Here is a 57,671-nt window from a genome sequence, read left to right on the forward strand (position 1 = left end):
ATCCCCTGTAGTTCAGTCGGTAGAACGGCGGACTGTTAATCCGTATGTCACTGGTTCAAGTCCAGTCAGGGGAGCCAATCTTTCAGATAGTCTCCTATTTCATCCCATTTTTTGGCACTCGACATTCTCTTTTTAATTTCTGTTTTAAATCAAATACAGTTACACTGATATCAATTTATTAACCAAAATTCTGAGTATCATCACACAGATAGCGTAGTCACATTGCATAGGCTCTGCTGTCTTTGTACTCGCATAAGTTGAGAGTGGATTTTTTATGGCCATGTCAAAATCATATCCCATCTTTTTATTACTGATCTTTTTGGCGCTATTTGGCTGGGTTTATCAGGGCCAAAATAACCAATTACAAATCCAGCAACAGCAAGAACTCGATGGCTTCAAAAAATACCTTGATGGTTTTGCCCAATGGCAAGGTAATGGCGCCGAACTGTATCAACAACTATCGAGTGACTATCGGTTCCAATTTTTTCAATATGTGGATGATACCGATGGCGAGCTTAATCATACCGAGGGCAGCCTCACGGCGAAGGATAGCCATCCACTTGCAGGCTTATTTCCCCTTAACTTAGCCCATACTCAAAAAATAGCGACGGGCCGCTTACAGGTCAAACTCAACGCCAATCAAGCCATCGAAGAGGCCATTAGTAATACAGAGAAATGGGGGCTAATGCTTCTTGTCACTTATTTGATATTACTCGTCATCTTTATGGTATTAATGGCAAGGCTGAAAGCCACTATTGGTTATGCCGCCCAATACATTACCCATCTTCCAGATATGAGTTTTTCCGCCATTGCCGCATCCAAGCTTGATGGTGAGATGAGTCCGCTAAAGGTGGCGTTAGAAGAGTGCCGCACTCAACTTAAAACGCAATTGGATAAGCTCACCCAGGAAAACGACAAACTACACAGGGCCGCATATCAGGATCCTATTACGGGTTTTGGCAGTCGAGCACCTTTCACCAGTAAATTAGAGAGCATTAGTCGACCCAACGTGCCTCAATTGGGTCTGCTAGCGATGGTAAAGGCTACTGAACTCGCCCATGTTAATCAGTTGCAGGGGCGCACCGCAGGCGATGATTATTTATCTAACGTGGCTAATTGTATTCGTAAGGCCTGTTCGAAATACCCAAATGCCGAATGTTTTCGCGTTTCGAGCGCCGATTTTGCCGTATTTATTCCCGATGTTGTGATTAAGGATGGGCCTAAATTTTTAGAACAACTCAAGATTTTTCTCGATGAATACCAGCAGATCATCAAGACCGAGTCCACGGCGCACACAGGCTTAGTTCCCTATCAGCAAGGGGCCAATCCCGTTACCCTACTCACCCTTGCCGATACCGCGGTGAGTATTGCCCAGACCTTGGGGCCCAATAGCTATCATATTCAAGAAAAACTCAATGGTGATGAACAGTTTGGCGATGACCGTTGGAAACTGGCGATCCATGATCTCATCACTCGCCAAGCCCTGAAATTCTATCAACAACCGATCCAACCCTGTCGCAACGATGTTGATGTTTACCGCGAGCTGCTGGCCCGTTTCTATAATAGTGATGGCAAATTTTTACCGACCACCACTGTCATTGCCATGGCCGAACGTCACGGTTTGAGTACGGAATTAGATAAATTAGTGGTGATTAGCACATTAAAAATGCTTAAGGAAAACCCCACCATCAGCGGTAATTTCGGCATCAATATAAGTGCGTATTCAGCCCATCAAGAACTCTTTGTTAGCTGGCTAAAAGATATTTTAGGTAAGCATAAATCTATCGCTTCACGTTTGGTATTTGAGATCAACGAGTCGGGTATGCAGGCAAATTTAGGTGCCAGTTTCAAGTTTGTCCGTGAAGTACACAGTGTTGGCTCTAGGGTCTCCATCGAACGTTTTGGCATGAGCTTTACCTCCTTCAAGTTCTTCAACGAGGTGCGCCCAGACTACATTAAGCTCGATGGCAGCTATTCCACCGCCATTGATGAAGATAGCAATAATAAATTTTTCGTGCGTATGATGGTGGATGTGGCTAGGCGTATTGGCATTCGCGTCATCGCGACCAGTGTCGAGCGGCAGGAGGAAAAATTAACCCTCGAAAAACTCTTAGTCGATGGACTACAGGGCTATTATATTGCCCAGCCCCAAGCGTTGACTATTAGCGATCAAGTTTAATCGAACACTCGGTTAATTCATCGCCAATATTTACAGTAAAGATGGTTAACCCTGCATTCTATATGTTGTTTATACAAACGGAAAAGTCGATAATACGGCCAAGATCCGTTTAGATAAGTATTGAGATGAGTGAATATCTCCTGTTGTTGATCAGCACTGTACTGGTCAACAATTTCGTTTTAGTGAAATTCTTAGGTTTATGTCCTTTCATGGGGGTCTCCAGTAAATTGGAGTCCGCGATTGGTATGTCTATGGCAACCACCTTTGTGTTGACCTTAGCCTCGATACTCAGTTACCTCGTGAATCAATACCTATTACTCCCCTTTGATCTGAGCTATTTACGCACTATGAGTTTTATTTTAGTGATTGCCGTTGTCGTGCAATTTACTGAAATGGTCGTACAAAAAACCAGTGCAACCCTGCACCGTGCACTCGGTATTTATTTGCCGCTTATCACAACAAACTGCGCGGTATTGGGGGTTGCCCTGCTTAATGTGAACGAAAAACACGATTTTATTCAATCCGCTATATACGGTTTTGGTGCGGCGGTGGGCTTCTCTTTAGTGCTTATTCTCTTCTCGGCTATGCGTGAACGATTAGCCGCCGCGGATGTGCCCTTACCCTTTAAGGGCGGCGCCATTGCTATGATCACCGCGGGCCTAATGTCGCTAGCCTTTATGGGATTTACAGGATTGGTTAAGTAAGATGTCCACAATTGTAATTGCAGTCATATTGTTGACCCTATTGGCTTTGGTCTTTGGGGTGTTACTCGGTTTTGCCGCCCTTAAATTTAAGGTTGAGGGCAATCCCATTGTCGATGAGTTAGAAGCCATTTTGCCACAGACCCAATGCGGCCAATGTGGTTATCCCGGCTGTCGTCCCTACGCTGAAGCCATTGCCAACGGTGATAAGATCAATAAATGCCCTCCGGGCGGCACTGCGACCATGGAAAAACTGGCCAGCTTGATGGGGGTCGATCCAGAGCCGCTTAATGCCGAAGCGCAATCCCAAGTTAAAAAAGTGGCCTACATCCGCGAAGATGAATGTATTGGCTGCACTAAATGTATCCAGGCCTGTCCCGTAGATGCCATTATCGGTGCCGGAAAGCTCATGCATACCGTGCTGACAGCCGACTGCACAGGCTGCGATCTCTGCGTTGAACCTTGTCCCGTCGATTGTATTGATATGATCCCTGTGACCCAGAATCTTAAGAATTGGAACTGGCGTTTAAATGCCATTCCTGTGACTCTTATCCAAGAAACCCAGCCCCAAGAGACGATGTTAGAAGAGGATAAGCGGTGCTAACTTTATTAGATCAATTAGATAAAGGAACCCTTTGGCGCTCACCAGGCGGTATTCACCCACCCGAAGTCAAATTCCTCTCCAATACTACCCCGATAGGTAAGTTGCCGTTAGCACAGGAGTATTTAGTCCCTGTGCCACAGGTCGGCGAAAACTGCACCCTTGCGGTGAAGGTCGGCGATAAAGTATTAAAGGGGATGCCGTTAACCCAAGGTACTTCTATTTGGCATTTGCCCGTACATGCGCCCACCTCAGGCACTGTGGTTGCCATTGAGCCCAGAGCCAGTAACCATGCCTCTGCACTGCCGGTGAATACCTGTGTCATTGCTGCAGATGGTGAGGACAGTTGGTGTGAACTGACGCCTGGCTCAGTCGATGGGCTGAGCAATCAAGAACTGATTGCTAAAATCCACGGTGCGGGGATTGCGGGCATGGGCGGCGCGGCCTTCCCTAGCCATATCAAGCTCAACCCCGTCAGTGAAATTGATTTAGTGATCATCAACGGCGTCGAGTGTGAGCCCTATATCAGTGCCGATGATCGCTTAATGCGTGAATACAGCCAAAATATTTTGGCGGGCATTGGTATAATTCATCGGCTATTGACACCCAAACGCATCGTAATCGCCATCGAGGACAATAAACCCGAAGCCATAAACGCGATGCAACAGGCGGTAAGTCAATCCACCCTACCTGCAGGCAGTACCCGGGTGACAGTGATCCCAACCAAGTATCCCTCTGGCGGTGAAAAACAGCTGATTCAAATCATCACGGGTCGTGAAGTCCCCTCGGGTTCGATCCCCGCCAAGCTTGGGATCGTAGTGCATAACGTGGGAACCGCCTTTGCGATTCACCAAGCCGTGACCCAAGGTAAACCACTCATTGAACGTGTGGTTACAGTCACAGGGCAAAATGTCGGCAAACCCGGCAACTATTGGTTGCCCATTGGTACACCCGTTGAGCATGTTCTGGCCCAAAGCGAATTTAAAGCCGAAGCCCAGCAGAAAGTGATTATTGGTGGTCCTATGATGGGCCATGCACTGCCGACAATCCAAGTGCCCATTTTAAAGGGCACTAACTGCATTCTTGTGCCCAGCAGCCAAGAAATTGGGGCGACGCCAGAAGAAAAAGCCTGCATTCGCTGCGGTGAATGCGCCAATGTCTGCCCTGCACTGTTACTACCACAACAACTCTTTTGGCATGCCAAGGCCGAAGAATATGACAAAGCCGCTAGTTACAATTTAAAGGATTGTATTGAATGCGGTTGTTGTAGCTATGTGTGCCCGAGTGATATTCCCTTGGTGGAATACTACCGCATTGCAAAATCTGCCCTGAAACAAGCCGCCGATGAGAAGCAACAGGCTGAACGAGCTAAACACCGCTTCGAAGCACGCTTACATCGCCTAGAGGAAGAAAAACTCGCCCGCGAAGCTAAAGCCAAAGAAGCCGCAGAGCGTCGACAAGCCACCATGACAGGCACAGATAAAAATGCCGTCGCCGAGGCTATGGCACGTATCGCCGCGAAAAAAGCCGCTGCGGCGCAAACACCCACTGACACTGCAATCGCAACTGCAGCCGTGGTCGATGACGTGCCGAAAGAAAAAGCCGCCGTTGCCGCAGCCATTGCCCGCGCTAAGGCGAAAAAGGCCGCACAGGCCGATGCGGTTGATACCCGTTCGGTTCGAACCAGTGACGCCACTGACCCCGCAGTCGAGCTCAACAGTGCAGCGCCTTTGTCACAAAAGGATAAAATCGCGGCAGCCGTTGCCCGTGCAAAAGCCAAGAAAGCCGCACAGCAAAATGAAATAGCAACCGCGGATCAGGCGCCAGAGACCCATGTATCTGAGGTTCAAACATCTGAGCCTCAAGCGATAACAACTCAAGCAGCGGACACTCCTGCCATCGAGCACGAGTCAACCACAGTCTTACAGAGCCCTGAGGATGATAAAAAAGCCAGAGTTGCGGCAGCCGTCGCTCGCGCTAAGGCAAAAAAGCGGCGCAGGCGGACTCAACACTTGCCGTGACAGACACGGATAACACAGTCAACAATGCACCCGTTGAGCCCGGATCCGCGGCTCAAACTGTGGCCGAAGGCAATGCAGAGTTACAGGCTCAAGACGCCGAGGCGATAAAAAAAGCCAAGATAGCGGCGGCCGTTGCCAAGGCAAAGGCGAAAAAAGCCGCCCAGACAGAGAGCGATACCAGTGTTAGTGAATAGCATGAGAACCACTGAAGAATTGATAAAAAGGAATCAGGATGGCGTTTAAAATAGCCTCATCACCCCATGTTACCCGCAATTTGCATACCTCTACTGTCATGCAAAGGGTGATTTTATGTTTACTCCCGGGCCTTGTGGTGCAATGCGCCTTTTTTGGTTGGGGCACACTCGTTCAAGTGCTGCTAGCGATACTGGTGGCCCTAAGTTGCGAGGCTGCGGTAATGAAACTGCGTCATCGCAGCATCAAAGCCAGTCTTGGCGACAATAGCGCCATGCTGACCGCGATCTTAATTGGTGTCGCCATCCCACCGCTGGCACCTTGGTGGATGATAGTGTTGGGGACAGCCTTTGCCATCGTCATAGTCAAACATCTCTACGGCGGTTTAGGTCATAACCTGTTCAACCCCGCCATGGCGGCGTATGTGTTGCTGTTAGTCTCTTTTCCCGTACAAATGACCACTTGGGTAGCACCGAGTACCATAGCACTGCATTCACCGAGCCTGCTTGATAGCCTACAACTTATCTTCAATATTGGCGGCCATGTGAATATGGATCAATTCCGTTTAGGGATCGATGGCATCAGTATGGCGACACCACTCGATACCCTAAAAACCGATTTATCCATGGGATTAACTAGCACTGAAAGTATGAGCAAGGCCATTTTTGATGGCAGCACAGGCGTGGGTTGGTTCTGGGTAAATTTAGCCTATCTCGCCGGCGGCCTCGTATTGCTTAAACTTAAGGCCATCCGCTGGCATATCAGCACGGGCGTATTGTTAGGGCTGTTTGTGGCATCGAGTGTTGGCTTTTTGCTGTCCCCAGACACTCAAGCTAATCCCCTATTCCACCTGTTTTCCGGTGCGACCATGTTAGCGGCATTCTTTATTGCAACCGATCCCGTTACCGCGGCAACCAGTCCTCGTGGACGCCTTATTTTCGGTGCCTTGATTGGGGTATTGGTCTATATCATCCGCATCAAGGGCGGTTACCCTGACGCCTTCGCCTTCGCCGTGCTGCTCGCGAACCTGTGCGCCCCCTTTATCGACTACTATGTGCGTCCTCGTACCTATGGTCACTCTGTAGGTTAAGGGTCATTCTGCGGGCAAGAGAAACAAGCTTAAGGAAAGAATATTGAACAATCCGATGATTAAAAATGGTTTTTTATTGGCACTGTTTGCCTTGATCTGCACTGGCCTCGTCGCCGTTGTCAATCAACAAACCTTTGATCAAATAAAACAGCAAGAGCAACAGGAATTGATGCGGGTGTTGCACCAATTGATCCCCGATGCGATACACGATAATGAACTGACGACGCAGTGCACTCTGCTACAGGATAAAGAGGCCCTAGGCACCGACGAGCCTATGCCAGCCTATATCGCCACCCACAGCGGCAAACCCGTTGCTATCGCCATGGAAGCCATAGCACCGGATGGCTATAACGGCAATATCAAGCTGATTGTGGGTATTAATGCTCAAGGTGAAGTATTAGGCGTACGCACACTTGCCCACCAAGAAACCCCAGGACTGGGTGATAAGATCGAGTTACGTAAATCCGATTGGGTCACCAAATTTGTGGGAAAAGTGCTTAAGTCTGAAGATGATAAACAATGGCAAGTGCAAAAAGACGGTGGCGATTTTGATCAATTTACCGGCGCCACTATTACCCCACGCGCCTATGTCAAAGCGGTCAAGCGTGCGCTATGGTATTTTAACCAAAATCAAACGCAGATTTTCAGCCAACCACTGAATTGTGAGGCCAACCATGAGTAATTATCGTGATATTGCTTGGCAAGGACTGTGGAAGAATAACCCTGGCCTAGTGCAGCTATTAGGTTTATGTCCGTTACTGGCCGTCACAGCCACACTCACCAACGCCCTTGGACTCGGGGTAGCCACTATGCTAGTGCTGGTTGGCTCGAATATTTTAGTCTCACTGGTGCGCGATTATGTGCCCAAGGAAATTCGTATCCCAGTATTTGTGATGATCATTGCCGCCCTAGTGACCACAGTGCAACTGCTGATCAATGCCTATGCCTATGGCCTGTACTTATCCCTAGGGATCTTTTTGCCTTTGATTGTGACAAACTGCATTATCATTGGCCGTGCCGAGGCGTTTGCTTCACGCAATAACGCCTTTAGCGCCGCCTTCGATGGCCTGATGATGGGGCTGGGTTTCACCTTAGTATTGGCGGTACTGGGTGCAACGCGGGAAATATTAGGCCAAGGCACACTGTTTGATGGCGCCGATCAACTGCTTGGCCCTTGGGCTAAGTCTTTAACCATGCACGTATGGCAAGTGGATACCCCCTTCTTACTCGCTATGTTGCCGCCGGGTGCCTTTATCGTGATGGGCCTGCTTATCGCCCTTAAAAATGTGATCGATAAAAAGCTCAAAGAGCGTCAGCCTGAGGCGGCGGTGCAGCCGAGTGTGACACGGGCGCGGATCACTAAGGTCGGTTAACAGGTGGATAAATGGGCGCTAAATACCCTAGCGCCCATTGCACAATAAAAAGTGGGATTAAACCGCAAAATGACGGCCCACACAGCGCAGGAATCCCATGAATCAAGAAAAACGCATCCAAATCCTCACTCGCCTTCGTGAAAACAATCCCAAACCCGAAACCGAGCTGAATTTCTCTAGCCCCTTTGAATTATTAGTGGCTGTGACGTTGTCGGCGCAGGCGACCGATGTGAGCGTGAATAAGGCGACGGATAAATTGTTTCCGGTGGCCAATACGGCCCACAGCATTCATGCCTTAGGCGTTGAAGGATTAAAGGAATATATCAAGACCATTGGCCTTTATAACAATAAGGCCGTCAATGTGATCAAAGCCTGCGAGATCTTAATAGAAAAATACAACGGTGAAGTCCCAGAGGATAGAGAAGCCCTCGAATCCCTTCCCGGTGTGGGCCGTAAAACCGCCAATGTGGTACTTAATACCGCCTTTGGTTGGCCGACCATCGCCGTGGATACCCATATTTTTCGCCTCGCCAATCGCACTAAGTTTGCCCCCGGCAAAAATGTGGTCGAAGTGGAAGAACGTATGTTAAAGGTCGTTCCCTCAGAGTTTAAGGTCGATGTGCACCACTGGTTTATTCTGCATGGCCGCTATACCTGTCTTGCCCGCAAACCGCGCTGCGGCAGCTGCATTATTGAAGATTTATGCGAGTTTAAAGAGAAGGTCTATCCAGAAGAGTAAGGGAGCAACGAGGCTTTCATTAACGGCGTTTTGTTAAAGACATTTGGTTAAGGGCTTTCATGCTGGATATCGCTAAAAGCCCTTTTGTTATTCAATATTACTGTGTTGAAGAGCCATTTTGCTGAGCGGCTTTGTGCTGCAATAGCTCAAGCAATTCCTCGTATTTGGGTCCTTGGCCAAACTGTGGCAACGCTACTGCAAAGACCACCAGCGCAAAAGCGATATAAATGGCATACGGGTGACTCCAAATGCCTGCAAGCAACGAGAGCGTGCCTAAGATAAGCAAAATAATCACGCCCACACGCACCCGCTGTGCCCATTGTACTTTTTGTTTCGCGGCGGCAATTAACGACAGTTCTGCTTTAGTAAATTCCATCCCAATTCCTTTTTAAGATTATCCATGGTGAATAAGAGCTATCCTGCATTATTAGTGATGTACATTCTACCGATTCTTAACCCATTTAATACGGCCATTTTTAATCACGCGGCCGCTATCTATTGCAATAAATCACTGACAGTAGGTAGCTCTTTATGCGCATGAAGCATAAAAATAACCCTCAGGTACGGTCAGCACCTGAGGGTTATATTGTCACTACGATAAGACTTTATTGGACTAATACAGCCTCGTGGACGGGCCACTGGCTCACTAACCATTCACCCTGCCAATTTTGAATAGACACCCATAGGCTGTCCGTTGCCGCTAACTTAGCGGCCGTGATTGCATGCACATGCTGACCATGTTTACTGCCATGTAAAACCCCATTTTCGCCTTTTTGCAGGGCTTCTAATGGCAAGGCCTCGGGGCCGATATTGGCATAAGCTTGACGAATATGGGCCACATTCCCTTCTTCAAAGATAAACATAAAATCTTTAACGTAATCATCATGGTGTTTATAGGGCGCCTTTAAATCTAAGGGCATAGGCGCGATTTTAAACTCACCGAGTTGCTGGCTCGGCCAGGCTGGCGGAAAGCTTGGGTTTAGCGATTGATAGAGAAACACTAAGGGTAAAATCAAAATCAAACCGCTGAGTTTATATTTATGCTTTAACCAAAATACCGATGATGCCATTAGCGAGCCTCCCCTAACATATCTGCGGCCAAGTCTTTAGTTTCGGCCTGTTTAAAGGCGCGGACATGGCGTAATCCCCACATCATAAAACCGGTAATCGACATGCCAGAAAGCACTAGCCCAAAGAAAAACCAAATAAATTTAGTCCAAATGCCACCTAAGGTACCGTAATGCAGTGGATCGGCAATGTGCGCTAAGGTTTGCATACCCGTCATTGTTGCTGGCGATGAGGCGCTGGCAATTTCACCCGTCCATGGATTGATGCTGAGATTATAGGAATATTGATCATAAAAAATATGATCGCCACTGCCACTCAAGTGATACATATCTCGATTATGTTCAGGCAACATCACATAGCTGGGTTGAAAATCGGGGAAGCGTGTCTTCGCAAGCTGAAGTGCATCGGCAAAGTTCATTTTTAGTTCTGGCTGTTGTATATCACCTTCCCTCTGTAGCGGAAGCTGCTCCTGTGCAATCAAGGGGGCATGGGGTTCTATATCAATATCGGCATGCCAAAAAATCGCTTGGACTAAGTACCATAATCCCGTCGCGCTCATAATGGCAATAAACCAGATGGACCACACACCCGACAACTTATGCAAATCGGCGAGTAGGGTCTTTTTCCCCTGCGTGAGTCGCAGTTTGGGTGCAAAAAAACTGCCCCAGAAGCGTTTGTAAACCACTAACCCCGTCACGAGTGAAGCCAACATAAACAGCGACATGGCGCTCACTAGGTAATAACCTAGGCTATAGCCCCCCTGCCAAGGGAATAATAACCAACCGTGCAGGGAACGCATAAAGCCAATAAAAGTGAGGCCTTCATTGATTTGCTGGATCTCCCCCGTGTATTGATTCACATAGGCGATAGCGTAAGGTTTATCGACATCGGTAAAAGTAATCGCATTGACCAAGTAAGGCTCAAAGGTCATCGCCCCCATCACCTGTGCATTGGGATATGCCTTTTTCACCACCAGCATTAATTCATCAACGGGCTTTGCGGGTAGCTCGTCAGGATTAAGCGCGCGGGCGGCTGGATTGGTGAGCCAGGTCAACTCATGGCTTACTACGGCAACAGTGCCCGTTAAGCAGATAAAACAGAATAGTAACCAGATAGGCAGTGATACCCAACCGTGCAACATAAACCAAAATCGATTGCTCACCTTTGCCATCTGTGATTTTCCCAACGCTTTTATAATCCAGCGAGTGTAAATGTAATGCGAATTGTTATCAATACGCCACATTGAGAATTGTTTTCAATTACAATCCAGTTCACAAAAACAATGATGGGAAACGATGAACATATAACGCCTTTAGCAACAACAGCATATCTATTACAATAGGGCACCACGCACAGCTATAGTGCCCACTCTGTATGCCCAAGGTGCTGCCTAAGCAATAGTATATTTGATAATTTATGCCAAAAATCGAACAGCATCAGTCGCATACACATATGCTCAACCACTTATCTAAGCCACAACCTAGGATAGATCTGGCTGAACTCACGGCACAAATTCACTTTGAGCAAGTCACTATCATAGGTAATGCGTCCGGTGTCTGGCAGCCCGCCGCTGCTGGAGCCACATTTGTCTTCAATGGAACTCAATATCAGCAAGCACAGGCTAACTTAACTCAAACACAGTTTAACGCTTCGCAACTGATCAATATTGCCAATGGTGGTTTTGCTGACTCCCAGTATGCCTTCGTGGTACATGGACATGAACGGGGCCCTTTACTCGCGCGAGCCTTAACCCAAATCGCAACGGAACTTACCCCAACGCTGGGTTGCTGGCCTTCATCTGGGCTCACCACGATTGCCTTGATGGTACAACTCGCCAACACAGTGACAGTACAGCGTATGTCCTTACTCCCGAGCCTTCAACGGGCGGAAGAGCTGACCGCGGCTCACCATCTCCCCTGCATGGTGCATAACTGGTTAGGGGAAAGAAGACTGGCAAAAGCCCTGTTTTCGCATCGATTAGTCTGGGATGAATTTCCCCTATTACCTGTAGATCTTCAGGCATCCAACACCGTAGGCAATGATAATCCCTTTCTCTTATTGGATGTTCTACGGCAAAAACCTGTGGACGCGAAACCCAGTCTCCAAGCCAGACATGAGCAACTGAACTCTCTAGTGGCCCTATCACAAACGTCCACCCGCACTTGGCAGTATTATGCTCAACAGGTCAACTTAACAGACTATGAATCCTTATTTTTTAATCACATGCCGGAGACTAAACCAAGCTATTGGTTTCTAATGGATTATGAGGCTTCACAGTATTTAGATATCATTCGGCATCAATTAGCTTACTGTCAGCAAGTCGCAGGCTCGCAGTCATTTCCCTAGCGCTATCCCCAAGGGTTCAAAGTAATTGATCAAGGCTGAAAAAATCGTCTTCCGATGATGTTCGTCTGGGTAGGCCCCCTCCCTTGCCAAGGCTGAAATACGCGTACCAGAGACAAGGTAGGGATTGGCAATATCCTGATAGGACTCAATACAAGCCTCAAAGGCTCTGGCCATCATTTCGGTTGGCCGTGAAAAATACTGGGTAGCATAACGTTTATCTAACGCAATCGCTTGGCGAACATAATCACTTGGTTCGGCACTCTCCGGACTCAGCAGTGTTACCCTAAAAATCTCAGATAACCGCTGATTCAGTGGATGTTCAACCATCGACGTATCGCTAAGCCAAAGATCACTGGCGCATTGAAACCCCTTAGCTTGGGGCAAAAACGCTTTATCGGCGACATAATGATCAAACGCATGCCAAAACTCATGGGCTAAGGCGCCTGCTCCCGCATTTTTCGCTAACGCTAACTCCCGCGAAGCTGGCGCATAATGGGCCTGAACGCCCTTTTGTCCCCCATGACCAAAGGCGAGGCTTAAGCTCTGCCTCAACCCTAAGGTCAGAGGCGGTAAATTGAGGATAAAAGCGAGATCGGCAAGGGAATCAAACACTAAATTAGCTGCAATACGGGACTCTTCCCGCGTCACCCAGCGACCCACGCGCACATGACTAAAACCAAATGTTTGTTTGATATCGAGAAATGTCACTTGCTCACCGAAGCGATAATCGGGCCCCTGGCGAATATATTGCTGGTGGATTAACACTGTATCCCTTCAATTAAGAGGCGAAGCGCAATGGAAGTTAGCCGAGTATATTAAGCGAAAAGTGTGTTGAACAAAACGTAATCCATACTGCTATGGTCAACACTTAGGGCGACGCCTAGGGGGTACTCATTCAATATCTTCCCAGCTCACCAGCCGATTTCGTCCAGTATTTTTGGCGTTGTACAGTGCTTTATCCGCCTCAGCCACCAGCTTTTCCGCATCCGAGCGACACAGGCTTTCTCGATCCATTGGGGGATTTTGACTCTCAGTAGCCCCGTTGAGCCTAGGCTCAGAGCCTTCTTGTAATGGCATAGGCATTAACGTGCTTAACCCTGCCGAAAATTGATAATGACAATCCGGCGCGATATGGGACAAATCCGCCTCAGCCAGTTTTTGCATTAGACGTTCGATAAGCACTTTTGCCTCGGCAACCCTAATATCGGGCAACAGGATCGCAAACTCTTCGCCCCCTAAACGGCCAAAAATATCATAGGGACGAAGATGTGCAGCAACCAATGCTGTAAAGTGCTGTAACACCCTATCGCCCACTAGATGACCATAGTGATCGTTGACCCGTTTGAAATAATCTATATCCAGCATCGCAAGGCAAAGAGGCTGTTTTAATTGCGCCAATCGTTTGATTTCATGCTCTAATTGCTGAAAAAAATGCCGTCGATTGGCAATACCCGTCAATTCGTCGGTCAGCGCTAACCGCTTCAACTCTGTTTGTGCGTCCCTTAAGGCAAATTCAACCTGTTTAAGTTGGGTGATGTCGACGCAGACAATCGTCATATCTCCATTGTGATACACCTGCTCCGACAGCTGTAACCAACGTCCATCGACCAGATCGACTTCAAAGCGCCTAAAATTCACTTGCCGTTGATGTGTATGAATATACTCAAGCCATTCTTCAACCGTATCGCGTTCAATATTCGGCCCTTGTTTACGGATAAAGGCCAACCGCATCATATCGTCAAAATGACGTCCAACCATATCTTGATCATGAAAGCCAAACATATTAGCAAAGGTATTGTTATAAAAGATAAAATGATTATTTTTATCCAATACAGCAAGGCCATTTTGGCTCAAGCGTAGCGCGTCGGTTAAAAATGGATAAATCGATTCAAGGGATTCTTTTTTCATTCGCATACCGAGTAAAACACCTGCGCCCAACATTCATATAGGTTAGCAGTGTTCACCGTAAAATACCGAGACCGTCCCCTCAATAGCAGCAAACGCTCATATTATTGCTCTACACTGTTGGCAAACTGAGTAGTTATTCATAAATATGCAAAAATAAAACTATAACCCCCGTATAATTTCTAACTGAAATTCATCTGTGTGAATAGTCATTCACATACCATAGTTTGGCTTGATGGATAGTCGAAATGGCACGTCTAAGTGGAATATCCTGCGAGGTCGCATGCTTAGGATCCGCTATTTAGGCGTTTGTCTGCTCGCATCTTACGTGGTTAATCGGTATACTCCGCGGCCTTATTCGCTTAGCTTTGCGCTTAGTCATACTGTTGTTGTCTTAAGCCCGTATATTGCTTGCAGCCTTTACCTTTTTACCCAACCTAGGAACGCTCCTTTTGATCTCTACCGCAAATATCACAATGCAATTCGGCCCCGAGCCCTTGTTTGAAAACATCTCGGCAAAATTTGGCAACGGCAATCGCTACGGTTTGATCGGCGCCAATGGCTGCGGCAAATCCACCTTTATGAAAATCCTAAGCGGCACACTCGCCCCCACATCTGGCAATGTGTCCATCACCCCGGGATTAAAGGTCGGAACCTTAAGCCAAGATCAATTTGCCTTTGAGCAATACTCAGTGATCGATGCGGTGATCATGGGCGATGTTCAGCTGTGGAAAGTCAAACAAGAGCGCGATGCTATTTACGCCAAAGCCGATATGTCCGAAGAAGATGGCATGCGAGTTGGTGAGCTTGAAAGTGAATTTGCCGAGATGGACGGCTACAGCGCCGAAAGCCGCGCAGGTGAAATCCTTATCGAAGCGGGCATTGAAGAATCCTTCCATTATGGCCCTATGTCCCAGGTGGCGCCGGGCTGGAAACTGCGGGTGTTATTAGCCCAAGCCCTGTTTGCTAACCCTGATATTTTGTTACTCGACGAGCCGACCAACAACTTGGACATCCACACCATCAGTTGGCTCGAAACCGAGTTAAACAAACGCAAATGCACCATGATCATCATCTCCCACGATCGGCATTTTCTCAATGCCGTCTGTACCCATATGGCGGATATTGATTACGGCGAGCTGCGCATTTACCCTGGCAACTACGAATACTTTTTAGCCCAATCCTCCCTGCTGCGTGAACAGCTATTGGCGGGTAACGCTAAAAAGAGTGCCGAGATTGAAGAGTTGCAGGACTTCGTTAACCGTTTTGGTGCTAATGCCTCTAAGGCCAAGCAAGCCAGTTCACGGGCCAAACGCATGGATAAAATTAAGCTAGATGAAGTGAAATCATCGAGCCGAATCACACCCTCCATTCGTTTTGCCGCAGGCAAAAAAATGCATCGCCAAGCCTTGATCCTTGAAAATCTTGGCCACGGTTTTGACGGTGATCTGCTCTTCCAAGGCGGCGATTTAATTCTCGAAGCGGGTGCTAAACTGGCGATTATCGGTGAAAACGGCGTAGGTAAAACCACCCTACTGCGCTGCTTAGTGAATGAACTTATCCATAACCAAGGCGTGATTAAGTGGTCCGAAAATGCCTCTATCGGTTATTGCCCACAGGACAGCACCTCAGATTTTGATAACGATCTCACTATCATGGAATGGATGGACCAATGGCGCCAACCTAAGCATAACGACCTGATGGTACGAGCCATGCTCGGCCGCCTGCTGTTTACCGAAGATGACGCCAACAAAAAAGCCCGTAATTGTTCTGGCGGAGAGAAAAACCGCTTAATCTTCGGTAAGTTAATGATGCAAGACATTAACGTCATCATTATGGACGAACCTACCAACCATATGGATATGGAAGCCATTGAAGCGTTAAACAATGCGCTTAAAGACTTTGAAGGCACCTTAATATTCGTCAGCCACGACCGCGAGTTTGTCTCATCATTGGCAACGCGGATCATTGATATTAAAGAGAGAAAGCTGGTTAACTTCCAAGGCACCTTCGATGAATACCTTGCAAGTCAAGCCCAAGCGCAGGCCGAGCTCGATGCGAAAAAAGGTAGCGGTAGATAATAATCACATGCTAAACATCTAGGGCACGATTCAATTATCGTCTTGAGTCCGAACCCCCATCAACATAAGAGCCGTCATTAGTCATAATGGCGGCTTTTTAGTGTGGCCAATTATGGATCTTTAAGATCGGTATTTTAGAGGGCGGCGGCGAGTTGTTGTCGATATATTAATCGGCTAACGGCTATTTATTCATGGGCTAGAGTGCTATAATTCATGCACTTATTTGAGGTGGTCCCATGACAACAAAAACAAATACAGCAAAAGTGAGTAAGAGTCGTATCTATCGTGCGGTAGCCAGTTCAACCGCAATTGAGACGGGTAAATCCACGGCCGAGATCGAAGCGAAATTGAAGGCGTCCAAAAGTCGTTTTAGCCATTTGACGTTGGCTTAAAAATCTTTCTTATCCCGTTTTTCAATCAGTACATCCTCAACTAAACGACCAATATACTGATAATCCCCAGCCAACCCCGCTTGAATTGATTTAAAATAGAAATCCTTATGCTGCTCCCATAGTTGATAGTCTAGAGGACCAAACCCAGCCTTAACGGCCATGACATCGAGTAATAAACGTGATAAACGGCCGTTTCCTTCTCTGAAAGGATGGATGAGGATAAATTCAACATGACTTTCAGCTAAATAACCTACAATCTCTTGTCGCGAAAACAAATTTAACCTTTTGAAATTAGATAAATATTTTGATTCAAACTGAAGAAGTAATTTAGGAATTTGAGCCGCTGCCGCAAATTCGAAACCACCTTTCCCCATATTCACGGTACGTAGCTCACCAGCCCAATAATACACATTGCCCAGCCATTTACGATGCCATTCAATAATCCTCGCAACCGAAAGAGATTCACTTTCAACAGCATCAGATTGAAATACAAATTCATAGAGTTTTAGTAATAACTGAGTCTCTACTTCAGCCATCTCTTCATGGTTAGTTAACTTCAGTTTGTTAAGTAAAACGGTATTATTCGCCCCCGGCTCAAATTCATCTTCCGTGCTACCTATATGATATTTTGACATGGTTTTCAGTCCGTTAACCCCGATCCTATTAATTAGTTAGGGATCTCTGGCTCAACCAGTCGCGCCAGCTGCTCGAGTGATTCCTGCCAACCTAAGTAACACATCTCCTCTGGGATCACAGAGGGGATGCCTTCCTGCACAATATTGAGACTCGTGCCACAACTCACGGTTTTTAGGTCGATAGCAACGAGCATTTCGCCGGGAAGATGATGATCATCGAACTGATCCGTTTGGCGGATACGCTCACCGGGGACAAGCTCAGTAAATGTTACTCGAAAGGAGTGACTGCCCCCATTACTAAAGTTTGTAAATGACATTCGATAGCCACCGCCAACCTTAGCATCGAACTCGTGTATCGTTCCCACAAATCCATAGGGTGGCAACCAGCGCTCAAGCGCACTTTTATCCGTAAAAGCACGATACACTCGTGCAGCAGGAGCGCGTAGAACGCGATGTAATCGAACCGTCCCTGTTTTGTCAGCCATAATACTCTCTCCATCTATAAAAGAATTTACAGTGTATTAGGTTAGGATATACAACAAGTTTTACCTAGGTAGACTATTCGATAATATTCAATAGGGTAGGAAATGCATTGATTAGCCCATCTTTGGACCAAAAAGCAAGCCACCACTTTAGCTACCGTGACCTTATCGAATGTGGGACAACAGCTAAGCGACACTTGCTATTTATTGAACCTAAGCAAGTAGAATCATGGGTATCGCTAAGTTTATTGGCAACGAACATCCTCGATCCGATAGTTGAAAAATTCGGGCCTGTTACCCTTACTTATGGGTTTTGTTCACCAGAGCTAGCACGACAAATAACAAAAAATCGCTTTCCACATATCGCACCGAATCTTGACCAACATTGGTACTATTCTTTGACGGCCAAAGTGACAAAAACCAGACTTATGATTGGATTGAGTCAGCAGTCAATGGTGATGTTTTACCAATTAGCTGCTTAATTATCGAGTGTCACACTTCGGAGTTGAATTCGGGCTCAACGCCACACTTTCCAATCATGATTCAATTGCTTGATGCCACCTGGATAACGTGTAAATAGTTCATCAATCGTTTTAGCTTGGCAGCGTTGCTTACTCAATTGCTGCAAAAGTTGCTTTAAGGTCACTCGACCTTGGCGAGTGCTAAAGAGGAAAGCCATAAAACTGTGAGCATGCTGGTATAACGCAGCTTGTTTTTGCCCCTGCCAATCATGGTCTGAAGCCGTTAATAGTTCACTCAATCCCATTGATAAAGGAATAGATTCGTTAACGACACGGTATGCGCGACTTCGGCTGGCATTGTTTTGAATGATGGCATCATAGCGATTATTTGTATCAATCGTTTCTAGAAAAGCGGGCGATTCAAAATATTCAGCCATGCCTTCATTAAGCCAACGCGGTGTATGACCAAATTGACCCGCATTAATGACATGAACGCTTTCGTGAATTGCAGTACGAAACGCTTGAGCATCTTCTCTGTGCCACACTGCAGCCAAATTATGCTGACTTGAATAGAATCCTTGGCTCGCACCTACCGTGGATGCGTACTGTCTTTTAAGTTTATTGTACGCAGTTAAATTGCCTGCAAGCATCAAGTTAACCTTGATAGGCTGTAGAGTGCGCTTAGGCAAATATTGACGATAAATGTGATCGATTTGATTGATAGTGCTGGTCAATCGGTCCCTAAAAAATGGCGGAGGATTACTGATTAAGGAATCAATATGTAATTCGAAATTGTATTTAGGTTCAGTATATTGAGTTAACTCACTCTCAGCAGATGCATGATTTACATCAGAAAAATGAGTTATGCCATTATCATCAACCCAAGTATAAACACCACCCACTTTTTGTTGTGCAATGCGTCCTTCTTGCACAGTCAACAAATCACAACCTAGGTACTGATCTTCACCATGATATTCATCTACTTGCTGATTAATATTAGGCAGCTCATTAACCCGAGTCATTAATGGCATAGAACTCGCTGAACACCATTGCCAATTCTGTTTTATACAAAATTGCTGTAACGGCTGAGTTAGCCCAGCAAATACTTGGGAAAACTCAACACGAAACCAACGACCATGATAGTGATCAATCAGTAGCGCTAAAATCGCCATGATGAACAACATCAAAAAACTACGCTTGAATCGGCTATCCATCGCCCGTTTTCCTCAATCTCTAAATTGCTGTATTCGACAGGTCATTATCTATCGCATTAAAAGGCACAAAGGTCTTTTTATCGAGCCAGAGAGGCGAGCGATTTTGTCCTGCAAGCTGATAAGCCCAAGTTGTAATGGCTTCGGAGCGTTCACTCTCACAGACAAAATATCGGCTGAGCTCAGAATGTAACGTTTCACCATGCTGGATAATATTTTGCTCATACCAGTTATCTTTATGGTGCTGGGCGGCAAGATGATCGCTTTTATTGTTATTACAACTGCTATGAGCGAGAACAAAATTATGCCCTAAATCATTAGGATATCGTGCCCAAGGAATAAAGTGATCCACTTCGCCAGTTTCTTTTAATGACTTATGGCAATAGAAGCATTGGCCCTTTTGGATATCAAGCAGTACGGGTCGGGCGTGAGTGATCATCTGTCGGTCACTGCCAAATAGAAACTCACTTAAACTGCCTTTATTGCCTATAACGATCTGATTTGCTGGAAACTCGGCGATTTTTTGTACCCATTGAGTACGTGCTAATGACACCACTAAATCGTGAAATCGCCTGAAGCAAAATGCGATGCCCGAATTCAACTCGATGTAATTTTTCGTTTTATCATGGGGATAAAGGAAACATTCCTCATTACGTGACAAATTTTGTAAGCGCCATAAGGGGCCATCTTTAAACGTACCGCGTGTTTTACTCAATAAAGCAGGATACTTAATATGCGCTTTTAACTGGGATAAACTGTTAACGCCTTGATTGCGTAGTTCAATCAAACTGTTGATCAAGGCTGATTGCTTCCCACTATTTTGGAGCAGGACAAAATACCCATCATTGGCACCAAAAGGCAAAGAGTGTTGCCAGTAGAGTTCAATAAACTTCTCTACCAGCTCATCAATACTGATTAGGGTTTTCTGTTCAGGATTTGCATTGAGTATTAATGGCCGTTCGATGCAGACATCTGCGATCGCATGCAGTAAGGCAAATTTGTATGTTGCCACAAAATCGCCTTCAACCAACAGACGTTGTAAATAGCTAATAAATTCAACTTGTCTTCTCGCATCAATCGGCATTCAGTCGCTCCTGAATAATAACGCTTGCTTCAGGTGCATTTACATTTGGCATCGGTTTGGGTGTGAAAACTAGCGTCTGCCAATGCACTTGTGAGCGACCGAGTTTATCGGTTTCATCTTGGCTCAAATCTAAAAGTTGTAGCTGACAATCTGCAGCCAGTGCGAGTAGTTCATCGGCACTGACTGGGTGCATAACGCGCGCATCGGGGCTTGGACCATGGCGCAAACTGATGACTAAAAGTCCTGTTGAGTTGAGTAGGCGTGAGAGTGTTGCAAGTGCAAATGGGCGCTCTGAGGGAGATAAATGCATCCATACTGCACTGAGTAAGATCAGATCAAATTGTTCTGCTAGATCAAATACTTTTTTAAGCTGAGGTAAACTATCTTCAATCCAACGCACAGGCAGATCCCGAGTTAACACCTGCCCCATTTTCGCTAAAGCAACCGCAGGTTCGACTGCAATAATTTGAGTCACTTTACTTTGTGCTTTTTCGGCTAAATAATGCACATCTCGCCCAGAACCTGCTCCCACATCCAATATCGACAGTGTATTTTGGGCGAGTAGAGGCAAAAGATGATGCAACCAACTCGAATGCACTTCTTCAAAGGTTTTGGACAAATACTGTGCCGCGAGTATTTCGGCATGGTCATTATAAAACACTGTGCTCACTGACAACGATCCTTTTGCAACAAGTGATTGTTTTTACAGACGCTAACTTATCACAATCGTATTTGATAAAAAATACATGTCATCATTATCCTGCTGTTTTGCATAAAATATTTAGCATTATGCTGTTCGCGATCACGGTGCAGATTTCGGCTATTCAACCCAATATTCTTATCTATGCTTATGCAATCTCAGCATTTTCCCATCGTTTTTCTTTGCAGTGGTTTACACTCTATCAACATCAGCAGATGTAAGAATTAGATCCCTCTCATCTTAATACTGCCTAATGTGAGCGTTTGTGCCCGCTACTATTGGGCGATAGTACAAATTTTTGACATAGTATGGTGGCAATTACCTATGAGTCTTGAAGAGTCCCTAGAACAACTTAAACGACAGTTTTTGCATGCTCTGCCTGATAAAAAGAAACAAATCATATCCCTATGGATTTTATTGCGAAAAAACTGGCAGGCACAACTGCTGTCGGCGGTTTACCGTGAGGTGCATAATCTAAAGGGGTCCTGTGAGACATTTGGCTTAACGGAGACTAAACATATTGTCGATAAACTCGAACTTCAGCTCAAAAACTTACTTGATGCACCGGAGCCTAAACTCTCTGTGATTAAGGCGTTAGATAGTCAATTTCATCTGTTATTGCAGGGCAATATGCATAGCCAAGCCGTGGCGCCCGAGGTGGAGGCTCAAAAACAGCAGATGCCAGTTAAGGCAAGCAAATTACGCCATGAACACAGTATTGCCATCATTGAGGATGAGCAAAATGTGGGGGCGATGATCACTAAGCAATTGAGTGAATTTGGCTTTAACGTGCAGTATTTTTTAAATTTTTCGACCTTTCTTGATGCGTACAACACGGCTCCTTTTGATTTGATTTTATTGGATTTAATTCTGCCTGATTGCACTGAAGAAGACTTATTTAAAGCCGCAAAAGAATTTGAGCAAAACAATACTCGGGTGTTTGTACTCTCATCCCGCGGGGATTTTGATATGCGCCTTTTGGCCATACGGGCCAATGTGAGTGAATATTTTGTAAAGCCTGCTGAAACCACTTTGTTGGTTCGAAAAATTCATCAATCTTTAAAAATGTCCGAAAAGCAGCCGCTTAAGATCCTTTTAGTGGATGATCAGCAGTCGATGGTGGATTATTTTTCGAGTTTACTGCGCAGCCATGGCTTAATGGTCAAAGGCATGACCAGAGCCGAGCAAGTGATACCAACCCTCGAACAATTCGAACCAGATCTGTTTATTTTTGATTTATATATGCCCGAAGTGAATGGCTTAGAGCTGGCAAAAATGATCCGTCAATTGGATAAATACACCTCAAGCCCGATCTTAGTTTTAAGCTCAGACGACACTATGCAGAACAAAGTCAGCATTATACAAGCCGGTTCCGATGATTTAATTTCAAAGCAAACTGCACCGAGTTTATTTGTGAGCCAAGTGATATCCCGCGCCCAGCGAGGACACGATATTCGCAGTGCTGCCAGCCGTGATAGCCTAACTGGGCTGTTAAATCATACCCAAATTTTAGTGGCCGCCCACCGTTGTTTTAATCGTGCTAAGCGGACTAATGCTACCGTTTGCTTCGCTATGATCGATTTTGATCACTTCAAAATGGTTAATGATACCTATGGTCATTCCGCTGGCGATAAGGTGCTTTTGGCCTTTGCGCACTTGCTACAGCAGTCCCTGCGCCAAACCGATTTTATGGGCCGCTATGGTGGTGAGGAGTTTATGTTAGTGTTGCCCGATCTCCCCGCCCCTCAGGCTATCGCAAAACTCAATGCTATACGCGAAAGTATTAGCCATATCGTATTTGTGGAAGAAGGCGTTGAGTTTCAGGTGACTCTCAGCGGCGGTATTGCTTTTTCGACTGAATGTGATGAATTTCAAGCCTGTTTACGCTTGTCCGATAAAAATCTTTATGAGGCCAAACGCCTCGGTCGTAATCGATTGGTGGGTGGCGACAGCAAACCTAAAGTCTAAGATAAGATTAGAGTGTGGCGAGATAATTGAGCAGTTTATCCGCCATTTGTGGCAATTCTACAATGTGATCAATCGCTTCACGTTTTATCGCCTCCCGCGGCATACCAAACACCACACAGCTCTGTTCTCCCTGGGCGAAGGTAGTGCTACCCTGCTGATGCAACAGGGTCATACCATCGGCACCATCTTTTCCCATACCCGTTAAAATCACCGCCGTAACCTGAGAAGCGTCATTCTGGGCTAGCGAAGCCAACATCACATCTACCGAAGGTCGATGGCCACTCACTTTATCGCTTTGGTTGAGTCTCACCTTATAACTTCTCCCCACTTTTACCACTTCAAGGTGATAATCGCCGGGCGCAATATAGACGTAGCAAGGCAAGAGGCGCTCACCGTCTTCGGCCTGTTTTACATTGAGCCGGGTCAGCCTGTTGAGACGCTCGGCAAAACTCAGCGTAAATCCGGACGGCATATGTTGGGTGATAACGATTGGCGGCATGACTGCGGGTAAGTGTTGCAGTAGGTACAATATGGCCTCGGTTCCTCCGGTCGATGCGCCAATGGCAAGGAGATGCTGATCTACAACCGTTTTTGGCAGTATCGCCTTAACAGGTGAAGCGCTGTGAGTCGTTCTGGGCAGTTTTTGCGTTTTAATCAGCTTGGCCTGGGCCGCGGACTTAATTTTAGCTAGGATTAACTCTTGATAATCGTTAAAACCTTGGGGGGAATCGAGTTTGGGCTTAGGAATAAAATCGACCGCGCCTAAGGCTAAGGCATTAAAGGTCGCATCAGCGCCCTGCTCGGTTAACGATGAAATCATCACGACCGCGGTCGGTCTGGCCTTCATCAACCGGTCGAGAAAAGTGAGCCCATCGACCTTAGGCATTTCGATATCTAAGGTGATCACATCGGGCCTAAATTGATTCACCATGTCCTTTGCCATATAAGCATCGGCGGCCATTCCCACTAAGTGCAACTCGGGATCGGCTTCGATCATTTTGCCAAGCAAGCTGCGGATAAGCGCGGAGTCGTCAACCACTAATACGTTAATTGTCATCACTACTCACCAAATAGTTCAACATCACCACCACTGGGTAGGTTCCGGATCCGCAAACGGTACTCACTCTCCCTATCTAGGATTGTACTATTATGCAGTACTTTGATTTTTCTGACTTTTACTAAGCCAGTCGCGGGGAAGAAATACACCTTTCGGGGATAAATATCGAGCAAGTCGGCGGCAATCACGGGAATATTCTCCATGTTCAAATATTCGAGGACAAACTCAGCATTACGCTCACCAATATTATGCACCGTTATGCCCGTTAACATATTCCCTCCCCCAAACACTTTCGCCTCGAGTGACTGGCGCCGGGCGCCTAATTTAAGCAATTCATTGATCAGCAATTCCATGGCATAAACCCCATAGCGGGCGGTGTCCGTGAGAATGCCTGTGCCTGTGCCATTCTGGTTTGGTAATAGAAAATGATTCATACCCCCAATATGAAGCACGGGATCATAGAGGCAAACCGAAACGCAAGATCCTAACACTGTGACTATCATGGTATTTTCACGAGTGGCGTAATATTCTCCTGGCAATATTTTAACCGCATCACATGAGAAATGATGGTCAAAATACCGATTAGGCACTAGGACAGGATGTTCAATGTTAGGTTTTGACACTCATACTCCCTCTCGCCGGTTTATAGGTCGTTTGGCCTGCGGCGGTGATGATCTGTGGGAACATATTGAAGTTTTCGGAGTGTCCCGCAATATAGAGCCCATCATCGGCAAGTGATTGCATCATGTGCTTTAAAATGCATTCCTGAGTCGGCTTATCGAAGTAGATCATCACGTTTCGGCAAAAAATCACATCGATAGGGGTGTTGAGCGGCCAGAATGAATCGACTAAGTTAATTCGGGCAAAGCGCAACATGTGCCTTAATTCGGGTACAACCCGAACATTGCCAAGTTGTGCACCGCGGCCTCGCTGGAAAAACAACTTTTTACGCTCATCACTGACGGTATCGATACGCTCTATGGGGTAAATTCCCTTTTCGGCCTTTTGAAGCACGCCACTATCAATGTCCGAGGCAATGATATCGACTGGTGTGTTGAAGCGACCAAAGTGTTCCGCCACGACCATAGCAATGGAGTAAGGCTCCTCTCCTGTGCTGCTTGCGGCGCACCAAATCCTTTTAGTATTAGGATGTTCCACCAAAAAACGCCTCAGGATCTCAAAGTGATGGGGTTCCCTAAAAAAAGAGGTCTGATTGGTCGTCAGCGCATTGATAAACTCCTGATGCTCGCTTTGATACTGCCGCAAATATTCAAAATAGGCGGTAAAACCTGACAACTTGAGCGCCCTCAACCGCCTAACTAATCGGCTATAAACCATGGCATCCTTACTGTCCGCGAGCTTAATCCCCGCCAAACGATAGAGCGTGGTCCTTGCGGTTTGGTAGTGTTCGGGCGTAAACACAAATTCCTTCCCTAAGCGTTCATATTCACTCAATCAAAAATCTTCCCACTCATCTTGATCCGCTTGGCTAAGTTTAGATATTGGCATTTTAATTTTGCTGGGCATACGGGGCGCGGTCACTGTCGATTTAATCGCCAGCTTTTTCGATGCTGCTGGGGACCGTTTTACCTGGGACGTACTTTCCTCATCAACCTTAAAGCTGGCAACACTGTCGGCCAATTGCTGCGCCTGTGACTGCATACTCTCGGCTGCAGCGGCAGCTTCTTCGACTAATGCAGCATTTTGTTGCGTCATTTCATCCATTTGCACAACGGCTTTGCTTATCTCATCGATACCAACGGCCTGTTCATTCGATGCCGAAGCAATTTCAGTCATAATATCGTTGACTCGTTTAATGGCGACCACGATTTCCTTCATAGTGTCACCCGATTTGCCAACGAGATTATTACCGCTTTCAATTTTACTTACAGAATCAGAGATTAAGGCTTTAATATCCTTTGCAGCATTGGCAGAACGTTGCGCCAAGCTTCTCACCTCGGATGCGACAACCGCAAACCCGCGGCCTTGCTCACCCGCTCTCGCAGCCTCAACGGCAGCGTTTAACGCTAAGATATTGGTTTGGAATGCAATACCATCAATCACCCCAATGATATCGGCAATTTTGCGCGCCGATTCGTTGATTGAGGCCATCGTTTGCACGACCTGTTGAATTAGCTCTCCACCGTCAATGGCGACATCGGCGGCTTTTGAGGCTAACGCATTGGCTTGGCTGGCATTATCGGCGTTAAGTTTAACTGTGCCAGTGAGCTCTTCCATACTGGCGGAGGTTTGTTCTAGGCTTGAGGCCTGCTCTTCGGTTCGGCTCGACAGATCGGCGTTACCTTGGGCGATTTCCGAGGAGGCGGTATTAATAGTATCTGCCGCTTTTTGGATATCTCTTATCATGCAAGAGAGTTTTTCAGCCGTTTGATTTGAATAGTTTTTCAAATCGTTAAAGGTGCCTTCATAGTCGTTATAAATGCGCGTGGTCAAATCGCCATCCGCCAACGCCATCAACACCCGGGCAACATCCTGTAATCCACGGTCTGAGGTTTCAATCAGTGAATTTAGGCTATTGGCCAGCATAAGGAAGAAGCCTTGTTTACCCTGAGTCTCTGCCCGCTGCGAGAAGTCCCCCGCCGCCGCCGCGGTCACTATGCGGGCGATTTCCTGCTCGGTTTGTACTTCAACCGTGCGATCGAGCCATTCGACCACAGTGCCTAAGCGCTCGCCCGTCTTGGACACTATGGGGCTCGCCGTTAAGCGGAAATGACAACTGGCGACCTTGATGAGGGATTCATATTTGCGATCTAACTTTTCTAATAAATTCGCTTGGTGGGCTGGGTTACGGTGGAATATGTCCATTGAACTGCCAATAATTTTATCCACGGAAAAATGCGGCAGCGCCTGCCTAATTTCATTTTCCGATTGACGCAGCATCACCTCTACCGAACGGTTCATATAGATGATGATGCGGTTAGCATCGGCGATCATCACGTTAGTACTGGTATTGTTAAGTGCTTCTAAGGTGCGCTGGGTAACTTGCTCTGCGCTAATCGTTTCTGTCAGATCAATCCACTCGACCCCTGTGCCTAAGTGTTTATTTTCACGGGTAATGATGGGGGTTAGGATCAGCTTAAATATCCGCTTGCCTATGGTAATTTGCGCCGTGTGTGACTGGGTTAATCGTTCAAGCAGATTACGTTGGTGGGCAGGATTTTTTATGGAAAATATCGATATTGCTGCCAACCACCTTAGCGACCGAAAACTGTGGCAGTTCTTTACGAATATCCGCCTCGGCCTCGGATAACATAGTGATGACGGCTTTATTGGCATAGATGATATTGCGGTTGCTATCGGCAATCATAAAACTATTGCCGCTGTTATCTAACAATTGGAAATAACGTTGTAATTCATCTTCCTTTTGCTGGCGAGCCTCGTCATTGCCAAATAGATTAAAAATTCCCATAACAATTACTCCTGATCAGACAGATTATTTGCATCAACTAGACCTAGCTCATCACTGCTGATCAGAGCCTGTATATTTACTAAAATGACCATTTTTTCTTCCACCGTCGCCAATCCCTTGAGATAACGGCTATCAAATGCAGCGCCAAATTCTGGTGCGGGTAAAATTTCCTCGCTGGAAAGTTTAATGACATCTGACACGGCATCGACCACTATCCCCACAATGCGATCACAGACATTGAGCATAATGACTATGGTAAACTCATCATAAGTCACTGTACCTACGTTAAATTTCATTCGTAGATCCACAATAGGTACAATATCGCCTCTGAGGTTTAATACCCCTTTGATAAAACTAGGTGCGTTGGCAATCTTAGTCACAGCCTCATAACCACGGATTTCCTTTACCGACATGATATCGAGGGCATAATGTTCCTCACCCAAGACAAAACTTAAAAATTCGACTTCATCGTGGGCGTTATACTCACCCTTTGTTGCGATATTTGAACGACTCTCCATTACCACGTCCTCTGTTAATTTTTAATATGCAGTGCGAGTGATTCGACATCGAGGATTAGGGCCACGCTGCCATCGCCCATAATCGTCGCCCCCGATACACCAGGAATTCTGCGGTAATGTTTTTCAAGGCTCTTTATCACTACCTGCTGCTGCCCGACTAACGCATCGACACACAAACCAAAGCGTTTATTGTTGCTCTCGAGTAATACGACTATGCCCTGTTCTGGCGTATGGGCATGGGGCTCTATTTCCATCAGTTGGTAGAGATTCAGTAAAGGTAAATATTCTTCCCGCACCTTGATAAGCCGTTCTTTAGAAAGGAATTTAAGCTGTTCTATTTGGGGTTGAATCGATTCGATGATATGGACTAAGGGCAGAATATAGATTTGATGTCCCACAGAAACACTCATACCATCGACAATGGCTAGGGTCAGCGGTAGTTGAATTTCGAAGCTTGCCCCCTGACCCGCGACCGAGTCGATATCGATGCGACCTCCAAGGGCTTCGATATTTTTACGTACTACATCCATTCCCACCCCGCGGCCAGAGACATCGGTCACTTCCAGTGCGGTGGAAAATCCAGCGGCAAATATCAACTGCCATACTTGTTTATCGCTGGCATTATCGGCAACCTGTATGCCGTTTTCACGGGCCTTTTGGAGGATCCGTTCTCGATTGAGCCCCGCGCCATCGTCATGCACAGCGATCACTATGCTGCCGCCCCTTTGGCTCGCTTTTAGGGATAACTCACCGATTTCTGATTTACCTGCTGCGCGCCTTTTTTCAGGGTTTTCAATGCCATGATCTAAGCTGTTGCGCACTAAATGGGTCAAAGGGTCGACCAATTTCTCAATCATGCCCTTATCTATCTCAGTGTTTCCGCCCTCGATAACTAGATTGACATTCTTGCCCAGTTGCTCGGATAAGTCCCTGACCAATCGATGGAAACGGTTAAACACGAAGGAGACTGGCAACATGCGCACCGACATTACTGCCTCTTGCATCTCACGGGTGTTACGTTCCAATTCATTGAGTGCCGTTTTAAGCCTCTCACCTAACTCCCCGCCAAGTTCATTGCCAATAAGCGTTAACATGGACTGGGTGATCACCAGCTCACCCGCCAGATTGACTAAAGTATCAATTTTAGAGGTCTCGACCCTTAGGGTGGCATCCTGTGCTGGTATGGTTGATTTTTTGGTTGCAGATTTAGCCACAGGCTCTGAGTTGACTCTGGGCTGTCGAGATACTGCTTGAGTTAACTTATGTGACTCGTCCCGTTTGGAGGCGGTTTGAATAGCCGCGGCCTGGTGCTCATTAGGTTGCTGACCAAGCTTGTCAGCCTTAGCGCTAGAAACCAAATCGGGGTCTATTGTGCCTGTGGTAATGATGTCTTGATCTAACTGTGCAGAAGTTAACGTCTCAAAAAAGCCAAAACCTAATTCATCATCTAAGCCATCAGCTAAGTTATCTGACGCCGTTTCCCCCGTGGGAACTGCGATTGCAGGCGCTTTGGGGTCAATATCATCCGCACGGATCTCTGCTGCGGTATACGCCTCATCAAAAAAGCCAAAATGTTCACCTTCAGTCGTGAAGGCCAGTTCAGCATCATCCTCAAAAAAACCAAATCCGAGATCTTCATCATGGGCTGGGCTCGCCGATCGAGAATTTGCCCCTTCGGTTATGGGGGTTTCGACCTTCGGCGTTGCAACTGTCGTCTTATCTTTCGCCTTTGCATTAGTCTCAAAAGGTTCGCCATTTAGGGCGGCAATTAATTGATTTTTAGCAAATTCAACCTCTTGCCAGTCTATTGGCTCTTCTTCACGGTAAAGACTTAAGATATGTGAAAGGGTATCAACTGTACGCAGAAGTAAATCAATGATGGCCGATGAGAGTTCAAAGGTGCCCTTACGTGTTCTATCGAGCAGATTTTCCATCACATGGGTTACGCTGGTCAGCGCGGTAAAACCAAAAATACCACTGCCTCCTTTGATAGAGTGGGCAGCACGAAAAATCGTATTTAGCTCCTCGGGATCTGGGGTATTTAGGTCCAATGCCAGTAGCAATTGCTCCATATTTTCAAGATGTTCATGACTTTCCTCAAAAAAACCTGATGGAACTCGACCATATTGATGGACATAATATACCCCGGTGTAGTTATCCCAGCACTTTAGCTGTAATCGCTAATAACTTTTGAGGATCAAAGGGTTTTACCATCCATCCCGTTGCACCAGCCGCTTTACCTTGGGCCTTCATATCGTCCCCAGCTTCAGTCGTCAGCATTATGATAGGTGTGCGCATAAATGCTGACATCCCCCGCAGGGATTTGATCAAGGTTAATCCATCCATACGGGGCATATTTTGATCGGTTAAAATAAAATCAAACCTCTGTCCACCGCATAAATCCAAGGCTTCTCGGCCATCCTTTGCTAATACCACTTGGTAGTTTGCCGATTTCAATGTGGCTTCAACCATCTGCCTGATGGCTGTGGAGTCATCCACTATCAATATTTTCTTACTCATGCGCTATTCCATTATGACTTTAGTTATATTACCCGGTGATATTAGCTCGTAATCTTTACATAATGCTTTCACCAGTGAGAGGCCTCTACCTGATAATTCAGGGTAATCTGAACTTGCTTCTTGCTCCTTAAATCCTGTTCCACTATCGGCGACACAAATGTGCAATTCCTTTGTTGAACACCAAGTGATATTAACTTTGACCCAGTCCTCTGCGGTGAGACGTTCTGAGTTGCTTTCTCGAATACTATGGTATAACTCGAAACCGTCGGGATCATTTTTCAATCTCGAGTCTAATTTTAGTACACCATGGTCTAATGCGTTATTAAATAACTCAGCAACTACAGTAAATGCTTTTTGACAGAAATTAGTTGCAAATCCAAATGTGCTTAAAAATTGATTAAGTGTGCTTAGATAATCAGCCTTCAATAACATAGGACCAGAAATTTTAACATCCCAAGAAAATTCTCCATCTAGACTTGACTTAAGCAGGCTAAGATCTCGTCTATGGTGCCATGCATTAAGCATCTTAAAATCTAGGGTGCAGACGGTAATATCATCAGCAATATTCTGATCAGAAAAATATTGATTTAAGTTATCCTTTAAAAATTGAGTTAACTCACCTTCATGCTCTTTAAATAAAGATCTCAAGTGTGTTATTCCAAAAGGGGTGCCATATATGGTGTGCTGATCAATTAGTCCGTCACTAAATAAGCAGGCATAACCCTGTTCGGGAAAATCGATGGTAAAAATATCGGCAATAAACGTATATGGTGGCAGTATACCTAATGCCATATTAGTTGAATGAAACCTGTCATTACATTCTGCTTGCGGGGATGATGCATCATTGCAATGGCCCTGCATATATACCGGAGGCATACCCCCATTCCATATATAAAGCTTTTTTCGATGAAAATCGGCCTCCAATATAATACAAGCGATAAAACGATCTCCTGGATTTTCTCTATACACTTTTTCATTTAATTCGCTAAGCAAAGCTACCAATGAAAAATCCTTTGAAACCATAGCTCTAAATGTACTTGCAACACGCATTATTGGCATGGCGGCACTCAGCCCATGGCCCGTCGAGTCGGCTAGCATCAGAAACAAATTACCATTAGGTGAAATGCCATTTAAAATGATATCTCCACTAAAATTGGCACTGGCCTGGCAAAATGTACGAATAAAATCAAAGTTAACATTATCTATATTGACTAAATGCTCAAAGAGATGGCGAGCCATTTGCTCCTCCCTCGCCTTTTCATACAGCATTTCTTCTAGCTCAACCCTTTGTTGTTTTACTTTATCTTGTAATTGTACCCTGCTGAGCAAACATTCTGCTTTATACCAAAAGAGTTCGACATTGATCGGTTTAATGACAAAATCGAGCACGCCCATTTTAAAGCAATCCAAAATGGCTTGTGATTCTTTCTTTTCATTAATGACAATGACGGGTATTTCTTTTTCAGCCTTTTCCAAATGTGCTAATAACATGAGTGCAGTACCGTCAGTTTGCAGATAATTAGCCAAAATAAGATCGACTTCATTCTGTGAAAGCTCAAAAAAGGCTTCTTCAAGGTTATTACATACGATAACGTTATAACCTTTTCCATGAATAAAATTACTAATAGACTGGCTTGCGACAGGATCATCATCGACAACTAAAATAAAATGCTGCGTCGCTGGTCGCTCAAACATAACTAATACGACTCTATAATGTACAGCTTCTGCATATTAGCCACTTTTAATATTTCCTCTGCCTGACCGTGGGCACCTTTGATTGAAGTGGAAAGACCTAATTCGTGTGCTTTGCGATATAACAGCACCATCATACCTAAGGCAGAACTATCAAGGTATAACACTCTACTAAAATCCAAAATAACGTGGTTAACGTCTGTTGCTTTTAGGATCGCTTGATAATCACTCGTAAAAGCTCTGTGGTAGTAAAAATCGAAACGTTCTGGTAAGGCGATAATATGAATGTTTGACATAACAATATACCCAATTAAAAGAGCTCAACTTCGCCACTTGTCATTTCATTTCTAGAAACCGGATTATGTGTTTCTTTACGGTTCTGACTCATTTTTGTTGTGATTGCAGTCCCTTCAACACCAAATTCTTCACGTGATAATGTTGTGATCTGCAAGAGAGACGCTTTTAAATGGTGTAATGACTGATTGGTGTAACTTAGGCTTTGGGAGGTGATATCGCTAAATTGCAGCCCCCTAATGGTATCGGATATTGCCCGTTCCAATTCATGGGCTGACGAGTCTATGCGTTCAATCACTTTAGAATCCCTTTCTGCTTTGACGATAATCTGCCTCAGTGCTGTATCAATATCCTTTTTTGCATCAATGATATAAGTCATATCCTGTGCTGCAACTTTACTCACATGCTGTGTAAGCTGCTCTATCTGTTTTTGAATCGACTTGAGCTGTTTTTGGATACTTTCGCTAAATCCTGCACTGCGGTTAGAAAGTGCGCGAACCTCATCGGCAACCACCGCAAAACCGCGCCCTGCATCACCCGCACGGGCAGCTTCAATGGCCGCATTAAGGGCAAGTAAATTGGTTTGTGAGGAGATTTGATCTATATCCTGCAGGGCTTTCATCGCCTGGGGCATGGACTCATAAATGAGGTTGACTTTTTCTAACAATTCCATTGTCGATGCAGACATCTCAATGGTGGATTGGATAAAGCGCTCTAATGTCTGTGAAGTGTTATTGGCAAATTGCTTCATTTGCTCAGAATGGAATATTTCTGCATCGTCGGCACTCCTAACAAGATCGGAAATAAACCCCGTTTGTTCCGTCATCAATCGGCCTAATCCATCGAAGGAATCGCCCAACAAACTAACTGCATCCCCTTGAACAGCAAGAACATTGTTAATGTTAGTCTCACAGTCGACGAGTGTAGATATAGTCTCTTGATAGAGATTCACATGGGTTTGCCAATCGACACAGTGCTGTTGTTTATCGACTTTGTCATCGCAATGTTGATGAAGTGCTGCTTGTTTTTCTAAGTAAATCTGCCAAAACAACATGAGTGCAACGGCTATTATCGGGCTCATAACCCAGATTGTTATTGAACCAAACAGGTACCCTAGTCCTACGGCCAAGACTGCTACGGCGCCATCCTTGTATGTCATAGAGGCTTCACAATTATTGAACAGTGATTATAAAGTAGTTTCACATTCAAGGGTTTTCAAACAATTAGCGAAAAAAATTTTTATGTAGCTTCCTTTATTATTCAAAAATAAGCTGCTCAGGATAAATTTTAACTAGCTCGACAAAGGCAGCAAACCTAGCAAACTCATTTTAGTCATTTATTCACAAACTTGTCCTGCGGATACATAAACTTAACTGTGCAGCCATCAAACCCTAGGTTACACTGGCAAGGTCATTGATTGGGATGGGATCGCTTATGAGTCAACGTACGTTAAACTCCTTATTTAAACCGACTTCCGTTGCCATTATCGGCGCCTCAAACACCGAGAAACGCGCCGGAAATGTGTTGATGAAAAACCTGCTCTCCAGCGGTTTTTCGGGACCTATCATGCCTGTCACTCCTAAGTACCGCGCTGTGATGGGGGTGCTCGCCTATCCCAATATCGAAGCCTTACCCATTAAACCCGATTTGGCGGTTATCTGTACCCGCGCCAGCCGAGTCCCGACCATAGTTGAGACCCTAGCCCAATTTGGCTGTAAAGTCGCCATTATTATGGCCTCGGGTATGGCGCAGGAATTCAATGAAGAGGGTGTGAGTCTGCTCGACCTGACTATGCAAAACGCTAAGCGTTACGGCATGCGCATTCTGGGGCCGAACAGTTTGGGGATGTTGTTGCCACCACTGGGATTAAATGCCAGCTTAGCCCATGCCAGCGCCCTGTCCGGCAAAATTGCCTTTGTGTCCCAGTCTGCCGCCATTTGCACCACTGTATTAGACTGGGCCAATAACAAAGGCATTGGCTTTTCGTCTTTTATCTCCTTAGGTGACGCCACCGATATCAATTTCGATGAGCTGCTCGATTACCTTGGCCGCGACAGCCGTACGAGTGCCATTATGCTGTATATCGACTCTGTAAATGAAAAGCGCCATTTTCTCTCGGCGGCCCGCGCCGCTTCCCGTAATAAGCCCATCTTAGTGATCAAATCGGGTCGTAGCGCCGAAGGTGCCCGCGCCGCAAAATTACATACGGGTGGCGTTGGCGGTAATGATGCCGTGTATGAAGCCGCATTCCGCCGTGCGGGGATGCTGCGCGTTAACGATTTGATTGAACTCTTTGCCGCGGTGGAAAGTCTCGCCCATTCCAATCCCCTGCAAGGGGAACGGTTGGGTATTATCAGTAATGGCGGTGGCCCAGCAGTATTGGCCGTGGATGAACTGATCCTACGGGGTGGCAAACTGGCGGAATTATCCGAAAACACTATATCTCAATTGGACGCTGTGTTGCCCAATACCTGGTCTCGGCAAAATCCCGTCGATATCATAGGTGATGCCGATGCAACTCGTTATACCAAAGCACTTACAATTCTAATGGATTGCGATGAGCTGGATGCGATTCTCGTGCTGCATTCCCCCTCCGCATTAGGGGAAAGTGTGGAGATTGCCGACGCGCTGATAAAAGTGATCCATGCCCATCCCAAAAAGAATCGCCTCAATATTTTAACCAATTGGAGTGGTGAAGACTCTGCCTATCAGGCTAGAAAACGCTTTACTAAAGGCGGTATCTCCACTTACCGCACTCCCGAAGGGGCCGTTGGCGCCTTTATGCATATGGTGGAATATCGCCGCAATCAAAAATTACTGCAGGAAGTGCCGCAATCTATCCCAGACAATATTCCTACCGATAATCTCACCGCCCGTAAATTACTGCAGGCGGCGCAGGCTAAAGGTAAAACAGTGTTGGAAACCCATGAGGCCAGCCCCATTTTGCGGGCCTACGGCCTTAACACTATAGACACTTGGTTTGTCAAAGATGCCGATGAAGCGGTCGCTATTGCCAACGAAGCGGGTTATCCCTTAGCCCTTAAAGTTCAATCACCGAATATCTTACATAAATCCGATGTGCACGGGGTGATGCTCAATTTAACCTCGGCTGAAGATATCCGTCACGCGGCAAACGCTATTACCCAAAGGGTGCATCAGGCCAATCCCGAAGCGATTATCGAGGGCATGATAGTGCAGAAAATGGCCCTAACCGCAGGTGCACAGGAAATTCGCGTTGCCGTGATCAGTGACCCCGTGTTTGGACCGGCAATATGTTTAGGTGAAGGCGGATCTGAATGGGACCCCACTAATGATGCCGCCGTTGCCCTGCCGCCCCTAAATATGGCGCTGGCCCGTTATATGGTGATCCAGGCATTAAAGACCCACAAATTAAAGGATCGACATTTACCACTGGGCTTAGATATGAACGCCCTGTGCGTGATGCTAACGCAAATATCCCACATCATTATTGATTGCCCCGAAATTGCCACTTTGGATTTAAATCCAGTACTGGCCGCGGGCGAGAACATCACCCTACTCGATGTGAATATACGACTGCATGATGCCAACGCCGATAATTCATCACGTCTGGCGATCATGCCCTATCCGAAGGAATTGGAAGAAATCGCCGAGCTAAAAAATGGTCTTAAGGTAATGCTACGGCCCATCTTGCCCGAAGATGAACCTAAACATTTAGCGTTCGATAATTCACTCTCCGATGAAGACAGGTACAAACGTTATTTCGGGGTGCGCTCGAAAATGACCCATGAGGAAATGGCGGTATTAACCCAAATCGATTATGCCCGAGAGATGGCGTTTATCGCCACCGCTAAGGGGCCAGATGGAGATGACATCACACTAGGTGCGGTGCGTGCATCCATCGATCCCGACAATACCGAGGCCGAATTTGCCATGGCGGTGCGCGGTGATCACCAAGGGATAGGTTTAGGCAAGCTATTGCTTGAAAAACTCATCAAATATTATCAAACCAATGACACCCAAGTGCTAACAGGCTTTACCATGTTCGAGAATCGTAACATGGCCAGTCTGGCAAAGAGTTTAGGGTTTAAAGTGAGTTTCGATATGGAAGAACATTTAATCAAAATGCATATGGACTTAAAGGAAAATCCACCCAGTTAGGGGCTTAGCCGCTAACAACTAACACAGAGGGGAGTTAGCCTCTAACGCAGTTACGACCATCGGATTTGGCTTCATAGAGAGCCTTGTCGGCACGGCTAAATAAGGTTTCGGCATCGTCCCCCTCCTGTAATGACGCAAGACCGATGGAAACCGTTATCGCACCTAGAGATAATTTTTTATCTTTACCTATGGTTAAACGTCGTTCAGAGATCCGCTCCCTTAAGGTTTCAGCCACTTGCAGCGCATCGTGAAAATGAGTGTTAGGCAAAAGCACAACAAACTCCTCGCCACCATAGCGAGCCACAAAATCATCTCCCCGTACGCATTGTTTTAAGGCCAACGCCACATAGGCGAGTACCTTATCCCCAATTTGGTGGCCATAGGTATCATTGAAAATTTTAAACTTATCAATATCAATCAATAGTAAACTGCAACGGGTATGTTGTTCCTTGGCACAGTGAACATGGTCTTGGATAGCAAACTCATAGGCGCGGCGATTATGCAAAGAGGTCAATTGGTCCGTCATCGCGGCAAGACTTAAATTTTCCATCTCGGACTTGAGGCTCTGTACTTCTTGTCCCATCACATTAAGGCTCTGCTCCATATTTTGGTTATTGAGCAGTAAGCTTTGCATCTCATCCATCACACCATCGACTAACTGATTTAGGGTATGAAGATCTGGGCTTGACTGTAGTTTAATGCCAAATTCGGTCAAGGATCCCGAAAAGGCCGCGGTGCCTTGATTCAACTGTACGATTTTATTGAGCAGGGAGTTGATCAAAATCTGTGTTTCAATCTGAACGTTTTCAATGACTTCTGGAGACTTTTCTTGGATAAAATTCTTATAGAGGCTAGTGTTGACCTCCTTAGTAAACAACACATTATTGGCAATAAAGCCATCGATGGCGCGATTTAAGTCGAGATTCATCCCAGAAAAATATTCATACCAGACAGTATAATTTTCGGGAGTGACGGGGATATCGAGGGCAGACATTTGTGGCACAGCTAAACGCAGGATCTGCGCGGCAGCATCGAGTTCAGTATTCTCTGCAATAGATGACATAAATCACAAACCATATATTTGTTATGTTTTTGTATAAACTAAGTTAACTCAACTGCAGACATTTGGATATGGGGATAACCAAATATTATGATTAGGCGCAAAAACGACAAAGAGGATGTCACCATCCTCTTTGAAATACCGCCATTAAGCATTACAGGGGTCAAGCTCGACAACGGGCAAAAATATCCAACTCGCCTTGATAAACTTGTGTCTTCACATTCATTAACCCTAGCAGGCTATCAAACAGATTATCGTGGGAGAACCCACCCTTAGCGGCTTCCTTGGCCAAACAACTCATATTCAAATGGTTATCTTGGTTAAATCCATCCGACAACCAAGCGAGCATTGGAACACTCGTTTGCTCCTCCGGTGCGATGCTGTAAGGCGCACCGTGCAAGTACATGCCAGATTCGCCCAGAGACTCGCCATGATCGGACAGGTACAACATGGCAGTATCAAATTTATTTTCTTGATTTTTAAGTTTTTTCACTACTTCGCTAATAATATAGTCAGTATATAAAATTGTGTTATCGTAGGTGTTCATCAACTCTTCGGCGCTGCAATTTTGAATATCACTACGTTGACAGTCAGGGGTAAATTTACGATGCTGCGCGGGGTAGCGCAGGAAGTAAGTCGGCCCATGGCTACCGATAATATGCAGGACGATGGCAGTATCCTTACTCTCCGCCTTCGCTAAAGCCTCATCCAGTTTATTGAGCAGAACCTGATCAAAACAGTATTGCCCCGAACACTGCTCAGGATCACTATTCAAATCGATGGTGATATTCTCGACCTGATCGCACACACCTTTACAGCCCGAATCATTGTCGAACCATTGCACTTTAATACCTGCATGATTAAGCACATCTATCGCCGTATCCTGGGCGTAGGCGCGACGAGCATCATAATCTTCCCGTCCCATGCGGGAGAACATGCATGGCAGAGACACTGCGGTTGCTGTGCCACAGGAATGAGTGTCTTTAAACACGATTAACCCTTGGTCCTGCGTATAGATATTCGTTGGCTTGTGATACCCATAATATTGGTAGTTCATTGAGCGTGCCGTCTCTCCCACCACCAGCACCAGCAAATTAGGCTTACCGTTAGCATTGGTACTGACATTGTTGGCATCCAATCCAAGCTGTTGATATTCAATGGGTGTTTGCAAATAGTGCACATTAATGTATTTCGCCGCTGCGCCAATAAAATAGGTTGGCACTATATAACGTTTGATTTGGTCATTATTGCGGCCAAAAGCGGCGTAATCTTGAAAATAGAAGAAGGCAATGAGTCCAACCCCCAGAAGCATGGCCACCATAAACAAGATTTTATGGAGCAATTCCTTAAAAAAGGGTTTGTACTGGATATCGGCCTTATAAATAAGGTATGAGGGTAAGATCCCCGTTAGCAACATATTGGCAATCGATGCGAAATTCACATACATCAAAGCTTCGGCGCTATTGGTTTGAAAGGTGTTTTCTATCATGCCGTAATCGAATACGACATTGTATTGAAAAGCCGCGAAAGACACACTCGATGACAGCATAGTGAGTATGATAAAAAACGGTTTTATCAAGTACTTCACCGTAAACAGTGAGAATACAAAACTCAGTGCACAAGCTAGAAACAAGGGCATGGTCGCAATAAAAATTGGATCCACTTCCGGCTGTGTTTCAATACCTTTTTTAATGACTTCGAAGAGGGAAATATTAAAAATACACACGTAAAATAATGCAGTGATGAAAGTGAATCGATTCACCGACAGAGTTTTCAATCTCGCTAACACTGATAACGCTCTCTCAAATTAATAGTTAGCCGAAGCTAACTGATTTACCTTAAGGTAATCTTATGACTACATTTTTGTGCCATAGTACCAAGCTGCTCGCAATGGCTCAAATGGATTATGGCCGCAATTAACGGGTCAGCAACAAGCTAAAAAAACGGCCGAACCTCTGAAAATTCGACCGTTTTTTGCTCCCCAACCTATAGGGACTTGCTCGGTTGCACCATCAACGTGTAAACATTTTATGTCCGACAATGATTATCGTAACTGCTGTAATATGTAGGCAAGCGCCATTGAATTTAGTTCCGTTGCTTAATGATTATCTGCCGTCATCTGGCCATCTAGTGCATTTGCGTATTCGATTCATTCCTTTTTAAACTAAACCCAGCACAATTTCTGCCATTACATTACCTTAATAGTTAGTCAGTTCAACTATTCATCCAATAATAATGTAACAAAAGATAAGCAATTGTAATCACGAATGATTAATTGAGAATGAATGAAGGGATGCGATATGAGGTGCCATAAAAATGCGCCCACGGGGGGCGCAGACTGAGCGCTTGAGCATCGATTAAAATTCGTTATTCATGCGGGAAAGTAGATTGAGTAGCACTATGCGCTCCTCACTGTTCATTTTGGCGGTCAAATCCGTCGTGAGTTGTAAATGCAGCGCATCATGTTCGAGGAACAAAGCTCGGCCTTTTTCGGTGAGCTCCACTAATATCGAACGTCGATCGCTTTCATGGGGGCGACGAACAACCCACTGCGCTTCGACCATTTTATCAATTTGCACTGTCAGTGTGCCTGTGGTCACACCTATTTTATCGGCCAGTTCCTTCATCCGCATCGATCCGTGTACACCGAGGAGTTCTATCGTGTGTACCTGCGATAAACTAAAACCTTTATCACGGACAATGGCATGTTCCCAAGAGGACAGCTTTTCGTAAAACTCAATGATCACATGGTTCAACGCTTGATCGGTCGAATGAGCCGAAGTTAAATGCGGATCACTTACATGCAATTGTTCAACAGTCATTTGTCATCCTTAGTTTGTCATGCTTAGTTTGTCATTCTTAGTGACACACTCGCATTGGCGACAAGTATGCAGCTCTATGGTGATATGGGATAACTCAGGGAATTTAGCCAGCAACTGATTAAAATAACTGGCTTCTTTCGGTGAGTGAGACACGATTGACACCATAATAGCATGGTGATCGGCACTCACTCGCCAAATATGTAAGTCGGCCACTTGGTGGTCTGGCACGGCTTCGATGGTTTCTCTGACCTGACGTTGCAGGGAGGCTTTCACGCCACCATCCAAGAGAATTGGACTCGTTTGCTGGATGAGCCCCCAGGACCAACGGCTAATAATGATGGCACCCACTATGCCCATAACGGGGTCGAGCCAAGTCAATCCCATATACTTACCAAAGAGTAGTGCGGCAATCGCCAGCACAGAAGTTAAAGCATCGGCTAAGACATGGAAATAAGCGGCGCGGAGGTTGTGATCATGCCCGCCATGACTGTGGGCAGAGTGTTCATGCTCATGCTCATGCTCATGCTCATGCTCATGCTCATGCTCATGCTCATGCTCATGCTCATGCTCATGCTCATGCTCATGCTCATGCTCATGCTCTGCATTATGGGAAGAATCTTGCTGACAGCAATGGCGATGATCATGATCTTCGTGGTCTTCGTGGTCTTCGTGGTCTTCGTGGTCATCGTGGTCATGGTGGTCATGGTGGTCATGGTCATGCTGATGCCCATGATCATGGGTATGATGATCTTTGAGCAAAAACACACTGAGCACATTTACACTTAATCCAATGACCGCCACAAAAATCGCTTCGTTAAAATGAATTTGCTCCGGATTAATCAAGCGTATTCCCGATTCAATCAACATCACTAAGGCGACCAATCCCAAGGCTATCGCACTGGTGTAACCGCCGAGCACACTCACCTTGCCCGTACCAAAGGCAAATGCAGGGTCGTTAGCATGTTTACGGGCATAGGAATAAGCAAAGAGTGTGATCATAAAAGCGGCCGCATGTGTTCCCATATGCCAACCATCGGCAAGGAGTGCCATTGACCCATACAGGGTCCCAGCAACAATCTCGGCCACCATAGTGATCACTGTCAGATAAAGTACATAACGGGTATTTTTTTCACCCTCTGTATTTGGGTTCGAAAAAACATGGCCATGTTGCCACTGGGCAATCGAGTGCCCAAGACCTGAGTTATCTGTGGGTTCTTGTCTAGCGTGCTTTGATTTCATTATATTTCTCCCTACACGGCACAAAATTGGATACCTGATGGTAGACTCTCAACCGGATTATAGTTTGAAAATCAAAATATATGAATATCAAATTAGTTAAAAATCAAACTAATTTTTACTATCCAGTTTCCCCTTTCTACCCTCTCCTCTATAAGGGATGCTGCTGCCACTAAGATTAAGGGAATGGCAATGCCGCCCGAGGGGAAACGAGCCCAAAGCGCGATCTGCGGGGAAGATGGGGAGGATAAATAAGCAAAAAGCCGCTGCTGCGGCTTTTTGTTTGGGATAGTCAATTGAGGAGACTCATCTCCACAATGACAACGACGCCCTAGGTCAGACTTAGCCAAGGGGCGACAATAAAAATAGATTAAAAGATAGAGACAAAGAACGCACTGAAAAATAAAGCAATTACAAGTGTGGTACCTAACGCCATTTTAAGTTCGGTGTTCATCATTCACTCTCCTAGTTGGTATGATGACATTATTATCAACCTAGTGATAAAAGCCCATGTTTGTCTATGCATTTTGTGAGCGATAGCTAAATTATCACTCACGATTAGCCCCATTCATTCAAAAATTGTGATGTAAAACGCCTCTGTATTGCCTAGCACCATCGGAAGTGAAATGCCAAGGGTTTAAAAGGCGACTTCACAGCGGAATTTTCTGCCATCAGCAAATACATCTTTGATATACTCCTCACGCCATTCATTTATCGAGATAATTCCATGTCGCAACTGTTACACACTATGATCCGGGTCGGTAATTTAGAACGCAGCATCGCTTTTTACACCCAAGTGCTAGGCATGAAACTACTACGCACCTCAGAAAACCCCCAATATCAATATTCTTTAGCCTTTGTGGGCTATGGTGAGGAGTCGACGGGCCAAGCTGTCGTCGAGCTGACCTATAACTGGGGGACAGATAAATATGATTTAGGCACAGGTTTTGGTCATCTCGCTATTGGCGATGAAGACATTTACGCCCGTTGTGCAGCCATTGCGGCGGCTGGCGGCAAAGTCACACGCGCCCCAGGCCCAGTTGCGGGTGGCACCACGGAGATCGCCTTCGTTGAAGATCCCGATGGTTACAAGATTGAGTTTATTCAGATGAAATCGGCAACCCAAGGGCTAGGATAACTTACCGTTAGCTTTAGGACCTAGGTTCTAGGTTCTAGGTTCTAGGTTCTAGGTTCTAGGTTCTAGGTTCTTTAGCTATCTTAGTCATCTCTACTGGGCGAGCCAGACGCTTCCTATGCCAGTTTGGCAAGCGCCATAGCAGCAATAGGCTCAAGCCCAAAAGATACAGACTCGGCTCAATAATCTCTGATTTTACCGACCAATAAAAATGGATAGGCGCCAGAAGTGCAACAAGGTAAACCCCATTGTGCAGTGTTTGCCAACGGCGCCCCATCTTACGCATCAAAGCCTTAAATGACGTGACCGCTAAGGCTGTCACAATCAGGTAAGCCACGGCTCCCACTAATATGTAGGGACGTTTCACCACTTCACTCAACAGCAAATCCCATGCAAACAGCAGATCTAAACTGAAAAAAGCCGTTATATGCAAACTGGCATAGGCAAACACATATAAACCGACGAGGCGGCGAGTCTGCATTAAGAATCCCAGCTTAAACGCTTTTGCTACGGGTGAAATCAATAGCGTTGCCACTAAGGCATTGAGGGCGCCTATCCCCGTAAAGTGAATAATGTACTGTACGGGATCGCCACCGGCCCGCCCTGCCATAACACTGAATACGAGCAAGACGAGGGGCAATAGCCCCACGAAATGAAATACTGTTTTAAGCAAAATCAGCTGCTTAGCCGTCAACTTGAGCATAGGTTATTCCCATCAACATATCACTGGGTCAATAAAATTTACGTAAATCCATATCCCCATAGAGCGATGCGACAAACTCACCATAACCATTAAAGGGTTGGGTATCGATACGCTTTGCCGAAAATAACCCCCCTTCACCGATCCGACGTTCACTTGCCTGGGACCAGCGGGGATGATCGACCGCAGGGTTAACATTGGCATAAAAGCCATATTCATGGGGGGCTAATTGATTCCAACTCGTGGGCGGCTGTTTGTCCATCACCCGAATTCTCACTATGGACTTAATGCTCTTAAAACCGTATTTCCAAGGCACGACTAACCGTATTGGCGCACCATTTTGAGGGGGCAAGGTTTTGCCATATAAGCCCACCGACATCAACGTCAGATCGTTCATCGCCTCGGCCAGAGTTAAGCCCTCAACGTAGGGATAATGAATACCACCGCCCATTAAGCGGCTCTTTTGTCCCGGCATTTGCTCGGGATCGAAGGCGGTTTCAAAGGCAACATACTTACCTTTGTGGGTCACACCGACTTTCTTCAGTAATGCCGCCAGTGGAAATCCGACCCAAGGGATCACCATGGACCAGGCTTCGACACACCGTAAGCGATAGGTTCGCTCCTCTAGGGGAAACATTTTAGTGAGGTCATTAAAATCCAGCGTCATAGGCCGTTCAACTTCGCCTTCGATCCGCAATTGCCAAGGATCAACCTTAAATTTTTGGGCATTATCGGCGGGATCTTGCTTGCTCGTGCCGAACTCATAAAAATTATTATGGGTTGTGACTTTATCAAAGGGCGTTAACACTTCACTGGTGCCGTAGCGCTGGTTAGTTTGAAAGGTCAGTGGCGTGGTAATAAAGGAGGACTTAGGCTGCTCACCAAAAAGGTCGAACAGGCCCGCCTGCACATAACCTGGGATACTTGCACCAATAGCCCCTAGACCCATGGCTTTAACAATTTGCCTTCGTGCACGAAACACAGACTCAGGTGTCACTTGGTTATCCTGAAGATGCCACTGCGCTTTTTTAAGAATACCTGATGTAAAACGGGAATAATTAGCCAATTGACACCTCTATCATTATTGCGACTGTTTTAGGGTCTACTCACTGTAGCCCAAGGCTCAGCATACGATTCTGTAGCGTACTGTTCTAAAGCACATATGGGTATAGACAGTGGAATACAGGAAAATCTTTCATTACCACTTTAAATGTATAAGACTTGCTCATTCAAGCCAGCGCACAAACAGATTGTTCATTAAAGCACTTGAAGCCTTTTAGGGGGCATGCGACCCTAAGCGCCAAAGCTAAAGGAGTGCTAGTGACCATGCCATTTTCTCAATCTTTTTCCGTTGCCGACATCATCGGCCTTCTCGCCGTCGCATTTTTGGGGTTATTAATCGGTGCCCTACTCAATCAACGTTTAACCCGCCAACGCTGGCAACAGTTTAAGGACGAGCTCGAACAGGAAATGCGCCAAGTGAATGAAGACGCAGAACTTTCCCTCGCGCAGCAGCAAATATTAGTCGACGATAAAGACACCCAACTGCGCCAATATCAGCAAAGACTTGAGCAGAAGATTGAGCAACTGGGCAAAGCTGAAGCCTTAGCCGAGCGCGTGCCTAATTTAGAGCAACAGGTCAATGACAGCCAACGTCGGCAGTTAGAGTTGCAGTTAGCCCTGTCAAAGTCTAACGCTATGCAGCAAACCATTCAGGCAAAAGCCGAAGCACAACACACATCCCTACAGGAAAAAATTGTCACACTAGAAAGCGCCGAAGTGCGTTTACAGACTCAGTTTGAAAATCTTGCCAATCGAATATTTGAGGAACGCAGTGAGAATTTTAAGCACCAAAATGCCAGCCAATTAGAGGGAGTGCTTGGGCCACTTAAGCAACAGTTAGAAGGTTTTAGACAACAAATTCGTGAATCCTACACCCACGAACAATCCGAGCGTAGCGCCCTTAAGCACCAACTCGAACATTTGCGCGATCTCAACCTTAAGATGAGCCAAGACGCCATCAACTTAACCAAGGCGCTCAAAGGCGATAATAAGCAACAGGGCAACTGGGGTGAAGTGATTTTAGACCGAGTACTGCAGGAAAGTGGCCTACGTGAGGGCCATGAGTATCATACCCAGCAGGATCTAAAGGATGACAATGGCAAGCGCTTTAAGCCCGATGTCATAGTGCATTTGCCAGAGAATAAAGATGTCGTGATCGATGCCAAAATGTCGCTGCTAAGCTACGAGCGTTACTTTAACAGTGAAGATCCACAACTGCGCCAACAGGCCATCAACGAACATGTGCTTTCTATTCGTAATCATATAAAAGGGCTGAGCCAGAAAGACTATCAACGCCTGCATGGGCTTAAAAGCCTAGACTATGTGCTGATGTTTATTCCGATTGAACCCGCATTCTTATTGGCTTTAGAACACGACCCAAGCCTAGTGAACTTTGCCCTAGAGCAGAACATCATGCTGGTGAGCCCAACGAATCTATTGGTCGCCCTGCGTACCATCAACAATATCTGGCGCTATGAATATCAAAACCAACACGCCCAGACGATAGCCAAACAAGCGGGCCGTATTTACGATAAGCTCTGCGGTTATATTGAAGATATGGAAAAACTGGGCCGAGCCCTAGATAACGCCGAAAAAACCTATCATAGTGCGATGAATAAGTTGGCTTCAGGTAAGGGGAACTTAGTCCGCCAGGCCCACTTGATGCAACAATTAGGGGTAGATACCAGCAAGCAATTGGATAAAATGTTGCTTGAGAAAGCCCTCAACGAGGCATTGGACGACAATGATATCGAACAACATGATGTCGAAGAAACTGAAGGAGAGCAGGACACCGCCCAGACCCTTGAGCCTAAGGATGCCGCAGCACTCGAACACTATTAAGCACATACATTAATTAAGCACATACGTTAAAAACTGAATCTATTTCACCTTGAATCGATACGGAAATGTCGATTGTGACCTTGATGCCCGGAGGCAAAAACTGCATGTGCAAACCATTAATACATATGGTTTTATCTAGCGCAATAGTCATAGCAGGGACATTAAATGCCTCTGCGGCTTGGGCTTTAACCCCAACGCAAAAAACCTTTCTCGATGCTGAAAAAGCCCTGAAGAAACAAAATTATGAAGTCTATAAACCCCTACGTGCCAAACTGGGTGATTATCCACTGGCGATCTATTTAGATCATGATATTGACATAGGTAAGCTCAACGATCTCCGTGGCGAAGCGGCTAAAGCCCTTATCGATAAATATCAAACCACGCCCATGTACCAGCGCCTGCGTGCTAAGTATTTAGTCAATGCGGGCAGTAAAAAACGCTGGAATGACTTTCTTGCCCTCACCCCAAATGCCCCAACGGATGTGCGCCTGCAATGTTATTTTTATGAAGCCAAGCTCGCCAAGGGAGAAACTCAATTAGCCTACAATGCCGCAAAATCGCTGTGGGTCTATGGTGGCTCTCGTCCAAAGGAATGCGATCCCCTGTTTAACGCTTGGACAAAGGCCGGAAAACGCACACAGGATGTGATTTGGGCCCGCATGCTACTGAGTTTCGATGAAGGTGAAACCAGTCTGCTCAGTTATTTATCCCAGAAGATCACCAGTCACAGTAACGAAGCCAAACGTTTAGTCGCCGTGTTTAAGGATCCCAACAGCCTGCGTCATACTGAAAAATTTAAGGATAAAAATCCCATCGTTGGCGATATTGTCACCGCAGGATTAAAACGTCTTGCCCGCAAGGATCTCGACCAAGCCATCAATTTGTATACTCGGTATCAAAAAGCTAAACGTTTCACCCCGCCCCAAGAACAACAACTGCAAAAATTCCTTGTTCGTCGGGTGCTAATTGAGCAAGACGACAACTTTAGAGACTTTGTCGATACCGTCCTGCCCGAGATGAAGAGTGATGATATGTATGAGCGCCGTCTACGGTGGGCAATACGGGAACAAGATCACACCCATATCGCCCGCTATTTGAACTTGCTCGCACCAGAAACCCTCACCAAGGAACGTTGGCAATATTGGCTATATCGAACCAATGCAAAAAATGCCCCCGACAGTGCCACTAAGGCCCTGGCTGCCATCAGCAATGAGCGCAATTTTTTATGGGTTTGCGGCGTCGCAATTATTGAATAAACCCGTATCACTCAACCAAAGCCCTGAGCCTGTGATCGATGGAAACAGCAGCAAGCTCGAGGATGATCTCGGCTTTGTTCGAGTTAAAGAACTGATGGCATTGGATCGTTACTTCGATGCCCGCTATGAATGGGTGTCATTACTCAAGCGCAGCGATAATCCAATGCGTGCCCGCTATGGCCGTTATGCCCACGAGCAGGGCTGGTATGACTTTGGGGTCGAAGCCAGTATTCAAGGTAAGCTCTGGGACGACATTCCCCTACGCTTCCCTATGGCACACCAAACCGGCTTTGAGCACGCCAGTAAAAAGCATAGGGTCAATGTCGATGAAATTCGTGCGATCAGCCGCCGCGAGAGCGCATTTTACCTCTATGCCACCTCTGGGGTTGGCGCCCGCGGCTTAATGCAGATCATGCCGACAACCGCTAAGGCAACCGCCAAAAAACACGGCGCTAAGTATAAAGATCCTGATGATTTGTACGGTGCAGAGTTAAATTTAAACTTGGGCAGCGCCTATTACGCCCAGTTATTGAAGGAGTTTAACCAAAACCGCGTACTCGCAACGGCGGCCTATAATGCGGGGCCCTCCCGCGTACGTCGTTGGTTAGCTGAATCGAATGGTAAGCTAGATACGATGAGCTTTATCGAATCAATCCCCTTCACAGAAACCCGAGAATATGTACAAGCCGTGCTGAGCTATCGTTTGATCTATGAGGCTCAAAAGCAAAAGCCTCAACCGCTCTTTAGTGACAAAGAGCTTAATTTTAACTATTAGAATCCATGCTAGGATCGGAATTTAAGGTGGCCAAAGCCACCTTAAATTCAAACACGGATCCAGCAAGTTGCCCCCCACAATCCCAAGCCAAATATTTGACATTAGTCAATATAATTCAAATGATTATAAAAATGCACATTAAAGCAGCAATCAAACAACATTAAGGTAAACTTAATTGCACTGCTGCGGAATAAATGCAATTAATTAGCGATCTATGGATTACACCTCTGTATCTGGCAATGATCAATCTTCACTCTCTGACCCTAAGCTGTGAATATCAACCCTTTGTCAATCCGCAGGACCAAAGCATCGACGGCTACGAAGCCCTCGCCCGCTTTTACTTACCCGATGGTCAAGCGGTCGCTCCGAATCTGGTATTTGAGCAATTGCATGAGTCGAGCGTGACCTTAGCTGCAGTGGAATATCAGGCTAAAGCCTTTCAACTTCAACATGCTCCTAGGGAACAACGGCTCTTTATCAATATCGATCCCCATGCAGTGAATGGCCCATATACTGAGAAATTACTCACGCTCTTATCTGGCTATCAACACATTACCGTTGAAATTATTGAAAATACCTGTATCAGCGATGCGCAGCTTGCCAATCAACTCTTCCGTCAATTCAAAGAGGCCAATATTAAAGTGGCCCTCGATGATATAGGGGCACCCCATTCCTTACTGTCGGTCGATTTAATGATGAATGTGGACTTCCTCAAATTTGATCGCTACTGGTTAACCTTAATTGAGCAATCCCAGGGGATCCAACTGCTCGCGGCCTTAGTGGAGTTTGCCAAACGTACTGGCAAACAAACCATTTTGGAAGGAATCGAAACCGAGGCACAACTCGCTTTCGCCAAATCCATTGGGGTTGATTTCGTGCAGGGCTTTTTATTTAAATCATGGTTTATCCGCCCCAGCGGAGCACAGGCGTTGTGTTTAGGTTAACTAACGCGTCTCGGCCAAAACCATATAAATCCGCTGGATAAGCGCGGTATATTCCACCATAGTGATAGTATTCATCTGAGTGCATTTTAATTGCGCGCACTTTAATAGGTGAGCTGGGTGTCGATAAGCAGGCCCTCTGCGCTGTGGTGAACATCGCATAGCAATATCCTGCGATGTAGCATAATAAGGAACTGTTATTTAGTGAGAGTGATAGGGCTTATGTGATAGCCATAAAGCAAATGACACAAGGAGTTTTCCGTGGCACAAACTGGGATTAGCGAACTATTACAACAACTTGAGCAAGTATTGCTGGGTAAACCTCAACAAATCCGTTTGGCTTTGGCCTGCATCCTCGCCCGCGGTCATCTGCTAATTGAAGACTTGCCCGGCATGGGCAAAACCAGCCTTTCCCACGCCATCGCCCAAAGCTTAGGCCTAAGCTATCAAAGGGTACAATTCACCAGCGACATGTTACCCGCCGATATACTCGGGGTATCGATTTTTGATAAGCATCAAGCGCAATTTGTGTTCCACCCTGGGCCTATATTTAAACAGATGATCTTAGCCGATGAGATCAACCGCGCTAGCCCTAAAACCCAAAGTGCCTTACTCGAAGCAATGGCCGAACAACAAATCTCGGTCGATGGCATCACCCACAGGCTGCCGAGTCCCTTTTTTGTGATCGCGACGCAAAACCCCACGGATCAATCGGGCACTTTTCCACTCCCAGAATCCCAGTTAGATCGCTTTATGATGCGGCTTTCCATCGGTTACCCCAGCCACGATGCAGAATTTGCCATGCTTAAACATCATCATTCCCACCTTGCACTCGATCAACTCCCCCAATGCTTAACGCCTATGGTATTGATGCAACTGCAGGAGCAATGCGACAAAATCAGCGCATCCGATGCCCTACTCAATTATATTTTGGCCCTAGTGAGTTTTTCCCGAACTCAAGCCGAAAGTGTCGGTCTATCCCCCCGAGCAACTAAGGCACTATTACAAGCCGCTAAGGCATGGGCCTTTTTAGAAGGCAGACATTATTTGGTTCCCGAAGATGTGCAGGCGGTGTTTTGTGCCGTCGCCGAGCATAGGCTTAGAACCAGCAGCCAACTGCAGGGAGAAGCAATTTCGGAGCGGATCCTCGCAAGCGTCAATCCCATTATGTAGCAATAGCAGATCATCGGGGGAAACTAAGATGGTGAAGCCAGATGGTGAACCAGAGTGAAACGATTAATTGCGCCAATATGGCAGCGCTGGCTCACTCGGCGCCTGCCACCGAGCACTGAGATCACCCTCAGTCACCGCAGCATCTTTATTCTGCCCAGCGGCTTTGGCTTGATTTGGCTTGCACTGGTGTTGCTCTTATATTTGTTTGGCACAAACTATCAAAATAATTTAGTGATAGGCTTAAGTATTTTACTCTTGAGCCTGTTTAATACGGGGATCCTCTACAGTTATAAAAATCTCGCTGGATTGCATTTGCGGGCCGTCACGCCGCCTGAAGTCTATGCGGGGGAAACGATCACCTTTCCCGTATTACTCAGTTCTAATCACGTGAGCCATAACGTGAACTTGAGCTACCCAAAAAATCTCAGTTTCATTATTAAACAGGTTGGTGCGGACGAAGTTCAGGCTCTAATCCCCTTCGAGCATGGGGAGCGTGGCCTACTCAACCCTGGACGACTTAAGATTGAGTCTTTCTATCCCCTCGGGCTGTGTCGGGCTTGGTCCCATATCGATCTCGATACCCATCACTTAGTGTATGCCGCGCCCATCGAAGCGCCGGTCCACCTTGAAGCAACAGACAGTCAGCTTGAAGAGATGCCCCCCGAATTTGCGGGGAAACACGTTGCCGGCATAGACGAATTTAAGGGACTCAAACCCTATGTGCTCGGTGAGTCCTTAAAGCAAGTGGCGTGGAAACAATGGGCACAGGGACGCGGGTTATTGACTAAGGAATTTGAGCAACCACAGGGGGATCCCGTTTGGTTGAGATTAAAGCCCGATCCTAAACGGCTCGAATCCCAATTGAGCCAATTGAGCTGGCAGGTCAATAAACTCTCGCAACTCGAACAATATTTTGGCCTCCTGTTACACACACTCGAAGGGGACGATATTGTCCTCGCTCCCGCCATAGGCAACAGCCATAGAGTGGCCTGCCAGAGGGCATTAGCACTCTACCCGCAGATCGATGTCTTATTCAAACAATCTGCTCGTACAACCCATCCTATCGGGAAAACGTTTAGCCAAAGACGTGATATCCCCACTGTGGAGGATACGCGCTAATGTTCACCAAGAAGACGGCGCTATCGAGCAACCTTGGCTCACCACAGACCGGAGAAAATATCAGCCGCCAAACCCTCTTTTGGTTGCTGCTAACTAATCTGGCAGTATTGAGTCCTCTGCTTGATAAAACTACGCCTTGGACACTGGGGATCTGTGCCATCTGTCTTGTATGGCGCATCGGCATTTATGTGGGTAAAGTCGCTAAGCCTCCCCGTTTTTTAGTCACTAGCCTTGCCATTGGTGCTGCAATCACCCTAGCGTTGGTTTCTGGGGAAATAGGGTTACTGAATGCCTTAGTCAATCTGCTCATTCTAGGTTATGCCTTAAAATACATTGAGATGCGAAGCCTTCGAGATGTACGGGCCGTCGTCATTGTGGGCTATTTTCTGATCGCACTGAGCTTTATCGATCACCAATCTATGCTCAACACTGTGCATTTACTGGGGGTCACAGTGATCAACACCTGTGTACTGGTGACCCTGTATCAAACCAAGCAGTCATGGCAACATACGGCATGGATGAGTGGTAAATTACTCCTGCAGAGTGCACCTCTGGCACTGTTATTATTTTTAGTCCTACCACGCTTTGCACCACTCTGGTTGGTGCCCAATATGAAAGAGGCGCAAACCGGATTATCCGATACTCTGTCTGTAGGGGACATTACTAAGCTGACCCGTTCCACTGAATTGGCCTTTCGGGCCAGTTTTCAAGGGGACAGTCCGCGTAATGCCCACCTCTACTGGCGGGCACTGGTACTGGAAGATTATGATGGCCTCACTTGGCGCCAGGAGATCGGCATCAAAAAACTGCAGCAGGATGCTTTTCTTTTACTCCCTTATCGGCCCAACCCTGCCAAGCAGTTCACCTTAGCGGAATCAAAATTAGCGCAGGATCCCAAAACAAACTCGGCCACCCCGCCACAGGCTGCACCGAACCCACAACCCAGCATTTATCGCTATCAAGTGATTGCCGAGCCCAGCCACCAGCCCTGGTTATTTGGTTTAGATCTGGCCTACAGCCAGGATGAAGGCATAGTCAACCTGCCCGATTATCGCCTCTATGCCCTACGGAATGTCGATCAGCGCATCAGCTATCGAGTGGAGTCATGGCCCAGCGTGCCCATGGATCTTCAACTCACAAACGCACAAAGGGATATCAACCTTAAGCTTCCCAGTGGCAGCAATCCCCGAACTTTGGCCCTTGCCAAGCAATTCAACACTCAATATCCCGCCCCTAAGCAGCGTCTTTGGGCCATGATGCGCTATTTCAATAGTCAACCTTATTTCTATACCCTCACGCCACCACCACTAGGGCCGCAACAGATAGATGATTTTTTGTTTGAAAATAAAGCCGGCTTTTGTGTGCACTATGCCTCGGCCTTGATTTTTATGGCACGGGCAACCGGGTTACCCGCGCGCATGGTCACAGGTTATCAGGGCGGTGAATACAATCCCCAGGCGGGATATTTAAGTGTGTACCAATATATGGCCCACGCATGGGCAGAAATTTGGCTAGAGGGTGAAGGTTGGGTGCGATTTGACCCCACAGCTATGGTGGCCCCCAATCGTATCGAACTGGGTTTTGATGCCCAGTTTGATCCAGAGCAAAGTTACCTGCAAGAAAGCCCATTTAGCCCCCTGCGCTTAAAGTCACTCCCTTGGCTTAATGAACTAAGACAAAGATTTGCCAGCATAGATTATTACTGGAGCCTATGGGTGCTTGGCTTTAACCAAGAACGGCAAAATAAGGTGTTGAGTCACCTACTCGGAGATGTGACTAAGACAAAAGTTGCGGTATTGATGGGCCTATGCATCGGTCTGATTGGACTGTACATTGCCTACAGTGTGGGGTTATTCCGGGTTAAACAGGGGCAAGATCCCATCAGCGAACGCTACCAAGGCATTTGCAAACGCCTAGCGAAACACGGGATCACCCGCAGCCCAAACCAAGGCCCCAACCATTTTGCCGCGCAAATATTAACCGACTATCGGCATAAAGCACCGAAATTGTGTTCGCTGTTTAGCGAGTTAACCGAGAGTTATGTCGCCCTAAAATACCAGGACTTACCGGCACAGGTTTACCAGCAGCAATTAGTACAATTTAAAACCAAAGCTAAGGCACTTCACTTGCTGCTGATGCGTCCCAATAAGCACTTAAAATAAGCGCTTAATTCAGCCTAACGGCTAAGGCTTGTTGAATCTTATAAATCAAACACATAGAATTGCTGTTAAGCACATACTCATCACTATTGTCACCCTTGAGTGACACAAGATCACGGGTTGAACATGTTAAAGTTAATCCAGTCCAATCAAATGGAAGTGCTCTGCGCCCATTTAGCCGCATACCTTCGCCAGCGAGTGCCAAATGCACGCCTACTGCAAAGCGAGCATATTTTGGTGCAAAGCCCCGGTATGTCAACTTGGCTGCGCCTCGAAATAGCCAAACAGAATGGGGTCGCTGCCGCACTGGAATTTCCTTTGCCATCAAGCTTTACCTGGCAGCTCTGCCACGAGCTATTGCCCAATGTGCCCAAGGATAATGCCTTTACCAAGGCGGCAATGACCTGGAAACTGATGCAGCTGCTGCCAAAGCTATTGGCCGATGAAACCTTTGGGCCTTTAAGGCATTATTTAGCCTCATGTTCCCCTGAGTTAACTCAAGCCAACACTGAAACACATACCCAAACCGATGAGCCCTTAGATCAGATTAAGCTCTACCAACTCTGTGGCCGTATCGCCGACATCTTCGACCAATATTTAGTCTACCGTCCCGACTGGATGTTAGCTTGGGAGCAAAATGCCCAACCCGAAGGCTTACAACTCAATGAAGAACAGGCATGGCAGCCGCGGTTATGGCGCGCCCTTGTGGCCTTTAACCGTGATGAACTTAAGCAAAGCTATTACCACAGGGCAAACCTGCACTCTGATTTAATTGCTCGCCTTGGGGATCCCGCAACCTCCCTTGCCAAATTACCCCAACGCTTATTTGTATTTGGTATTTCTTCAATGGCACCACAAACCCTTGAAGTACTTTACCATTTGGCAGGCCGTATCGATGTTGTCATCCTCGGGCTCAGCCCCTGTCAGCACTATTGGGGGGATATAGTCGATCCCCGTCACCGCGCCCGTATGGCGGTGCAATATGCCGGTAAACGGCAATTAGCCGAGCAATGGGAAGACAAGCTTGAGGTGGGTAATCCGCTGCTCGCCAATAACGGTAAAATGGGCCGCGAGTTGCTCGATATGCTGCTCGAACTGCCAAGCGATCACTGTGATTTTGGCCATGATGTCTATCGTGAGCCCTGTGATAACCCGAATGATCCCCAAAATCGGGCCAGTATGCTCCACGGGGTGCAATACGATATTTTAGAGATGCAGACCCTAGACAGGGTTTTAGGACCAGATACCACGCTTTATCAAAATACGAGTGCGCGGCGCATCCTCAAACAGGACGATGAATCGATTAGCATCATCAGTTGCCACAGCCCATTGCGGGAGGTCGAAACCCTGCACGATCACTTGCTCGACCTACTCGACCGCCATAGCCAAGGCCAAGCAACAGATCCGCTATTACCTAAAGACATAGTCGTGATGATGCCCGATGTCGCCGCCTATGCCCCCTATATCGATGCCGTCTTTGCCGCCAAGCAAGGACTAGAGTACATTCCCTACGCCATTGCCGACCGCGGCGCCGCCCAGGAATCACCGCTGATCAACAGTTTTTTAAATTTACTGGGCATAAACCAGAGCCGCTTCGGCCTGACCGATATTCTGAGCATACTGGAAGTGCCTGCGATTCTGCGCCGCTTTGGACTCGATGACGACGAGCTGCAACTGATCCGTCGCTGGTTGGATGATGCAGGAGTCCGTTGGGGACGGGATCAACATAGCCGCCTTAAACAAGGCGTTCCCGCCTTTGAACAAAACTCCTGGGCCTTTGGGATCCGACGATTAATTTTAGGTTATGCCCTCAGTGACGATGCGCCTCTCTATCTGGACAACCTAGTGGTCACGGGGGTTGAAGGTCAATCGGCCCAAGCACTGGGCAAGTTACTCAACTTTATCGAAGTTCTCGATGACACAGCGCAACAATTTGAACAGCCACAAACGGGGACGGCACGCTTAGCCGAGTTAAGCCTGATGCTCGATGCCTTCTACGCCACCGATGAGGATGAGCGCGAGCAATTACAGGAAATCCGCGACGCCATCGCCGCATTAGAGCAGGAATTGCTGTCTGCAGCCCCTGCCGCCCAGTCGCCAGAGGCCATAGTGCCGCAGCATCTGTCCAATGAACTCACCCTGAGCATTGAGGTATTGCAGCAATGGTTTAATCAACGCTTAACCGAGTCCCGCGTAGGCCAACGCTACCTCGCAGGGAGCGTGAATTTTTGCACCTTAATGCCGATGCGGTCCATTCCCTTTAAGGTGGTGTGTTTACTGGGAATGAACGATGGTGTTTACCCTAGGGTAACTCACCCTGTGGGCTTTGATTTAATGGCCCACTTTGGGGCGCGTAAGGGCGACAGATCCCGCCGACTCGATGATAGATATCTCTTTTTAGAAGCCCTATTATCCGCCCGCGAGCAGCTCTATATCAGCTATATTGGCCGCAGTGAACGGGACAATTCAGAACGGATCGCCTCTATGTTAGTCTCTGAACTGATTGAGTATTGCCAGCTTTGCTACCTGCCCGAAAACCTATTGTCTGAGCTTGAAACCACCAAAGCCGAAGCCGCAGAAACCGCCCTACACGACGCCATTGTCAGCCACCAACCGTTGCAGCCCTTCGATCCTCGCCTGTATCGCGCCCCTGCTGCGGGCAATGAAAATGCTAATGACGCAGGCATAAAACAGAGCTACAGCAAACAATGGTGTCCACCCAATAAGCTGCAGCCCATTCAGCGCTTTATTAATGACGATACCCAGATCCGCAGTTTGGATAACCTGCCTATCGATGCAGACAACACCGCGAATATGGCCCATGTGGATGTATCAGCCTTGATCCGTTTTTTCCGCAATCCGGCGCAATACTTCTTTAACCGCAGCCTTAAAGTCGATTTAAGTATTCGTATCCAAGCCGATGATAACGATGAACCCTTTGGATTAGATGCCCTCGAACGTTACCAGCTACAGGCCGAGTTACTGGACCATAACATTAGCCAAGGTATCACAGTTGCCGAACTCGATTTTATTGAACGCCTTAAAGCCAAGGGGAATCTCCCCATGCGCCCCTTCGATGAACTCTTGCTACGCCAATATCAACATGATATTTCACCGTTAATTGGTCGAACCTTATTCCTTAAGGGAGAACAACCGAGCCACCATGGGGATATTAAACTCCACTTTGATCCCACGATTTATCCCTTAGGCGAAATACGCACTATCCTCCTCGAGGGCAGAATCGACGATATAAGCCCTAAGGGACTGGTCAATTACCGCCCCGGCAGTGCCCATGGCCGCGATCTGCTGCGCCTGTACATTCGCCATTTATGCTTAATGGCGATGGGCCACACTCAGGCCAGCTATCTGCTCGATATGGGGCATTTCCATGCACTGTCCCCGATTCATCCCGAGCAGGCCCACACAGGGTTAAGGGATTTACTGCAATTATTCTTCCAGGGGCAGCAACATCCCCTGTGTTTTATGCCCAGAACCTCCCTCGCCTACGCCC

Annotated in this window: 47 protein-coding genes, 1 tRNA gene and 2 pseudogenes (1 of these 50 running past the window's edge); 24 read left to right on the plus strand and 26 right to left on the minus strand. The window is 46.5% G+C overall.

Annotated elements, in window-relative coordinates:
- Position 1 precedes the first annotated feature (1 nt).
- The 10 genes from SOHN41_RS08845 (at position 2) to nth (ending at position 8,896) form a co-directional block, all read left to right on the plus strand.
- Positions 2-77: transfer RNA gene (locus tag SOHN41_RS08845), tRNA-Asn, on the plus strand.
- A 197-nt stretch (positions 78-274) separates the two neighbouring features.
- Complete coding sequence (locus SOHN41_RS08850) at positions 275-2,179, plus strand: EAL domain-containing protein (protein ID WP_007647963.1); 1,905 nt, start codon at positions 275-277, stop codon at positions 2,177-2,179.
- Positions 2,180-2,304: 125 nt separating this feature from the next.
- Positions 2,305-2,883: an electron transport complex subunit RsxA gene (gene rsxA / locus SOHN41_RS08855; RefSeq protein WP_037458575.1), complete on the plus strand. Its 579-nt coding sequence runs from the start codon at positions 2,305-2,307 to the stop codon at positions 2,881-2,883.
- Between the two features lies 1 nt (position 2,884).
- Positions 2,885-3,484: an electron transport complex subunit RsxB gene (gene rsxB, locus SOHN41_RS08860; protein ID WP_007647972.1), complete on the plus strand. Its 600-nt coding sequence runs from the start codon at positions 2,885-2,887 to the stop codon at positions 3,482-3,484.
- Positions 3,478-5,502, plus strand: a complete 2,025-nt coding sequence (gene rsxC / locus SOHN41_RS08865; RefSeq protein WP_007647973.1) for an electron transport complex subunit RsxC — start codon at positions 3,478-3,480, stop codon at positions 5,500-5,502. The genes rsxB and rsxC overlap by 7 nt, the downstream gene beginning before the upstream one ends.
- Complete coding sequence (locus tag SOHN41_RS20625; protein ID WP_037458578.1) at positions 5,499-5,696, plus strand: hypothetical protein; 198 nt, start codon at positions 5,499-5,501, stop codon at positions 5,694-5,696. The genes rsxC and SOHN41_RS20625 overlap by 4 nt, the downstream gene beginning before the upstream one ends.
- Positions 5,697-5,734: 38 nt before the next feature.
- Complete coding sequence (gene rsxD / locus SOHN41_RS08875) at positions 5,735-6,784, plus strand: electron transport complex subunit RsxD (protein ID WP_007647976.1); 1,050 nt, start codon at positions 5,735-5,737, stop codon at positions 6,782-6,784.
- A 43-nt stretch (positions 6,785-6,827) separates the two neighbouring features.
- The gene (gene rsxG, locus SOHN41_RS08880) at positions 6,828-7,466 is read left to right on the plus strand and encodes an electron transport complex subunit RsxG (RefSeq protein WP_007647978.1); all 639 of its coding nucleotides are present in this window, start codon (positions 6,828-6,830) and stop codon (positions 7,464-7,466) included.
- Positions 7,459-8,157, plus strand: coding sequence for an electron transport complex subunit E (locus tag SOHN41_RS08885; RefSeq protein ID WP_007647980.1), 699 nt, complete (start codon positions 7,459-7,461; stop codon positions 8,155-8,157). Before rsxG ends, SOHN41_RS08885 begins: the two co-directional genes overlap by 8 nt.
- A gap of 97 nt (positions 8,158-8,254) precedes the next feature.
- Positions 8,255-8,896, plus strand: a complete 642-nt coding sequence (gene nth, locus SOHN41_RS08890; protein WP_007647981.1) for an endonuclease III — start codon at positions 8,255-8,257, stop codon at positions 8,894-8,896.
- Positions 8,897-8,993: 97 nt separating this feature from the next.
- Here the strand turns inward: nth and SOHN41_RS08895 are convergent, their stop codons facing one another.
- The 3 genes from SOHN41_RS08895 to SOHN41_RS08905 all read right to left on the minus strand — a co-directional run bounded on the left by SOHN41_RS08895 (position 8,994) and on the right by SOHN41_RS08905 (position 11,135).
- The gene (locus tag SOHN41_RS08895; protein ID WP_007647982.1) at positions 8,994-9,272 is read right to left on the minus strand and encodes a hypothetical protein; all 279 of its coding nucleotides are present in this window, start codon (positions 9,270-9,272) and stop codon (positions 8,994-8,996) included.
- Between the two features lie 229 nt (positions 9,273-9,501).
- The gene (locus SOHN41_RS08900) at positions 9,502-9,966 is read right to left on the minus strand and encodes a hypothetical protein (RefSeq protein WP_007647984.1); all 465 of its coding nucleotides are present in this window, start codon (positions 9,964-9,966) and stop codon (positions 9,502-9,504) included.
- Positions 9,966-11,135, minus strand: coding sequence for a PepSY-associated TM helix domain-containing protein (locus SOHN41_RS08905; RefSeq protein WP_007647985.1), 1,170 nt, complete (start codon positions 11,133-11,135; stop codon positions 9,966-9,968). Before SOHN41_RS08905 ends, SOHN41_RS08900 begins: the two co-directional genes overlap by 1 nt.
- A 245-nt stretch (positions 11,136-11,380) precedes the next feature.
- Between SOHN41_RS08905 and SOHN41_RS08910 the strand changes: the two genes are divergently transcribed.
- A complete protein-coding gene (locus SOHN41_RS08910; RefSeq protein ID WP_007647986.1) occupies positions 11,381-12,310 on the plus strand; it encodes a hypothetical protein in 930 nt (309 codons plus the stop codon).
- On the opposite strand, the gene SOHN41_RS08915 is transcribed toward SOHN41_RS08910, so the two are convergent.
- Together SOHN41_RS08915 and SOHN41_RS08920 are read right to left on the minus strand one after the other, a co-directional pair.
- On the minus strand, positions 12,299-13,075 hold the full coding sequence (locus SOHN41_RS08915) for a CLCA_X family protein (RefSeq protein ID WP_007647989.1): 777 nt from the start codon (positions 13,073-13,075) through the stop codon (positions 12,299-12,301). The genes SOHN41_RS08910 and SOHN41_RS08915 overlap by 12 nt on opposite strands.
- Positions 13,076-13,201: 126 nt before the next feature.
- Positions 13,202-14,218 (minus strand): GGDEF domain-containing protein, encoded by a 1,017-nt coding sequence (locus SOHN41_RS08920; RefSeq protein WP_037458618.1) that lies wholly within the window; start codon positions 14,216-14,218, stop codon positions 13,202-13,204.
- A gap of 449 nt (positions 14,219-14,667) precedes the next feature.
- Between SOHN41_RS08920 and SOHN41_RS08925 the strand changes: the two genes are divergently transcribed.
- Both SOHN41_RS08925 and SOHN41_RS20195 read left to right on the plus strand, forming a co-directional pair.
- Positions 14,668-16,296, plus strand: a complete 1,629-nt coding sequence (locus tag SOHN41_RS08925; RefSeq protein WP_007647992.1) for an ABC-F family ATPase — start codon at positions 14,668-14,670, stop codon at positions 16,294-16,296.
- Positions 16,297-16,532: 236 nt separating this feature from the next.
- Positions 16,533-16,688, plus strand: coding sequence for a hypothetical protein (locus SOHN41_RS20195; RefSeq protein WP_007647994.1), 156 nt, complete (start codon positions 16,533-16,535; stop codon positions 16,686-16,688).
- Here SOHN41_RS20195 and SOHN41_RS08930 read toward each other — a convergent pair.
- Positions 16,685-17,323 carry a Fic/DOC family protein gene (locus tag SOHN41_RS08930; protein ID WP_007647996.1) on the minus strand — a complete coding sequence of 213 codons (639 nt, stop codon included), beginning with the start codon at positions 17,321-17,323 and terminating at the stop codon, positions 16,685-16,687. The two genes, SOHN41_RS20195 and SOHN41_RS08930, sit on opposite strands and share 4 nt — an antisense overlap.
- A gap of 32 nt (positions 17,324-17,355) precedes the next feature.
- Positions 17,356-17,808 (minus strand): SRPBCC family protein, encoded by a 453-nt coding sequence (locus SOHN41_RS08935; protein ID WP_007647999.1) that lies wholly within the window; start codon positions 17,806-17,808, stop codon positions 17,356-17,358.
- A 107-nt stretch (positions 17,809-17,915) separates the two neighbouring features.
- Here SOHN41_RS08935 and SOHN41_RS08940 point away from each other — a divergent pair, with 107 nt between their 5' ends.
- Entirely contained in the window at positions 17,916-18,287 is a 372-nt protein-coding gene (locus SOHN41_RS08940; protein ID WP_050801832.1) for a hypothetical protein, read from the plus strand.
- Positions 18,288-18,322: 35 nt separating this feature from the next.
- Here SOHN41_RS08940 and SOHN41_RS08945 read toward each other — a convergent pair whose 3' ends face one another.
- From SOHN41_RS08945 to SOHN41_RS08955, 3 genes are read right to left on the minus strand one after another with little or no spacing between them, the layout of a single operon-like run.
- On the minus strand, positions 18,323-19,480 hold the full coding sequence (locus tag SOHN41_RS08945) for a DUF1570 domain-containing protein (RefSeq protein ID WP_007648001.1): 1,158 nt from the start codon (positions 19,478-19,480) through the stop codon (positions 18,323-18,325).
- Positions 19,481-19,499: 19 nt separating this feature from the next.
- A complete protein-coding gene (locus SOHN41_RS08950; RefSeq protein WP_007648003.1) occupies positions 19,500-20,561 on the minus strand; it encodes an HNH endonuclease in 1,062 nt (353 codons plus the stop codon).
- Positions 20,551-21,231: a class I SAM-dependent methyltransferase gene (locus tag SOHN41_RS08955; protein ID WP_007648005.1), complete on the minus strand. Its 681-nt coding sequence runs from the start codon at positions 21,229-21,231 to the stop codon at positions 20,551-20,553. The genes SOHN41_RS08950 and SOHN41_RS08955 overlap by 11 nt, the downstream gene beginning before the upstream one ends.
- Before the next feature lie 354 nt (positions 21,232-21,585).
- On the opposite strand from SOHN41_RS08955, the gene SOHN41_RS08960 reads away from it, so the two are divergent.
- On the plus strand, positions 21,586-23,229 hold the full coding sequence (locus SOHN41_RS08960; RefSeq protein ID WP_007648008.1) for a diguanylate cyclase: 1,644 nt from the start codon (positions 21,586-21,588) through the stop codon (positions 23,227-23,229).
- A 7-nt stretch (positions 23,230-23,236) separates the two neighbouring features.
- On the opposite strand, the gene SOHN41_RS08965 is transcribed toward SOHN41_RS08960, so the two are convergent.
- The 10 genes and pseudogenes from SOHN41_RS08965 to SOHN41_RS09010 all read right to left on the minus strand — a co-directional run bounded on the left by SOHN41_RS08965 (position 23,237) and on the right by SOHN41_RS09010 (position 33,899).
- On the minus strand, positions 23,237-24,286 hold the full coding sequence (locus SOHN41_RS08965; protein WP_007648009.1) for a protein-glutamate methylesterase/protein-glutamine glutaminase: 1,050 nt from the start codon (positions 24,284-24,286) through the stop codon (positions 23,237-23,239).
- A 2-nt stretch (positions 24,287-24,288) separates the two neighbouring features.
- The gene (gene cheD / locus SOHN41_RS08970) at positions 24,289-24,909 is read right to left on the minus strand and encodes a chemoreceptor glutamine deamidase CheD (protein ID WP_007648010.1); all 621 of its coding nucleotides are present in this window, start codon (positions 24,907-24,909) and stop codon (positions 24,289-24,291) included.
- Positions 24,896-25,741, minus strand: coding sequence for a CheR family methyltransferase (locus SOHN41_RS08975; protein ID WP_007648011.1), 846 nt, complete (start codon positions 25,739-25,741; stop codon positions 24,896-24,898). Before SOHN41_RS08975 ends, cheD begins: the two co-directional genes overlap by 14 nt.
- Positions 25,742-27,716, minus strand: a pseudogene (locus SOHN41_RS08980) (methyl-accepting chemotaxis protein).
- Positions 27,717-27,721: 5 nt separating this feature from the next.
- Complete coding sequence (locus tag SOHN41_RS08985; protein ID WP_007648032.1) at positions 27,722-28,234, minus strand: chemotaxis protein CheW; 513 nt, start codon at positions 28,232-28,234, stop codon at positions 27,722-27,724.
- 14 nt (positions 28,235-28,248) lie between these two features.
- On the minus strand, positions 28,249-30,306 hold the full coding sequence (locus SOHN41_RS08990) for a chemotaxis protein CheA (protein WP_007648034.1): 2,058 nt from the start codon (positions 30,304-30,306) through the stop codon (positions 28,249-28,251).
- Between the two features lie 82 nt (positions 30,307-30,388).
- Positions 30,389-30,754 carry a response regulator gene (locus tag SOHN41_RS08995; RefSeq protein WP_007648036.1) on the minus strand — a complete coding sequence of 122 codons (366 nt, stop codon included), beginning with the start codon at positions 30,752-30,754 and terminating at the stop codon, positions 30,389-30,391.
- A gap of 3 nt (positions 30,755-30,757) precedes the next feature.
- On the minus strand, positions 30,758-32,449 hold the full coding sequence (locus SOHN41_RS09000; RefSeq protein ID WP_007648038.1) for a fused response regulator/phosphatase: 1,692 nt from the start codon (positions 32,447-32,449) through the stop codon (positions 30,758-30,760).
- A 2-nt stretch (positions 32,450-32,451) separates the two neighbouring features.
- Positions 32,452-32,742, minus strand: coding sequence for an STAS domain-containing protein (locus SOHN41_RS09005; protein ID WP_007648040.1), 291 nt, complete (start codon positions 32,740-32,742; stop codon positions 32,452-32,454).
- Positions 32,743-32,756: 14 nt separating this feature from the next.
- The gene (locus SOHN41_RS09010; RefSeq protein WP_037458586.1) at positions 32,757-33,899 is read right to left on the minus strand and encodes a methyl-accepting chemotaxis protein; all 1,143 of its coding nucleotides are present in this window, start codon (positions 33,897-33,899) and stop codon (positions 32,757-32,759) included.
- Between the two features lie 275 nt (positions 33,900-34,174).
- Between SOHN41_RS09010 and SOHN41_RS09015 the strand changes: the two genes are divergently transcribed.
- On the plus strand, positions 34,175-36,880 hold the full coding sequence (locus SOHN41_RS09015) for an acetate--CoA ligase family protein (RefSeq protein WP_007648044.1): 2,706 nt from the start codon (positions 34,175-34,177) through the stop codon (positions 36,878-36,880).
- Positions 36,881-36,914: 34 nt separating this feature from the next.
- Here SOHN41_RS09015 and SOHN41_RS09020 read toward each other — a convergent pair whose 3' ends face one another.
- From SOHN41_RS09020 to SOHN41_RS09035, 4 genes are all read right to left on the minus strand, one after another.
- A complete protein-coding gene (locus tag SOHN41_RS09020) occupies positions 36,915-37,943 on the minus strand; it encodes a GGDEF domain-containing protein (RefSeq protein ID WP_007648046.1) in 1,029 nt (342 codons plus the stop codon).
- Positions 37,944-38,103: 160 nt separating this feature from the next.
- A complete protein-coding gene (locus tag SOHN41_RS09025) occupies positions 38,104-39,729 on the minus strand; it encodes a phosphoethanolamine transferase (protein WP_007648048.1) in 1,626 nt (541 codons plus the stop codon).
- 568 nt (positions 39,730-40,297) lie between these two features.
- Positions 40,298-40,762, minus strand: coding sequence for a MarR family winged helix-turn-helix transcriptional regulator (locus SOHN41_RS09030; protein WP_007648050.1), 465 nt, complete (start codon positions 40,760-40,762; stop codon positions 40,298-40,300).
- Positions 40,763-40,771: 9 nt separating this feature from the next.
- Positions 40,772-42,001, minus strand: coding sequence for a cation diffusion facilitator family transporter (locus SOHN41_RS09035; protein ID WP_007648052.1), 1,230 nt, complete (start codon positions 41,999-42,001; stop codon positions 40,772-40,774).
- Between the two features lie 724 nt (positions 42,002-42,725).
- On the opposite strand from SOHN41_RS09035, the gene gloA reads away from it, so the two are divergent.
- Positions 42,726-43,136: a lactoylglutathione lyase gene (gene gloA / locus SOHN41_RS09040; protein ID WP_007648054.1), complete on the plus strand. Its 411-nt coding sequence runs from the start codon at positions 42,726-42,728 to the stop codon at positions 43,134-43,136.
- Between the two features lie 55 nt (positions 43,137-43,191).
- Here the strand turns inward: gloA and msrQ are convergent, their stop codons facing one another.
- Together msrQ and msrP are read right to left on the minus strand one after the other, a co-directional pair.
- Positions 43,192-43,836 carry a protein-methionine-sulfoxide reductase heme-binding subunit MsrQ gene (gene msrQ / locus SOHN41_RS09045; RefSeq protein WP_007648055.1) on the minus strand — a complete coding sequence of 215 codons (645 nt, stop codon included), beginning with the start codon at positions 43,834-43,836 and terminating at the stop codon, positions 43,192-43,194.
- Between the two features lie 28 nt (positions 43,837-43,864).
- Positions 43,865-44,899, minus strand: a complete 1,035-nt coding sequence (gene msrP / locus SOHN41_RS09050; RefSeq protein WP_007648058.1) for a protein-methionine-sulfoxide reductase catalytic subunit MsrP — start codon at positions 44,897-44,899, stop codon at positions 43,865-43,867.
- A gap of 260 nt (positions 44,900-45,159) precedes the next feature.
- On the opposite strand from msrP, the gene rmuC reads away from it, so the two are divergent.
- The 7 genes and pseudogenes from rmuC to recC form a co-directional block, all read left to right on the plus strand.
- Entirely contained in the window at positions 45,160-46,737 is a 1,578-nt protein-coding gene (gene rmuC, locus SOHN41_RS09055) for a DNA recombination protein RmuC (protein WP_037458624.1), read from the plus strand.
- 104 nt (positions 46,738-46,841) lie between these two features.
- Positions 46,842-48,768 (plus strand): annotated as a pseudogene (locus SOHN41_RS09060) (transglycosylase SLT domain-containing protein).
- A 239-nt stretch (positions 48,769-49,007) separates the two neighbouring features.
- Positions 49,008-49,712, plus strand: a complete 705-nt coding sequence (locus tag SOHN41_RS09065) for an EAL domain-containing protein (protein WP_037458627.1) — start codon at positions 49,008-49,010, stop codon at positions 49,710-49,712.
- Between the two features lie 258 nt (positions 49,713-49,970).
- Positions 49,971-50,882, plus strand: coding sequence for an AAA family ATPase (locus tag SOHN41_RS09070; protein ID WP_007648072.1), 912 nt, complete (start codon positions 49,971-49,973; stop codon positions 50,880-50,882).
- Positions 50,883-50,936: 54 nt separating this feature from the next.
- The gene (locus SOHN41_RS09075) at positions 50,937-52,001 is read left to right on the plus strand and encodes a DUF58 domain-containing protein (RefSeq protein WP_007648074.1); all 1,065 of its coding nucleotides are present in this window, start codon (positions 50,937-50,939) and stop codon (positions 51,999-52,001) included.
- A complete protein-coding gene (locus SOHN41_RS09080; RefSeq protein WP_007648076.1) occupies positions 52,001-54,163 on the plus strand; it encodes a transglutaminase TgpA family protein in 2,163 nt (720 codons plus the stop codon). The genes SOHN41_RS09075 and SOHN41_RS09080 overlap by 1 nt, the downstream gene beginning before the upstream one ends.
- Positions 54,164-54,286: 123 nt before the next feature.
- Positions 54,287-57,671: the 5' portion of an exodeoxyribonuclease V subunit gamma gene (gene recC, locus SOHN41_RS09085; RefSeq protein ID WP_007648078.1), read on the plus strand. Its footprint extends 284 nt past the window's final position; only the first 3,385 of its 3,669 coding nucleotides appear in the window; the start codon lies at positions 54,287-54,289; its stop codon lies off the right edge, out of view.

Origin of the sequence: Shewanella sp. HN-41, assembly GCF_000217915.1 — a bacterium.
Classification (GTDB): Bacteria; Pseudomonadota; Gammaproteobacteria; order Enterobacterales; family Shewanellaceae; genus Shewanella.

Coding starts and splice junctions, on each gene's coding strand:
- SOHN41_RS09015 (WP_007648044.1), top strand. CDS start 34,175: ATGAGTCAACGTACGTTAAACTCCTTATTTAAACCGACTTCCGTTGCC.
- SOHN41_RS08850 (WP_007647963.1), top strand. CDS start 275: ATGGCCATGTCAAAATCATATCCCATCTTTTTATTACTGATCTTTTTG.
- SOHN41_RS20195 (WP_007647994.1), top strand. CDS start 16,533: ATGACAACAAAAACAAATACAGCAAAAGTGAGTAAGAGTCGTATCTAT.
- SOHN41_RS09030 (WP_007648050.1), bottom strand. CDS start 40,762: ATGACTGTTGAACAATTGCATGTAAGTGATCCGCATTTAACTTCGGCT.
- SOHN41_RS08930 (WP_007647996.1), bottom strand. CDS start 17,323: ATGTCAAAATATCATATAGGTAGCACGGAAGATGAATTTGAGCCGGGG.
- SOHN41_RS08965 (WP_007648009.1), bottom strand. CDS start 24,286: ATGACAATTAACGTATTAGTGGTTGACGACTCCGCGCTTATCCGCAGC.
- SOHN41_RS09005 (WP_007648040.1), bottom strand. CDS start 32,742: ATGTCAAACATTCATATTATCGCCTTACCAGAACGTTTCGATTTTTAC.
- nth (WP_007647981.1), top strand. CDS start 8,255: ATGAATCAAGAAAAACGCATCCAAATCCTCACTCGCCTTCGTGAAAAC.
- rmuC (WP_037458624.1), top strand. CDS start 45,160: ATGCCATTTTCTCAATCTTTTTCCGTTGCCGACATCATCGGCCTTCTC.
- rsxD (WP_007647976.1), top strand. CDS start 5,735: ATGGCGTTTAAAATAGCCTCATCACCCCATGTTACCCGCAATTTGCAT.
- SOHN41_RS08920 (WP_037458618.1), bottom strand. CDS start 14,218: ATGAAAAAAGAATCCCTTGAATCGATTTATCCATTTTTAACCGACGCG.
- SOHN41_RS08945 (WP_007648001.1), bottom strand. CDS start 19,480: ATGGATAGCCGATTCAAGCGTAGTTTTTTGATGTTGTTCATCATGGCG.
- SOHN41_RS09020 (WP_007648046.1), bottom strand. CDS start 37,943: ATGTCATCTATTGCAGAGAATACTGAACTCGATGCTGCCGCGCAGATC.
- SOHN41_RS08935 (WP_007647999.1), bottom strand. CDS start 17,808: ATGGCTGACAAAACAGGGACGGTTCGATTACATCGCGTTCTACGCGCT.
- SOHN41_RS08905 (WP_007647985.1), bottom strand. CDS start 11,135: ATGGCAAAGGTGAGCAATCGATTTTGGTTTATGTTGCACGGTTGGGTA.
- SOHN41_RS08985 (WP_007648032.1), bottom strand. CDS start 28,234: ATGGAGAGTCGTTCAAATATCGCAACAAAGGGTGAGTATAACGCCCAC.
- SOHN41_RS08990 (WP_007648034.1), bottom strand. CDS start 30,306: ATGGAGCAATTGCTACTGGCATTGGACCTAAATACCCCAGATCCCGAG.
- SOHN41_RS09035 (WP_007648052.1), bottom strand. CDS start 42,001: ATGAAATCAAAGCACGCTAGACAAGAACCCACAGATAACTCAGGTCTT.
- SOHN41_RS09065 (WP_037458627.1), top strand. CDS start 49,008: ATGATCAATCTTCACTCTCTGACCCTAAGCTGTGAATATCAACCCTTT.
- SOHN41_RS08885 (WP_007647980.1), top strand. CDS start 7,459: ATGAGTAATTATCGTGATATTGCTTGGCAAGGACTGTGGAAGAATAAC.
- SOHN41_RS08900 (WP_007647984.1), bottom strand. CDS start 9,966: ATGGCATCATCGGTATTTTGGTTAAAGCATAAATATAAACTCAGCGGT.
- SOHN41_RS09080 (WP_007648076.1), top strand. CDS start 52,001: ATGTTCACCAAGAAGACGGCGCTATCGAGCAACCTTGGCTCACCACAG.
- SOHN41_RS08950 (WP_007648003.1), bottom strand. CDS start 20,561: ATGCCGATTGATGCGAGAAGACAAGTTGAATTTATTAGCTATTTACAA.
- SOHN41_RS08910 (WP_007647986.1), top strand. CDS start 11,381: ATGCCAAAAATCGAACAGCATCAGTCGCATACACATATGCTCAACCAC.
- SOHN41_RS09010 (WP_037458586.1), bottom strand. CDS start 33,899: ATGACATACAAGGATGGCGCCGTAGCAGTCTTGGCCGTAGGACTAGGG.
- SOHN41_RS09000 (WP_007648038.1), bottom strand. CDS start 32,449: ATGTTTGAGCGACCAGCGACGCAGCATTTTATTTTAGTTGTCGATGAT.
- gloA (WP_007648054.1), top strand. CDS start 42,726: ATGTCGCAACTGTTACACACTATGATCCGGGTCGGTAATTTAGAACGC.
- rsxB (WP_007647972.1), top strand. CDS start 2,885: ATGTCCACAATTGTAATTGCAGTCATATTGTTGACCCTATTGGCTTTG.
- msrQ (WP_007648055.1), bottom strand. CDS start 43,836: ATGCTCAAGTTGACGGCTAAGCAGCTGATTTTGCTTAAAACAGTATTT.
- SOHN41_RS08995 (WP_007648036.1), bottom strand. CDS start 30,754: ATGAGTAAGAAAATATTGATAGTGGATGACTCCACAGCCATCAGGCAG.
- SOHN41_RS08960 (WP_007648008.1), top strand. CDS start 21,586: ATGAGTCTTGAAGAGTCCCTAGAACAACTTAAACGACAGTTTTTGCAT.
- rsxA (WP_037458575.1), top strand. CDS start 2,305: ATGAGTGAATATCTCCTGTTGTTGATCAGCACTGTACTGGTCAACAAT.
- SOHN41_RS08895 (WP_007647982.1), bottom strand. CDS start 9,272: ATGGAATTTACTAAAGCAGAACTGTCGTTAATTGCCGCCGCGAAACAA.